The organism is Bradyrhizobium sp. USDA 4506 (assembly GCF_054058795.1).
The window spans coordinates 5,723,417-5,776,888 of record NZ_JBSSBM010000002.1 but is presented as its reverse complement, the minus strand read 5'-3'; the positions used below and the strand labels follow the sequence as shown (position 1 = coordinate 5,776,888).

56 protein-coding genes and 2 pseudogenes (2 of these 58 only partly in view) are annotated in these 53,472 nt (G+C 65.0%); 35 read left to right on the top strand and 23 right to left on the bottom strand.

The window, feature by feature from the left end; genetic code table 11:
* The 6 genes from ACVIHF_RS29485 to ACVIHF_RS29460 form a co-directional block, all read left to right on the top strand.
* Positions 1 to 119 carry the end of an alpha/beta fold hydrolase gene (locus ACVIHF_RS29485; protein WP_310882586.1) on the top strand. 1,000 nt of this gene lie to the left of the window's left edge, so only the last 119 of its 1,119 coding nucleotides appear in the window; the start codon falls outside the window, past its left edge; the stop codon is at positions 117 to 119.
* A 420-nt stretch (positions 120 to 539) separates the two neighbouring features.
* Positions 540 to 773, top strand: coding sequence for a hypothetical protein (locus tag ACVIHF_RS29480; RefSeq protein ID WP_456792958.1), 234 nt, complete (start codon positions 540 to 542; stop codon positions 771 to 773).
* Positions 774 to 887: 114 nt separating this feature from the next.
* Entirely contained in the window at positions 888 to 1,079 is a 192-nt protein-coding gene (locus tag ACVIHF_RS29475) for a hypothetical protein (RefSeq protein ID WP_172646835.1), read from the top strand.
* Positions 1,080 to 1,245: 166 nt separating this feature from the next.
* A complete protein-coding gene (locus ACVIHF_RS29470; RefSeq protein WP_456792957.1) occupies positions 1,246 to 2,259 on the top strand; it encodes an IS30 family transposase in 1,014 nt (337 codons plus the stop codon).
* A 205-nt stretch (positions 2,260 to 2,464) separates the two neighbouring features.
* Complete coding sequence (locus ACVIHF_RS29465; RefSeq protein WP_456792956.1) at positions 2,465 to 3,442, top strand: IS481 family transposase; 978 nt, start codon at positions 2,465 to 2,467, stop codon at positions 3,440 to 3,442.
* A gap of 86 nt (positions 3,443 to 3,528) precedes the next feature.
* Positions 3,529 to 4,029 (top strand): GNAT family N-acetyltransferase, encoded by a 501-nt coding sequence (locus ACVIHF_RS29460; RefSeq protein WP_456792955.1) that lies wholly within the window; start codon positions 3,529 to 3,531, stop codon positions 4,027 to 4,029.
* A gap of 27 nt (positions 4,030 to 4,056) precedes the next feature.
* Here ACVIHF_RS29460 and ACVIHF_RS29455 read toward each other — a convergent pair whose 3' ends face one another.
* The 9 genes from ACVIHF_RS29455 to ACVIHF_RS29415 all read right to left on the bottom strand — a co-directional run bounded on the left by ACVIHF_RS29455 (position 4,057) and on the right by ACVIHF_RS29415 (position 14,037).
* The gene (locus tag ACVIHF_RS29455) at positions 4,057 to 4,473 is read right to left on the bottom strand and encodes a pyridoxamine 5'-phosphate oxidase family protein (protein WP_456792954.1); all 417 of its coding nucleotides are present in this window, start codon (positions 4,471 to 4,473) and stop codon (positions 4,057 to 4,059) included.
* A gap of 3 nt (positions 4,474 to 4,476) precedes the next feature.
* Entirely contained in the window at positions 4,477 to 7,392 is a 2,916-nt protein-coding gene (uvrB, locus tag ACVIHF_RS29450; RefSeq protein ID WP_456792953.1) for an excinuclease ABC subunit UvrB, read from the bottom strand.
* A 112-nt stretch (positions 7,393 to 7,504) separates the two neighbouring features.
* Entirely contained in the window at positions 7,505 to 7,708 is a 204-nt protein-coding gene (locus tag ACVIHF_RS29445; protein WP_375166800.1) for a hypothetical protein, read from the bottom strand.
* Positions 7,705 to 7,941 (bottom strand): hypothetical protein, encoded by a 237-nt coding sequence (locus tag ACVIHF_RS29440; protein ID WP_310883492.1) that lies wholly within the window; start codon positions 7,939 to 7,941, stop codon positions 7,705 to 7,707. The genes ACVIHF_RS29445 and ACVIHF_RS29440 overlap by 4 nt, the downstream gene beginning before the upstream one ends.
* Before the next feature lie 193 nt (positions 7,942 to 8,134).
* Complete coding sequence (locus ACVIHF_RS29435) at positions 8,135 to 9,298, bottom strand: IS4 family transposase (protein WP_253605569.1); 1,164 nt, start codon at positions 9,296 to 9,298, stop codon at positions 8,135 to 8,137.
* Between the two features lie 79 nt (positions 9,299 to 9,377).
* Positions 9,378 to 10,340, bottom strand: a complete 963-nt coding sequence (locus ACVIHF_RS29430) for an IS481 family transposase (protein WP_456792952.1) — start codon at positions 10,338 to 10,340, stop codon at positions 9,378 to 9,380.
* Positions 10,341 to 10,713: 373 nt separating this feature from the next.
* A complete protein-coding gene (locus ACVIHF_RS29425) occupies positions 10,714 to 11,754 on the bottom strand; it encodes an acyltransferase family protein (RefSeq protein WP_176937003.1) in 1,041 nt (346 codons plus the stop codon).
* A 167-nt stretch (positions 11,755 to 11,921) separates the two neighbouring features.
* Positions 11,922 to 13,142, bottom strand: a complete 1,221-nt coding sequence (locus ACVIHF_RS29420) for an NAD(P)-binding domain-containing protein (protein ID WP_456792951.1) — start codon at positions 13,140 to 13,142, stop codon at positions 11,922 to 11,924.
* Complete coding sequence (locus tag ACVIHF_RS29415) at positions 13,135 to 14,037, bottom strand: LysR substrate-binding domain-containing protein (protein WP_092085114.1); 903 nt, start codon at positions 14,035 to 14,037, stop codon at positions 13,135 to 13,137. Before ACVIHF_RS29415 ends, ACVIHF_RS29420 begins: the two co-directional genes overlap by 8 nt.
* A gap of 285 nt (positions 14,038 to 14,322) precedes the next feature.
* Between ACVIHF_RS29415 and ACVIHF_RS29410 the strand changes: the two genes are divergently transcribed.
* Positions 14,323 to 14,556 carry a hypothetical protein gene (locus ACVIHF_RS29410; RefSeq protein ID WP_092085244.1) on the top strand — a complete coding sequence of 78 codons (234 nt, stop codon included), beginning with the start codon at positions 14,323 to 14,325 and terminating at the stop codon, positions 14,554 to 14,556.
* Between the two features lie 168 nt (positions 14,557 to 14,724).
* Here the strand turns inward: ACVIHF_RS29410 and ACVIHF_RS29405 are convergent, their stop codons facing one another.
* The 3 genes from ACVIHF_RS29405 to ACVIHF_RS29395 are packed head-to-tail and all read right to left on the bottom strand — an operon-like array spanning position 14,725 to position 16,721.
* Positions 14,725 to 15,381, bottom strand: coding sequence for an SCO family protein (locus tag ACVIHF_RS29405; protein WP_456792950.1), 657 nt, complete (start codon positions 15,379 to 15,381; stop codon positions 14,725 to 14,727).
* On the bottom strand, positions 15,378 to 16,493 hold the full coding sequence (locus tag ACVIHF_RS29400) for an MBL fold metallo-hydrolase (protein ID WP_456792949.1): 1,116 nt from the start codon (positions 16,491 to 16,493) through the stop codon (positions 15,378 to 15,380). The genes ACVIHF_RS29405 and ACVIHF_RS29400 overlap by 4 nt, the downstream gene beginning before the upstream one ends.
* A 48-nt stretch (positions 16,494 to 16,541) precedes the next feature.
* Complete coding sequence (locus tag ACVIHF_RS29395; RefSeq protein WP_456792948.1) at positions 16,542 to 16,721, bottom strand: hypothetical protein; 180 nt, start codon at positions 16,719 to 16,721, stop codon at positions 16,542 to 16,544.
* Between ACVIHF_RS29395 and ACVIHF_RS29390 the strand changes: the two genes are divergently transcribed.
* Complete coding sequence (locus ACVIHF_RS29390; RefSeq protein ID WP_253606867.1) at positions 16,720 to 17,427, top strand: glutathione binding-like protein; 708 nt, start codon at positions 16,720 to 16,722, stop codon at positions 17,425 to 17,427. The two genes, ACVIHF_RS29395 and ACVIHF_RS29390, sit on opposite strands and share 2 nt — an antisense overlap.
* A 118-nt stretch (positions 17,428 to 17,545) precedes the next feature.
* Here the strand turns inward: ACVIHF_RS29390 and ACVIHF_RS29385 are convergent, their stop codons facing one another.
* On the bottom strand, positions 17,546 to 18,337 hold the full coding sequence (locus tag ACVIHF_RS29385) for a crotonase/enoyl-CoA hydratase family protein (RefSeq protein ID WP_456792947.1): 792 nt from the start codon (positions 18,335 to 18,337) through the stop codon (positions 17,546 to 17,548).
* An 88-nt stretch (positions 18,338 to 18,425) separates the two neighbouring features.
* Between ACVIHF_RS29385 and ACVIHF_RS29380 the strand changes: the two genes are divergently transcribed.
* Both ACVIHF_RS29380 and ACVIHF_RS29375 read left to right on the top strand, forming a co-directional pair.
* Positions 18,426 to 19,022, top strand: a complete 597-nt coding sequence (locus ACVIHF_RS29380) for a TetR/AcrR family transcriptional regulator (RefSeq protein ID WP_456792946.1) — start codon at positions 18,426 to 18,428, stop codon at positions 19,020 to 19,022.
* Positions 19,023 to 19,039: 17 nt separating this feature from the next.
* The gene (locus ACVIHF_RS29375; RefSeq protein ID WP_456792945.1) at positions 19,040 to 19,456 is read left to right on the top strand and encodes a hypothetical protein; all 417 of its coding nucleotides are present in this window, start codon (positions 19,040 to 19,042) and stop codon (positions 19,454 to 19,456) included.
* Positions 19,457 to 19,526: 70 nt separating this feature from the next.
* Here the strand turns inward: ACVIHF_RS29375 and ACVIHF_RS29370 are convergent, their stop codons facing one another.
* Complete coding sequence (locus tag ACVIHF_RS29370) at positions 19,527 to 20,201, bottom strand: HAD family hydrolase (protein WP_456792944.1); 675 nt, start codon at positions 20,199 to 20,201, stop codon at positions 19,527 to 19,529.
* A 315-nt stretch (positions 20,202 to 20,516) separates the two neighbouring features.
* Here ACVIHF_RS29370 and ACVIHF_RS29365 point away from each other — a divergent pair, with 315 nt between their 5' ends.
* The 3 genes from ACVIHF_RS29365 (at position 20,517) to ACVIHF_RS29355 (ending at position 23,751) form a co-directional block, all read left to right on the top strand.
* Positions 20,517 to 22,100, top strand: a complete 1,584-nt coding sequence (locus ACVIHF_RS29365) for a DUF1800 domain-containing protein (protein WP_456792943.1) — start codon at positions 20,517 to 20,519, stop codon at positions 22,098 to 22,100.
* Positions 22,097 to 23,326: a DUF1501 domain-containing protein gene (locus tag ACVIHF_RS29360; protein WP_456792942.1), complete on the top strand. Its 1,230-nt coding sequence runs from the start codon at positions 22,097 to 22,099 to the stop codon at positions 23,324 to 23,326. Before ACVIHF_RS29365 ends, ACVIHF_RS29360 begins: the two co-directional genes overlap by 4 nt.
* A gap of 80 nt (positions 23,327 to 23,406) precedes the next feature.
* The gene (locus ACVIHF_RS29355; protein ID WP_253606874.1) at positions 23,407 to 23,751 is read left to right on the top strand and encodes an endonuclease domain-containing protein; all 345 of its coding nucleotides are present in this window, start codon (positions 23,407 to 23,409) and stop codon (positions 23,749 to 23,751) included.
* A gap of 67 nt (positions 23,752 to 23,818) precedes the next feature.
* On the opposite strand, the gene ACVIHF_RS29350 is transcribed toward ACVIHF_RS29355, so the two are convergent.
* The 3 genes from ACVIHF_RS29350 to ACVIHF_RS29340 form a co-directional block, all read right to left on the bottom strand.
* Positions 23,819 to 24,760 (bottom strand): aldo/keto reductase, encoded by a 942-nt coding sequence (locus ACVIHF_RS29350; protein WP_253638643.1) that lies wholly within the window; start codon positions 24,758 to 24,760, stop codon positions 23,819 to 23,821.
* Between the two features lie 270 nt (positions 24,761 to 25,030).
* On the bottom strand, positions 25,031 to 25,492 hold the full coding sequence (locus tag ACVIHF_RS29345) for a GNAT family N-acetyltransferase (protein ID WP_172649052.1): 462 nt from the start codon (positions 25,490 to 25,492) through the stop codon (positions 25,031 to 25,033).
* Positions 25,493 to 25,595: 103 nt separating this feature from the next.
* A complete protein-coding gene (locus ACVIHF_RS29340; protein WP_456792941.1) occupies positions 25,596 to 26,411 on the bottom strand; it encodes a PAS domain-containing protein in 816 nt (271 codons plus the stop codon).
* Between the two features lie 212 nt (positions 26,412 to 26,623).
* Between ACVIHF_RS29340 and ACVIHF_RS29335 the strand changes: the two are divergent.
* Both ACVIHF_RS29335 and ACVIHF_RS29330 read left to right on the top strand, forming a co-directional pair.
* Positions 26,624 to 26,978 (top strand): annotated as a pseudogene (locus tag ACVIHF_RS29335) (DMT family protein).
* Between the two features lie 163 nt (positions 26,979 to 27,141).
* The gene (locus ACVIHF_RS29330; RefSeq protein ID WP_456792940.1) at positions 27,142 to 28,107 is read left to right on the top strand and encodes an IS481 family transposase; all 966 of its coding nucleotides are present in this window, start codon (positions 27,142 to 27,144) and stop codon (positions 28,105 to 28,107) included.
* Between the two features lie 17 nt (positions 28,108 to 28,124).
* Here the strand turns inward: ACVIHF_RS29330 and ACVIHF_RS29325 are convergent, their stop codons facing one another.
* From ACVIHF_RS29325 to ACVIHF_RS29315, 3 genes are all read right to left on the bottom strand, one after another.
* Positions 28,125 to 28,280, bottom strand: coding sequence for a hypothetical protein (locus tag ACVIHF_RS29325; protein ID WP_456779067.1), 156 nt, complete (start codon positions 28,278 to 28,280; stop codon positions 28,125 to 28,127).
* A 61-nt stretch (positions 28,281 to 28,341) separates the two neighbouring features.
* Positions 28,342 to 28,518: a hypothetical protein gene (locus ACVIHF_RS29320; RefSeq protein ID WP_456792939.1), complete on the bottom strand. Its 177-nt coding sequence runs from the start codon at positions 28,516 to 28,518 to the stop codon at positions 28,342 to 28,344.
* Between the two features lie 180 nt (positions 28,519 to 28,698).
* Entirely contained in the window at positions 28,699 to 29,352 is a 654-nt protein-coding gene (locus tag ACVIHF_RS29315) for a glutathione S-transferase family protein (protein WP_057015955.1), read from the bottom strand.
* A 607-nt stretch (positions 29,353 to 29,959) separates the two neighbouring features.
* Here ACVIHF_RS29315 and ACVIHF_RS29310 point away from each other — a divergent pair.
* From ACVIHF_RS29310 to ACVIHF_RS29300, 3 genes are all read left to right on the top strand, one after another.
* Positions 29,960 to 31,162 (top strand): pyridoxal phosphate-dependent aminotransferase, encoded by a 1,203-nt coding sequence (locus ACVIHF_RS29310; protein WP_028340563.1) that lies wholly within the window; start codon positions 29,960 to 29,962, stop codon positions 31,160 to 31,162.
* Positions 31,163 to 31,405: 243 nt separating this feature from the next.
* Complete coding sequence (locus ACVIHF_RS29305; protein ID WP_028336065.1) at positions 31,406 to 31,930, top strand: DUF992 domain-containing protein; 525 nt, start codon at positions 31,406 to 31,408, stop codon at positions 31,928 to 31,930.
* Positions 31,931 to 32,251: 321 nt separating this feature from the next.
* Complete coding sequence (locus ACVIHF_RS29300; protein WP_316399019.1) at positions 32,252 to 32,734, top strand: DUF992 domain-containing protein; 483 nt, start codon at positions 32,252 to 32,254, stop codon at positions 32,732 to 32,734.
* On the opposite strand, the gene ACVIHF_RS29295 is transcribed toward ACVIHF_RS29300, so the two are convergent.
* On the bottom strand, positions 32,731 to 33,663 hold the full coding sequence (locus ACVIHF_RS29295) for an alpha/beta fold hydrolase (RefSeq protein WP_456792938.1): 933 nt from the start codon (positions 33,661 to 33,663) through the stop codon (positions 32,731 to 32,733). The two genes, ACVIHF_RS29300 and ACVIHF_RS29295, sit on opposite strands and share 4 nt — an antisense overlap.
* A gap of 124 nt (positions 33,664 to 33,787) precedes the next feature.
* Between ACVIHF_RS29295 and ACVIHF_RS29290 the strand changes: the two genes are divergently transcribed.
* The 6 genes and pseudogenes from ACVIHF_RS29290 to ACVIHF_RS29265 all read left to right on the top strand — a co-directional run bounded on the left by ACVIHF_RS29290 (position 33,788) and on the right by ACVIHF_RS29265 (position 40,197).
* Positions 33,788 to 34,702, top strand: a complete 915-nt coding sequence (locus ACVIHF_RS29290) for a LysR substrate-binding domain-containing protein (RefSeq protein WP_057015950.1) — start codon at positions 33,788 to 33,790, stop codon at positions 34,700 to 34,702.
* Positions 34,703 to 34,861: 159 nt separating this feature from the next.
* Positions 34,862 to 36,911, top strand: a pseudogene (locus ACVIHF_RS29285) (elongation factor G).
* Positions 36,912 to 37,116: 205 nt separating this feature from the next.
* Complete coding sequence (locus ACVIHF_RS29280; protein WP_456792937.1) at positions 37,117 to 37,758, top strand: YoaK family protein; 642 nt, start codon at positions 37,117 to 37,119, stop codon at positions 37,756 to 37,758.
* A 31-nt stretch (positions 37,759 to 37,789) separates the two neighbouring features.
* Complete coding sequence (locus ACVIHF_RS29275; protein ID WP_456792936.1) at positions 37,790 to 38,632, top strand: shikimate dehydrogenase; 843 nt, start codon at positions 37,790 to 37,792, stop codon at positions 38,630 to 38,632.
* 117 nt (positions 38,633 to 38,749) lie between these two features.
* Positions 38,750 to 39,328 carry a hypothetical protein gene (locus ACVIHF_RS29270; RefSeq protein ID WP_176937008.1) on the top strand — a complete coding sequence of 193 codons (579 nt, stop codon included), beginning with the start codon at positions 38,750 to 38,752 and terminating at the stop codon, positions 39,326 to 39,328.
* 260 nt (positions 39,329 to 39,588) lie between these two features.
* Positions 39,589 to 40,197 (top strand): single stranded DNA-binding domain-containing protein, encoded by a 609-nt coding sequence (locus ACVIHF_RS29265; protein WP_092085248.1) that lies wholly within the window; start codon positions 39,589 to 39,591, stop codon positions 40,195 to 40,197.
* A 262-nt stretch (positions 40,198 to 40,459) separates the two neighbouring features.
* Here the strand turns inward: ACVIHF_RS29265 and ACVIHF_RS29260 are convergent, their stop codons facing one another.
* Complete coding sequence (locus ACVIHF_RS29260; RefSeq protein WP_310883278.1) at positions 40,460 to 41,596, bottom strand: alpha-hydroxy acid oxidase; 1,137 nt, start codon at positions 41,594 to 41,596, stop codon at positions 40,460 to 40,462.
* 142 nt (positions 41,597 to 41,738) lie between these two features.
* Here ACVIHF_RS29260 and ACVIHF_RS29255 point away from each other — a divergent pair, with 142 nt between their 5' ends.
* The 11 genes from ACVIHF_RS29255 to ACVIHF_RS29205 all read left to right on the top strand — a co-directional run bounded on the left by ACVIHF_RS29255 (position 41,739) and on the right by ACVIHF_RS29205 (position 53,342).
* Entirely contained in the window at positions 41,739 to 41,918 is a 180-nt protein-coding gene (locus ACVIHF_RS29255; RefSeq protein WP_310883277.1) for a hypothetical protein, read from the top strand.
* A 215-nt stretch (positions 41,919 to 42,133) separates the two neighbouring features.
* Positions 42,134 to 43,480, top strand: a complete 1,347-nt coding sequence (glmM, locus tag ACVIHF_RS29250; RefSeq protein WP_016846677.1) for a phosphoglucosamine mutase — start codon at positions 42,134 to 42,136, stop codon at positions 43,478 to 43,480.
* A 312-nt stretch (positions 43,481 to 43,792) separates the two neighbouring features.
* The gene (locus tag ACVIHF_RS29245; RefSeq protein WP_456792935.1) at positions 43,793 to 45,043 is read left to right on the top strand and encodes an MFS transporter; all 1,251 of its coding nucleotides are present in this window, start codon (positions 43,793 to 43,795) and stop codon (positions 45,041 to 45,043) included.
* Between the two features lie 301 nt (positions 45,044 to 45,344).
* Positions 45,345 to 46,193: an outer membrane protein gene (locus ACVIHF_RS29240; protein WP_176937006.1), complete on the top strand. Its 849-nt coding sequence runs from the start codon at positions 45,345 to 45,347 to the stop codon at positions 46,191 to 46,193.
* Between the two features lie 201 nt (positions 46,194 to 46,394).
* Complete coding sequence (locus ACVIHF_RS29235; protein WP_456792934.1) at positions 46,395 to 47,279, top strand: outer membrane protein; 885 nt, start codon at positions 46,395 to 46,397, stop codon at positions 47,277 to 47,279.
* A gap of 82 nt (positions 47,280 to 47,361) precedes the next feature.
* Positions 47,362 to 47,952 carry a glutathione S-transferase family protein gene (locus ACVIHF_RS29230; RefSeq protein ID WP_076829905.1) on the top strand — a complete coding sequence of 197 codons (591 nt, stop codon included), beginning with the start codon at positions 47,362 to 47,364 and terminating at the stop codon, positions 47,950 to 47,952.
* An 18-nt stretch (positions 47,953 to 47,970) separates the two neighbouring features.
* Positions 47,971 to 48,441 (top strand): GNAT family N-acetyltransferase, encoded by a 471-nt coding sequence (locus ACVIHF_RS29225; RefSeq protein ID WP_456792933.1) that lies wholly within the window; start codon positions 47,971 to 47,973, stop codon positions 48,439 to 48,441.
* 168 nt (positions 48,442 to 48,609) lie between these two features.
* Entirely contained in the window at positions 48,610 to 48,822 is a 213-nt protein-coding gene (locus ACVIHF_RS29220; RefSeq protein WP_456792932.1) for a hypothetical protein, read from the top strand.
* Positions 48,823 to 48,900: 78 nt separating this feature from the next.
* Positions 48,901 to 50,073: a phosphoserine transaminase gene (locus ACVIHF_RS29215; RefSeq protein WP_456792931.1), complete on the top strand. Its 1,173-nt coding sequence runs from the start codon at positions 48,901 to 48,903 to the stop codon at positions 50,071 to 50,073.
* A gap of 231 nt (positions 50,074 to 50,304) precedes the next feature.
* On the top strand, positions 50,305 to 51,894 hold the full coding sequence (gene serA, locus ACVIHF_RS29210; protein WP_028333510.1) for a phosphoglycerate dehydrogenase: 1,590 nt from the start codon (positions 50,305 to 50,307) through the stop codon (positions 51,892 to 51,894).
* 275 nt (positions 51,895 to 52,169) lie between these two features.
* The gene (locus ACVIHF_RS29205; protein WP_092085168.1) at positions 52,170 to 53,342 is read left to right on the top strand and encodes a thiolase family protein; all 1,173 of its coding nucleotides are present in this window, start codon (positions 52,170 to 52,172) and stop codon (positions 53,340 to 53,342) included.
* Positions 53,343 to 53,415: 73 nt separating this feature from the next.
* Here the strand turns inward: ACVIHF_RS29205 and ACVIHF_RS29200 are convergent, their stop codons facing one another.
* A protein-coding gene (locus tag ACVIHF_RS29200; RefSeq protein WP_225161388.1) for a MarR family winged helix-turn-helix transcriptional regulator crosses the window boundary here: on the bottom strand, positions 53,416 to 53,472 show its 3' portion. It continues 402 nt past the right edge of the window; 57 of the gene's 459 nt are visible here — the last part of the coding sequence; its start codon lies beyond the right edge, outside the window; its stop codon occupies positions 53,416 to 53,418.

The following is a 53,472-nucleotide window of genomic DNA, read 5'->3' as shown; positions in this document are numbered from 1 at the left end:
GCACCGTGACCGGCCACGCTTCGGCCGGCGGCTTCTTCCCGGCGGATGTCGAGTTTCTCAACCGCGAAACCGGGGTGTTCCTCGACGGCGTGACCGACGGCGGCAAGAAACTGGAGTGATCGGCTGAACCGGCCGCGCCTCGCAGACGTGGAGGCATGCGGCGGGCAGCTGTCCGCGAGTTAATGAAACCTCCGCCCGCGCCCCCGGTTGGTTCGGCGTGGGCGACGCATCCGCGATCAGGAGTTCCGTATGAGAAACACCATGCCGCTTGCCGTCGCCGCCCTGGTTGTCTCCAAATAAATCATGCGAGCGCGCACCGCGCGACGGTGAGCCGGCGTCGACACCGGCCACGAGGCCTTGAGCTCCTCCGGGGCCGGCCGGTGAAATCGCGCCGGCTCGCTGTTGCGGTGCGTTCGACAACAGCAAATCCGACGGCGCCGCCTTGCCGACGGAGGGGGCGATGGTGAACCGCTTCATCTTCCCGGAACCGGCCGTGCCGCTTCGCCCTTGATGCGGCAGCATTGCATTGGAGCCGCATCATGAAATCGATTGTTCTCGCGTCCGTCATTGCCGTCGGTGCGCTCGCCTTGGCGTCGCCTGCCGACGCCAAGGGTTGCATCAAGGGCGCTATCGTCGGCGGCGTCGCCGGTCATTATGCCGGCCATCACGGCATGCTCGGCGCCGCCGCCGGGTGCCTCTACGGCCGCCATCACGCCAAACAGCAGCGCCAGCAGCAGCCGCAGTCACAGCCCGCGCAGCAGGAGAAGCTGTAGGGTCAGTTGTGAAGCCACGTTCCGGGAACGTGAAGCACGTTTCGGGAACGAAGTCTCGTTCCGGGAACGCCGTCCGCACCGGCCGCGTTGTCTCCATGCGTAACGGAGACGATGATGACGAAACCAAAGACAAAGACCATCCAGCCCGTTCCCGATGACAACAAGAGCCACAAGGGCCCCGGCAGCACCCCCAGCGTTCCCATCGACACCACCAAGGGCCATCGCGACGACGAGAAGCACAACATCCGCGAGCAGGCCGCGCACGGCAATCTGACCCAGAACACCAGCAACAAGCGATCGGGGTAGGGCGGCCACACTCTCGGTGTCGTCCTGGCGAAAGCCGGGACCCATGACCACCCAATTCAGTGATGAGCGGGATCGCGGCGCAATGTCGCGCAGCAATAGAGACTTGGGGTAATGGGTCCCCTGAGTTCACAAACGAAGTGCAACACTTCCTTGAGGAGGTGTTGCCATGGGGCGGACTTACAAGCAGCTCTCTCTGGACGACCGATGCGAGATTGCCTGCCTATCGGCCAATGGCAGCTCGGTCCGGCAAATCGCGGCAGCTCTGGATCGCTCGCCATCAACGGTCTCTCGGGAACTGAGGCGCAATCGGGGGAGCCAGGTCGGCTACACGCCGAGCTATGCCCAGCACCAGATGCGAGCGCGGCGCTGGACGGGCGGACGCCTCGAACGGGAGCCCGGCCTGCGCCGCGCGGTGTTGCAACGCCTTCGCCGCGGCTGGTCGCCCGAGCAGGTCGCTGGCCGGCTGGCCCGCGAGCACGGGCGCAAGGTGATCTCCCACGAGACCATCTACCGCTTCATCTATGGCCAACTCAGGCGCACCACGGACTTCAACTGGCGGCGCTATCTGCCGCGCGCCAAGAGCAAGCGCGGCTGCCGCGGCAAGCGGGGCGGCAGCCCCGCAAGCTTCATCGAAGGCCGTGTATCCTTGGCAAATCGGCCGCTCGAAGCGGCCGACCGCAGCGTGCCCGGACACTGGGAGGCCGACCTGATGATGTTCTCGAAATACGGTCAGGCCGTGCTGACCGTGCACGAGCGCACCTCGCGGCTGCTGCTCGGCATCCGCCTTGCCAGCAAGGTCGCGCGCGGTGTCGCCCGCCATCTCGTGGGCTTCTTCGCGCCCCTTCCACAAGAGCTGCGCCAGAGCGTTACCTTCGACAACGGCACCGAGTTCGCCGGTCACCTGGCGCTGCACCGCCTCTCGATCGCGACCTTCTTCTGCGATCCCCATGCCCCCTGGCAGAAGGGTGGCATCGAGAACGCCATCGGCAGGATGCGCCGCTTTATTCCCCGCAAGACGGATCTCGTCACCCTCTCGACCGCCAGATTCCGCCAGTTCATCGCCGCCTACAACAACACCCCGCGCAAATGCCTTGACTACCGCACGCCTGCCGAGTCCTTTGCTCAAGTGTTGCACTTCGAATGTGAATCCACCTCCTGGCTTTCGCCAGGACGACGATGAAAATCCGATTCACGGTCAAACAGCTTGTTCGGTGTCATCACCTTGCCTGCGGGTGATCCAGTATTCCAGAGACATCCGTGCGTGAGCCGAGAGGCCGCGGCTTCTTCCGGACGTCGTCCCTGCGAAAGTGTTTGGTCCCTGCTGATTGGTTTGATGGAATCGGTGTAGAACGAGGCGTGGCCTTTGTCAGGGAGCACCTCGGGTCATGGAACTGAGCCTGCACGCGAACGCCACGACGACGCCGAAGACGCGCGCCTATATCCAGCGCAGCAGGAAGTCGGTTGCCGAATTGGCGACGGAACTGGGGGTCAGCGAGACCACGATCTATCGTTGGCGCGACCGCACGACGGTCGAAGATCGCTCGCACCGGCCGAAGAACCTGGTGACCAGCCTGTCGGCTGTCGAAGAAAGGGCGGTTTGCGAGCTGCGGACGTCGCTGCAGTTGCCGCTGGATGACATCGTCGAGGTGATGCAGCGATGCATCAATGCCAAGCTGTCCCGCAGCGCCATTCACCGCTGCCTGCAGCGCAATGGCATCAGCCGGCTCGCCAAGCCTGACAAACCCAAGGTCGGCATCTTCGAGACCGCCAGCATCGGCTTCATCCATATCGACGTGAAGTATCTGCCGTCCCTGCAGCGCCGCACCAGCTATGCCTTCGTCGCCATCGACCGCGCCACCCGCTACGTCTTTGTCGAGATCCATTCCAGGCGGGACGGGGCCACCGCGACCGGCTTCCTCGAGCGCTTCCTGGCCGACTTCCCGCACCAGGTTCACACCATCCTGACCGACAATGGCGCGGAGTTCACCGACCGCTTCGCTGTCGACAAGAAGAACAAGCCGCCCGGGAAGCCTTCCGGCGACCACCCCTTTGATCGGCTCTGCAAGCAGCGCGGCATCCAGCATCGCCTGACCAAGCCTTACCACCCGCAGACCAACGGCCTCGTCGAACGCTTCAACCGGCGTATCGCCGAAGCCATTGGCCGCGAACAAAAGCGCGGCAGCGCCCGGCGGACCTTCATCGACCATGCCGATCGCGACGCCTTCATCGCCAAGTTCGTCCACGACTACAACCGGACTCGCCTCAAATGCCTCGGCTACCAGGCCCCGATCCAGGCCGTTGCTAAACTCACGGGACTGAACACTTTCGCAGGGACGACACCGAATATGTGGTTCGGCCGGTGAGTCATACCTCCGCATTCTCGCGACATGATCTGCCCGAGCTTTGCGCTTCCCTTGCGCGCCCTTCCCGATCGGCCTTATCTGCGAGCATGCAGATCAAGGACGAACGCCCCGAAGACGCCGCCGCGATCAGCCGCATCACGGCGGCAGCATTCGCAACAGCGCCGCACAGCAGCGGCACCGAAGCCCGCATCGTCGAGGCTCTGCGCCAGGCTGACGCGCTGACGATTTCTCTGGTCGCTGTATCCGACGACGGCAGCATCTTCGGCCACGTCGCGTTCTCGCCGGTCCGGATCGAAGGTGTAGTAGGACGTTGGTATGGGCTTGGCCCGGTCTCGGTCGCACCCGACCTGCAACGGCAGGGCACCGGCGGCGCGCTGATCCGCGCGGGACTTGCTCGCCTCGCGGCGATGAATGCCGACGGCTGCGTCCTGCTCGGCGATCCCGCCTATTATGGACGCTTCGGCTTCGTCAGCGATCCCGCGCTGACCTATGGCGGCGAGCCCAGCCCGTACTTTCAGCGGCTGGTGTTGAAGGGTCAGCCGCCGAAGGGGGATGTGAAGTACCATGCGGTTTTCGATGTGACGTGATCAGGTACCGCCTCAAGACGACGTGACTTACGGCAGCGTCATCTCCTCAATCCGCGCCGGCACCGCGCCAAAATCGCTGAACCGGGCCCAGTTCGGCCGTATCCGCACATAGCCGATGTTCGGCCATGTCTCGCGCTCCGGCCCGCCGGGCCACGCCGCGAAATACACCTGCTTGCAGGCGATGAGCTCCGCGCCGCTCGGGAAGTCTGCGACGCCCTCGACCTGCGCGGTCTGCTCGGCGTCCCAGCCGATCACCAGCGCCGCGCGCGGATCGGCGCGGAGGTTCTGGTATTTGCGCGAGGTGGTAAGCGTGTCGAAGATGATCTCAAGATTGTCGCTGACCGCGATCCCGACGACCGCCGCCTGGGGCGCGCCATTGTGAACCGTGCTGACCACCGCGAGCCGATGCATCCGCAGGAAGGCGAGCAGCTCGGCGCGCGTCATGATCTACCTTTTCTTCCGCTTGCCCGGCGCGCCGCCGCTCGACCGCGGCGACGGGCCGAACTCCGGCCCCGACTGCCGCGAGTCGGTCGGCTGGATGATGCGGCTCGTGGTGCCGAACGGCTTTGCGGGCAGCGCGCCGCTGGGGCGGAAGGGCAGCGATTCCGGGCCGTGCATCTCGTCGAGATCGGGCTTGTGGATGCGTGAGCCGGACTTGCCGCCGCGGCTCGCCTTGAGCGAGGTCTGCGCCGACTTGTTCTTCAATGCGCTGACCGGCAGGTTGGCGGCATCGCCGTATTTTCTTGTGCCGGCATAGGCGCCAGCCTGCTTCTGCACGTTGCGCTGCTTGGCGGTGGGATCGTCGACCACGGCCATCTCGGTGGCGCGCAGGCGCTTGACCTCGTCGCGCAGGCGGGCGGCTTCCTCGAAGTTCAGGTCGGCCGCGGCCTCGCGCATCCGTGTTTCGAGATCGCTCAGCACGGCCTCGAAATTATGCCCGATCGAGATCACGTCGTCGGACCAGGAATTCCCCTTGCCGCCGTCGCCGATCTCGACCAGCACGTGGTCGCGTTCGTAGACGGAGTTGAGGATGTCGCCGATCGACTTCTTCACGCTCTCCGGCGTGATGCCGTTGGCCTCGTTGTACTCGACCTGTTTCTCGCGGCGCCGCGTGGTCTCGGCCATCGCGCGCTCCATCGAGCCGGTCATGCTGTCGGCATAGAGGATCACCTTGCCGTCGACGTTGCGCGCGGCGCGGCCGATGGTCTGGATCAGCGAGGTCTCGCTGCGCAGAAAGCCTTCCTTGTCGGCATCGAGGATCGCGACCAGCGCGCATTCGGGAATGTCGAGGCCCTCGCGCAACAGGTTGATGCCGACCAGCGCGTCGAACGCACCAAGGCGAAGATCCCGGATGATCTCGATGCGCTCGATGGTGTCGATATCCGAGTGCATGTAGCGGACGCGGATGCCCTGCTCATGCAGATATTCGGTGAGGTCCTCCGCCATGCGCTTGGTGAGCACCGTGATCAGCGAGCGATAGCCGGCCGCCGCGGTGGCGCGCACCTCGCCGACGAGATCGTCGACCTGGGTGCGGGCAGGGCGGATGTCGACCGGCGGGTCGATGAGGCCGGTCGGACGGATCACCTGCTCGACGAACACGCCGCCGCTTTCGTTCAGCTCCCAGCCGCTCGGCGTCGCCGACACCGCCACCGTCTGCGGTCGCATCATGTCCCACTCCTCGAAGCGGAGCGGCCGGTTGTCCATGCAGGAGGGCAGGCGGAAGCCGTATTCGGCGAGCGTCGCCTTGCGGCGGAAGTCGCCGCGGAACATGGCGCCGATCTGCGGCACGGTGACGTGGCTCTCGTCGGCGAAGATCAGCGCGTTGTCCGGTACATATTCGAACAGCGTCGGCGGCGGTTCGCCGGGGCGGCGCCCGGTGAGATAGCGCGAATAGTTCTCGATGCCGGCGCAGCTCCCGGTCGCCTCCATCATCTCGAGATCGAAGGTGGTGCGCTGCTCGAGTCGCTGTGCCTCCAAGAGGCGGCCCTGGTCGTTGAGCTGGTCGAGGCGCTGCTTCAGCTCCGATTTGATCGACTTGATCGCCTGCACCAGCGTCGGGCGCGGCGTCACATAGTGCGAGTTGGCGTACATCTTGATGAATTCGAGCTCGTCCTGCTTGTGGCCGGTGAGCGGATCGAACTCCTCGATGGTTTCGATGGTGTCGCCGAACAGGTTCACCCGCCAGGCGCGGTCCTCATAGTGCGCCGGGAAGATGTCGATGACGTCGCCGCGGACGCGGAAGGTGCCGCGGGTGAACTCGGCCTGGGTGCGCTTGTATTGCAGCGCGACCAGGTCGGCGATCAATTGCCGCTGGTCGATGCGCTCGCCCTTCTTCAAGGCGAAGGTCATCGCGGTGTAGGTCTCGACCGAGCCGATACCGTAGATGCAGGACACCGAAGCGACGATGATGACGTCGTCGCGCTCGAGCAGCGCGCGCGTCGCCGAGTGACGCATGCGGTCGATCTGTTCGTTGATCGAGGAATCCTTCTCGATATAGGTGTCGGTGCGCGGGACGTAGGCTTCCGGCTGGTAGTAGTCGTAATAGCTGACGAAATACTCGACGGCGTTGTCGGGGAAGAAGTTCTTGAACTCGCCATAGAGCTGGGCGGCCAGCGTCTTGTTCGGCGCCAGGATCAGCGCCGGGCGCTGCGTCGCCTCGATCACCTTGGCCATGGTGTAGGTCTTGCCCGAGCCGGTGACGCCGAGCAGCACCTGGGTGCGGTCGTTGCGGTCGATGCCCTCGACCAGCTCGGCGATCGCGGTCGGCTGGTCGCCCTTCGGCTGATAGTCGGACTTGATCTCGAAGCGCACGCCGCCTTCGGATTTCTCCGGGCGCGGCGGGCGGTGCGGGGTCCAGACCCGCATCGAGCCGTCGTCCTTGCGGAATTCCGGGCGGCCGTCGCGGATCAGGTTCTCCAGCGCGTCGGCAGTCGCCTTGACGCCGAGCGCCTCCATCTTGCTGCGCGGCGGCCGTGCCAAGGCCTCCTCGTCATCCTCGGCGGTCGGCAGGCCGAGCTGCCGCGCCAGTTCCGGATCGAGGGTCGGGATGGTGGCCGAGGTGCCGTAATTGGCCTGCGGGGCCTCGCCGAGGCCCGAAGTATCGCGCCTTGCGACGTCCTCGCTGGTCTCGCGCGTCGACGCCCGCGCGCGATGCGCGGCGGCTTCGCCGCCGGCGCGGCGGTCCCAGGAATTGTCCGGCGGCGGCTGCAGGCCGGTGCCCGAACCCATGCCGGCATCGCCGCGGTTGATCGCGGGATTGAGCAATTCGGCAAGCGCGGGCCCGATCGGGAGGACCTCGGGCCGGTGAGCTTTGGATTTGGGGGTTTTGCCGGGCTTTTTCGGAGTGTTCGGTGTCTTCGCCATGTCCCGAATATGGGACGAGTCCGGCAGCGAGAAAAGGGCAAACGGCGGCCGGATCGCTGCGCGGGCGAGGCTGCTGACAGCAGGGTGTCAGCAGGCGGCGGCTTCGCGGACTTTACGCCCGCGGCAGGTCGACGATGTCGAGATGGATCCCGCCGCAGCCGTCGCAGCGCATGGTCCAGTATTCGGCGGCGCGGCCGGGGATCACGCGCAGCAGCGAGAGCGGGGCGGCGCATTCGGGGCAGCTGGTGCGGACCTGCGCCGGCCAGACCGGATCCGGCTCGCATTGCGGGACGGCAACCACGACGTTACCGGTCACGCCGACGCTTCGGCCGCCGGCATTGTCATGCCATAGCGTTGCGGGAACCGGTCGATAGCCCGCTTCGCGTCGGCGATCGCCGCATCCGGATCGGACCACGCAAAGCCGATGTCGAGCGTCGGAAACAGCATGCCATCGATGACGACCGGCCTTTGATCGACCCGTTGAATCCTGGCGTGCCATTGCCCCTTCCCCACTTCGAACGACTTGATCTCAAAACCGCTGTAAATCATGTGCGACCTCGAAATGCCCTTCTCATAGGAAGCACGAGCGCGCTGCGCTAAATGTGAAGCAGTTCACAACTCGCCGGGTTTATTTCCGCGCAGCAAAGGAACCCGGAGCCCTGAGCGCGTGGAGATGGTCGAATAGCGGCTGCGACGGCGGTGCGCTCCCTCTCCCGCGTGCGGCAGGGGTGTCCGGGGAAATTCAGGCATAGCGGAGCTCCATCTGGTCAGGTGAGATGGTTGATTTCCGACGGCTGGGGTTGATGGGCGGAGGTTTGTCGATGGCAGCGAGGGATCGACGCGTGAGCAGGAGCTGGCCGACGAGTTCGGCGAACCTGAGCGGGAGCATTTTGATGCAGTTGGTGTGAGCGGCGATGCGCAGCAGCAGGTAGGCAATCATCGCAGCGAGCACCTGAAGGCGGATCGCGTTGTCGTTGGCGCCGAGGAACTTGCGAATATCGAGATGCTGCTTGATCCAGCGGAACAGCAGCTCGATTTGCCATCGGCTCTTGTAGAGGGCGGCGATCTCGACGGCGCTACGGACAAGGTCGTTGGTCAGGAGTGTGATCTTGCCGCCTTTCTCGCGTCTGATCTTGATGCGGCGGAGCGGGATTGGAAGGCGCGAATCGCCCTTGCTGGTGAGCTTCACCTCGTCATCGGCAAGGATTTCGAAGCCATCCCCGTTACGCTTGCGGATGGCGCGATGCCTGAGCGAGCGAAGACGGATGCTCGTCTTCGCCCGGGTAACGAAGAAAGCCTTGCTATCATTGATCTTCTGCCACCAGTCGAAACGGCAATAGCCCTTGTCAAACACATAGGTGGTGGCGGGCTGGATTGGGGTCTGTCGGCCGATCTCGATGTCATTGACGTTCGCGGCCGTCATCTCGACGCAGGTCGGGACATCGCTCCTTGGGTCGTAGACGACATGCAGCTTCATGCCGCGGATGCGGCCGTTCCACGTCGCCCAACTGCAGACCTTGCCGAGCGGGATCGGACTGGCGTCGATCAGACGCACCATCTCCATGCCTTCACTCCGCAGCTGGCGACGCGCCATCGCCGACAGCGCCGCAAAGGTTTGCGCGAAAATGCCGATCGGACGGCGGGCATTGGCATCGGACAACGTCGAGCGCGACAGCTTGCCGGTTCCCAAGTGATAGTGATGCTGCGAATTGGCGTTGAAGCCAGTCACCACCCCGCGCAGACTGCTGTTGCCGCTAAGCTGGGCATAGATCAGCGCCACCAGATGATCCCAGCTCCTGAACGACTTGTCGTAGGCATCCCCGTCCAGACGATCCACAACCGTCTGAAACTGCCGTCGATTGATCGGTTCAAGCAGCCTTCCAAAAATGCTACCGCGATATCGCATGCTCGGCCCTCTGTGTCTCGACAACCAGAAAAGACCGATTTGCCTCGGTCCTGCCGAGCATGCACCGCGACACAGTGAATCATTCCCCGGACACCCCTGCGCTTGTGTTCAGTCCCGTGAGTTTAGCAACGGCCTGGATCGGGGCCTGGTAGCCGAGGCATTTGAGGCGAGTCCGGTTGTAGTCGTGGACGAACTTGGCGATGAAGGCGTCGCGATCGGCATGGTCGATGAAGGTCCGCCGGGCGCTGCCGCGCTTTTGTTCGCGGCCAATGGCTTCGGCGATACGCCGGTTGAAGCGTTCGACGAGGCCGTTGGTCTGCGGGTGGTAAGGCTTGGTCAGGCGATGCTGGATGCCGCGCTGCTTGCAGAGCCGATCAAAGGGGTGGTCGCCGGAAGGCTTCCCGGGCGGCTTGTTCTTCTTGTCGACAGCGAAGCGGTCGGTGAACTCCGCGCCATTGTCGGTCAGGATGGTGTGAACCTGGTGCGGGAAGTCGGCCAGGAAGCGCTCGAGGAAGCCGGTCGCGGTGGCCCCGTCCCGCCTGGAATGGATCTCGACAAAGACGTAGCGGGTGGCGCGGTCGATGGCGACGAAGGCATAGCTGGTGCGGCGCTGCAGGGACGGCAGATACTTCACGTCGATATGGATGAAGCCGATGCTGGCGGTCTCGAAGATGCCGACCTTGGGTTTGTCAGGCTTGGCGAGCCGGCTGATGCCATTGCGCTGCAGGCAGCGGTGAATGGCGCTGCGGGACAGCTTGGCATTGATGCATCGCTGCATCACCTCGACGATGTCATCCAGCGGCAACTGCAGCGACGTCCGCAGCTCGCAAACCGCCCTTTCTTCGACAGCCGACAGGCTGGTCACCAGGTTCTTCGGCCGGTGCGAGCGATCTTCGACCGTCGTGCGGTCGCGCCAACGATAGATCGTGGTCTCGCTGACCCCCAGTTCCGTCGCCAATTCGGCAACCGACTTCCTGCTGCGCTGGATATAGGCGCGCGTCTTCGGCGTCGTCGTGGCGTTCGCGTGCAGGCTCAGTTCCATGACCCGAGGTGCTCCCTGACAAAGGCCACGCCTCGTTCTACACCGATTCCATCAAACCAATCAGCAGGGACCAAACACGCTTGCGGGGGAGGGTTGGGGTGGGGGCTCTCTCCACGAGTCACAGTGTGGAGAGAGCCCCCACCCGTATCGCATCTTCGATACGATACGACCTCCCCCGCAAGCGGGAGAGGTGCAGCGACGTACAACGAGCACACCGCTCATCCGGCGAAGCATGAACCGAGCGGGACCAATCTGTTCGACGCCCAACAGGCGACTGCCATGTTGCGCCACATGATCGAGGGAATGCCGCCAGCCGGCAATCTTTAGCGTTTGTGCCTGCGGCGTCGCCATGCCCGGCGGCGCGGCCATCCTGCTAAGCCCGCGACGCTTCGGCGTTCGCGGGCTTTCTTGTGTCGCACCGACAGCAGGCCGGCCGCGCGACCGGCCGAACCCGCGCAAACCGGCGTTTCGCGTAGTCGATGAGCGGGGATTCGATCGCGCGCCAGCTGATCTCGGCAAGGACGCAGACGATCGGAAGCGCGATGAGACCCGACCATGCACCAAAATCGAGGGACAGGAAGATGTTCAGCACGATCAGGTGGAAGAGATAGAGCGCATAGCAGCGGCGCCCGGGCCAGATGAACGGCTTGAGCAACACCGTCTTCTGTACGTTGATCCCGGCCCACACGATGACGCCGCAGGCGAACGCCGATATCCCGAGGAAGGAGAACGGTCCAAACGCCGCCGCATAGGTCAGATCGCAAAGCATCGGCACGCAGGCGAGCGCTGTCCACACTAGAGGGGAGCGGCAGTAGCCGCGCACAAAGCACGCCAGCAGAACGCCGCCGAACAGCTCGTCGAGCCGGCAGGGCAGCAAGAACTCCCAGGAGAGGTCGGGCAGGTGCGCGTGGAACAGCCAGCGACAGACCGGGGCGATCAGCACGCCGCACCAGAGGACGCGGACCAGCCATTCCCGCGGCAGCGACCAGATCAGGAGCGGCAGGATCAGGTAAAACTGCTCCTCGATCGCGAGTGTCCAGCTGACGAATGTCGGCTCGGTCATGGGATAACCGAACTGCAACCACGGCACGGCCTGCAGGAAGAACAGGTAATAGCCCCAGTGATCGGGCGTCGCGATCAACAGCAGCAGCCAGTACAGCGGCAGGATCCGGAACGCGCGCCGGCCATAGAACGACGAGAAGTAACCGCGCTGTTCGCGGCTATCGAGCAGGATGCCGCCGATCAAAAAGCCGCTGACGACGAAGAACAGGTCGACGCCCAGCATGCCGTACTTGAATTCGAAGTAGTGGCGGGCAATGACCGCCGAGATCGCGAGGCCCCTTAGCGCATCGAGCGATTCGGAGCGTGGCCCGGCAGAATCCTCCTCCGGGCGCGGACCAGCAATTGGACCCATGCTCAACCTGATATCAATTTCAATATGCGGCCACCCGTTGAGGTGGTTTGCAACCCTTACAGTCGTCCGGTTTCGTTGACAACTGAAGCGAGCAACGACCTTTCGTCTAGGGTTACCGGCCGCGGCAGCCTCGGGCTGCTCGATATTGCCCGGTCTTCCGCCTCCCGCTAGCCGCGGCCGGCGATGTGGTCGGCGAGCACCGCGGCATCGTCGCCGACGCCTGACAGGAACGAGGATTTCATCTTCGACAGCCATTGCAGGCCGAGGAAATAGAGGCCCGGCACGTCGGAGACGCCGTGGCGATGTCGCGGCGCCCCGTCGGCATCCAGCACCGGTATGTCGATCCAGTTCAGATCGAGGCCGTAGCCGGTGGCCCAGATCACGCTCCTGATCCGCGCGGCGCGCAGGTCGATCGCATTGAGCGGCGCGGTGAGGCACGGCGGATCGGGCAGGCGGAGGCGCGCCAACGGATCTTCGGGATGATCGAGGCCGCGCGCCGCGACGAAGTCGTCGACGATCCCGAGGAACGTCGCGTAATAGGCGTCGCCATTGGCGATGTTGGCGGCGAGATCGGGCGCGATCTCGAGCACGCCGTCGCGCGCCGCCGTCACGCGGCCGAGCAGGGTCACGCCGCCGGCGGCGAAGCGGCGGAAATCGACGGTGTGGCCGCCATGGGCGCCGGAAATCACCGGCAGCAGCCGCGACGGGCCGCGCTGCTCGACCGGCGTCCGGTCGATGCCCATCTCGGCCAGCCACCAGATCAGGTCGCGGCCGCGATAGCGGCGCGGCAGGCGGTTGTGACGGCCGACCGAGAGGAAGACATCGCGGCCGGCGCGCATCAGCTCTTCGGCGATCTGCGCACCCGAGGCGCCGGCACCGACCACCAGCACCGCGCCGTCAGGCAATTGCGCGGGATTCCTGTAGCCGGCGGCATCGACCTGGAACAGGCCGGGGTGATCGCGCAGGAGGTCCGGCCGCAGCGGCCGTTGATAGGGGCCCGTGGCGATGACAACACTGCGGGCGACGATGCTGCCGCCGGCAAATTCGGCGAGGAAACCGCCGGCGTCGCGGCGCAGCTTCGTGACCGCGACGCCGGAGCGGATCGGCGGCGCGACGAACGCGGCGTAGTTCTCAATGAAGGCGATGATGGCAGCGGTGTCCGAGAAGCCGTCGGGATCGCTGTGCGGAAACGCGAAATCCGGTAGCCGCACCGACCAGTTCGGAAACTGGAACATGAGGCCGTCCCAGCGTTCGCTGCGCCAGCGCTCGGCGATGCGACCCCGCTCCAGCACCAGATGGGCGATGCCGCGCTGCTTCAGCCGATGGCTCATGGTGAGCCCGGCCTGGCCGCCGCCGATCACCAGCGTATCGACTGCGTCGTCAGGCACTGCGCGATCCCTTGCGGCGGGCGGCGGGCTCCGCCGCGGCGCGGATGATCCAGCGCCGGAACGCGGTGAAATCGCGCTGCTCGGCGTGGAAGCCGCGATAGACCAGATACCAGCGCATGCCCTTCGGCACGCTGAGCGCAAACGGCGCCACCAGCCGGCCGGCGGCGAGATCGTCGTCGATATAGGGCCGAATGCCCATCGCGATACCGAGCCCGTCGCTAGCTGCCTGCAGCGCCTGGCCGTAGAACTGGAATTCCGGCCCGCGCGCGGTCAGGCGCGGCACGCCCGCGGCCTTCAGCCAGGACGGCCAGTCGTCGGGCGAATGCGCGACGCGGATCAGGCTCGGGCCCTTGAGGTCGGCGGGGCGCTTCAGGGTGTTGGCGAGCCGCGCCGTGCACACCGGCATCAGATCGGCGGCAAACAGCGGCTCGGCGACGAGGCCCGGCCACTGGCCGTCGCCGAGCTGGATGCCGCAGCTCCAGTCGTCGGCGAACGGCACCGCCATGCCGCCGGTCGTGATCCGCACCTCGATGTCGGGCTCCGCTTTGCGGAACTCGGCAAGGTGCGGAATCATCCATTTCAGCGCAAAGGTCGGTCCGACGCCGACGGTCAGCACCCGCGCGCTCGCGGATGCCGTGACCTGCGCGGTGAGGCTCGCCAGCGCGTCGAAGATCGGCGTCAGCCCGCCCTGATAGGCGCGGCCCGCCGGAGTGGTGACGAGGCGGTTGGCCTTGCGCTCGAACAGCGCGACGCCGAGCCGCTCCTCGAGCAGATGCACCATCCGGCTGATCGCGGCGGCCGAGACATTGAGCTCGCTGCCCGCCGCCGCGAAGCTGCCGGTCCGCGCCGCGGCTTCGAACGCCTTGATGCCGTTGAGGAAGAGCAGCCGCCGCATGAACCCTCAGGAAAACTGATGCAAGGTCAAGATAACTCAGTTTGCCGGAAGAGGCCAAGCGGCGCAGAAATATGGTTGCTGTGATTTGGGCTAATGCGGCGCGGTTGACGTACCTCGCCTCGCTTGCGGGGAGAGGTCGGATCGCATCGCCAGATGCGATCCGGGTGAGGGGGAGTCTCCGCGAGTCCCACTGTAACCGCCCTCGTGGAGACTCCCCCTCATCCCGACCTTCTCCCCGCAGGCGGGGAGAAGGGGCGCACGATCACGACTTGCGGGAGATGTATGATGGCAGAGACGGCGGATAGCCTGGTGCTCGATCTCGTGGAATGGGTGGCGCGCGAGCCGCGGCCTTATGCCGAGGTGCTCGAGGTCTGGCGCACCTCATGCCCGCGGCTGACGATCTGGGAGGACGCCGTCGATCGCGGCTACGTCGCGCGCCGTCCCTCGGTCGAGGGCATACGAGTAATGGTGACGGAAAGCGGCGAGACATTCTTGCGCGCGCACGGGCGGATGCAGTGATGCGAAACCAGTCGATGCCTTCTTCACCTCTCCCGCTTGCGGGGGAGGTCGGATTGCATCGCAGATGCAATCCGGGTGGGGGCTCTCTCCACGATGTGACTCGTGGAGAGAACCCCCACCCCGACCCTCCCCCGCAAGCGGGAGAGGGAGGGCACTGCCGTTGCGGCACTAGCGTCCCGGTTCGGCGAGCCGTGGCCGGATGATCTCGACCATCCGGTCGGCCGACGTCCCCGGCGGAAAGAAGCCGAGATAATTGCCCTCGCGGTCCATCAAATAGATGTAGGCGGTGTGATCGACGGTGTAGTCGCCGGCATCCTTCAGCGGCACCCGCGCGAAGTAGACCTTGTAGGCATCAGCGAGCTTGCGGATCGCATCCAGCTTGCCGGTCAGCCCGATCAGGCGCGGGTGGAACATCGGCACGTAGTCTGCGAGGTGGGCCGCGGTGTCGCGCTCGGGATCGACCGTGATGAAGATCGGTTGCACCTGGTCGCCGTCGCGGCCGAGCCTGTCGAGCACAAGCCCGATCGCCTGCAGATCGGTCGGGCAGACGTCGGGACAGGTGGTGAAGCCGAAATAGATCAGCATCAGCTTGCCGCGAAACTCCTTGTCGGTGCGTTCATGGCCAGCCTGATCGGTCAGCGCGAACGGGCCGCCGACCGGCTCCCTGTTCCACATCAGGATGTCCATGATCTCGGCGGCCGAGCGCGCCGATTGCGGCGGCGCATCGCCCGCCAGCACCGGCGCCAGCGTCAGCCACAGGCCGGCGCCGGCGAATGCCAGGCCCGCGCCAGCGAATGCAATGACGCGCTGGATCGGCGCGATCATATGCCGAAGGAGAGGCGGCTGCCCGTCGTCGTGACCAGCACCTTGTCGCCCATCTGCGCGGTCGCCTCCTGCACGAAGTTGAGCCCGGAGCAATGCATCGGGATCAGCACGTCGGGGTCGAGCTTCTTGATCTCGGCGACGACCTCGGTGAGGTAGTCCTTCGGCGCCGGTCCGAGATGGAAGCCGCCGACGATGGCGTGCACCTTCTGGATGCCGGAGACCTCCTGTGCCTGCTTCACCGAATTGACGATGCCGACATGGCCGCAGGACGAGATCACGACGAGGCCGAAGTCCCGCACGTTGAAGCAGGTGGCGTGCTCATGGATGTGCTCGTCGGGCACGATCTTGCCGTCCATCTCGGCCGGCAGATAGTGACTGGCATTGCAGCCGAGCCCGTCCTTGATGCCGAACTCGACCCAGGTCTGCGGCAGCACACGCTCGATGCTGCGGCGGGTGATCTTGCCGGTGGTGAAGGCATGGCCCGCGATCACGGTCGGGGTCTCGCACAGCACCGTGGTGACGCGCTGCGCCGCGAGCTGGCGGCGGTCGAGCGTGCCGAAATCGTTGAACTGGCCCTTGGTCGGCGTTGCGCTGACGCGGTGGCAGAAATTGTCCTCGCCGCCGGCATAGAGCTTCACGTCGGCCGGCAGCTTGTCGCGGAATTTGTCGAGGAGGCCGTTGAGGCCGCCGAAATGGTCGTAATGCCCGTGGCTCACGATCAGGGCATCGAGCTTCGCCGGATCGACGCCGACCAGCGCCATGTTGTTGAGCAGCACTTCCGGCGTGTAGCCGTAGTCGAGCATCAGCGTGCGCTGCGCGCCCTTGGCCTCCGACTCCAGCCACAGCGACAGGCCCCATTCATTGTGCAGCGACTTCTGGTAGTCGGCGGAGCGCGGCGGCGGCGCGATGGTGACGCCGCCCGACTGCTTCGGCTTGAAGAACAAATCGAAGCTGGAATCGACCAGCACGCGGATCGAGAGCTTGTCGACGGTCGGCACCTCGATCGGTGCGGCGCTCGCGATCTCGACGCAGGAGAAGGCGCCCGCGGCTGCGGCGCCGGCGAGCGCCGCCGAACCTTTCAGGAAATCACGTCGTGCCAAATCCCGTGTCATCGCAATCCCCCGTGTTTTGAAAACTTTTCAATACCAAACACGTTGAGCCTAGGAGCAATCGGGACGCGGCTCAATCGGGCACTTGCGCTGCTTGCAGATCACATTCGCGCGCGGTGCAATGCGCGCGCCATTGACTTGGCTGCGGTTATGCGCCCAACTCCATGCATTCGCATCTTTCTCGCCGATGCGCGACATCGGCAGTCCCTGGCAATGCAGGATCACGCCCATGATCGATCTCCACTACTGGTCCACGCCGAACGGTCACAAGGTAACGATGTTCCTTGAGGAGACCGGATTGGAGTACAGGATTTTCCCGGTGAACATCGGCAAAGGCGATCAGTTCAAGCCGGAGTTTTTGCAGATCGCGCCGAACAACCGCATCCCCGCAATTCTCGATCACGCGCCGAAGGGCGGCGGCAAGCCGCTACAGCTGTTCGAGTCCGGCGCGATCCTGCTCTATCTCGCCGAGAAGACCGGACAATTCCTGCCGGCCGATATCCATGGCCGCTATGACGCGATCCAGTGGACGTTCTGGCAGATGGGCGGGCTCGGGCCGATGGCCGGGCAGAACCACCATTTCCGCAACTACGCCGTCGAGAAGCTGCCTTACGCGATCGACCGCTACGTCAACGAGACCAACCGGCTCTACGGCGTGCTCAACAAGCGGCTCGCCGACCGCGAATTCGTCGCCGGCGACTACTCGATCGCCGACATGGCGAGCTATCCGTGGGTCGTGCCCTACAAGAACCAGGGCCAGGAGATCGACGATTTCCCGCATCTGAAGCGCTGGTTGGAGACGATCGGCAAGCGCCCGGCGACCGTGCGCGCCTATGCCAAGGCGAAGGAGGTCAATCCGAATTTCGGCCAGCCCGCGATCCGCACCGAGGAAGAGCGCAAGTTGCTGTTCGGGCAGACCGCGGCGGTCGTGCGGTAGGGCGAACTCCTCCGTCATTGCGAGGAGCGAAGCGACGAAGCAATCCATCTTTCCGCGTATGCGGGTCGATGGATTGCTTCGCTTCGCTCGCAATGACGGATGTAGCACTCGCGGGTTTTCAAGCCCCGACATACCTCGCCGGCCGCCGTTCCTTCCACGCCGCGAGCCCCTCGGCGAGATCGCGGCCCGGCACCAGCGCGGCGAACTGCTCGCTCTCGACCAAAAGGCCCTCGGCAATCGGCATGTTGAGCCCGCGAGTCACCGCGGTGATGGTGCCGGCGACCGATCCGGGCGAATGCCTGGTGATCCGGCCGGCGAGTTCGCGCGCGGCGGTCAGCAGCTGATCGTGCGGCACGACCTGATTGACCAGCCCGATCTCGCGCGCATGCTCGGGCGGGAACGGATCGCCCGTCAGCAGCAATTCAAGTCCGCGCTTGCGTCCCGCCAGCCGCGGCAGTCGCTGCGTGCCGCCGAAGGTCGGCGGCATGCCGAGCTTGATCTCGGGCTTTGCAAATTGCGCGCGGTCGCTGGCGACAGCGAGATGCACCGCCTCGGTGATCTCGCAGCCGCCGCCGAAGGCGAGCCCGTTGACCGCGGCGATCACGGGCTTCTTGAATGCCTCGAGCCGCGCGGTCATGGCCTGGCCGCGGCGGACGAAGTCGCGCACCGCGACGGCGGCGCCCTGCTTGACGCTCTCGGAAAACTCCTTGATGTCGGCGCCGGCCGAGAAGGCGCGCTCGCCGGCGCCGGTCAGGATCACGGCGCGCACCTCAGCGTCGCCCTCGATGCGGTCGAGCGCGGCCATCAGCTGATCGATCAGCGCATAATTCAGCGCGTTGAGCTGCTCGGGACGGTTCAGGGTGATCAGGGCGATCCCGTCGCTGATCTCGAGCAGGATGGGGGCGGGCATGATGCAGTCTCCAGCATTTGTGTGTCCCGGCCGAATGTAGGGCCAGCCGCGATTTGTGTATATTCACTGGTTAGTATACATACGCGCCATGCCCAGACCCTCCGAGCCCACCCGCGAGCGCATCGTCCAGGCGGCGAGCGCGCTGTTCTACAATGAAGGCATTCGCCGCGTCAGCGTCGACGAGGTCGCGGCCAAGGCCGGCCTCACCAAGCGCACGCTGTACTACCACTTCAAGAGCAAGGACGATCTGGTCGCCGCCTATCTCGCCGCGCGCGACCAGCCCAATCTCGCGCTGTTCCGAAAGTGGTTCGCGGAGGCCGAGGGTGGCCTGCCGGTGAAGGTCGAGGCGATCTTCAAGAACCTCGCGCACTCGGCGCGGCATCCGAAGTGGAAGGGCTGCGGCTTCCTGCGTACCTCCGCCGAGCTCGCCAACATGCCCGGGCATCCCGCGATCAGGATCGGCGCCGCGCACAAGAAGAAGTTCGAGGACTGGCTGCGCGCGACCTTTGCGGAGCAGGGGATCGCCGATCCGCTCAAGCTGGCGCGGCAGATCCTCTTGCTGCTGGACGGATCATTCGCCGTGGTGCTGCTGCACCGCGACGCCAGCTATATGGAGACGGCCGGCGAGGCGGCACGCACGCTGATCGAGACGGCGCTGGGGAAGCCGGGACGCAGGCGGGGGTAGGGCGCGCTCCGAAAATAATGTATGTGGAAAGCGTCCATGGACCGCCCAACCATATCAAGGATCTGATGAGAGTCTTCCGGCACTATCATTGCGACCACGGACATCACTGGACGGTCCAACGGCAGCACACTGAAGACGAGCAGACTTCTGATCTGATTTGCCGAGAGGGGCATCCGGCGATCACTGCCCGAGTAGAGCTCCCCGTTGACGATGTGCAGATACCGATCAGCCCCGCAGCCAGGGTTGTTGATCAACTGAGGCAGCAGCGCACCCTTGACGGGCGATACTATCTGTCTCTGCTCGACAAGAATGGAAAGGAACTGTGCGCGTCCCAAGAACATTACGATTGGGATGCGGTCGCAAAACTCTCCGCCTTCTTCAAAGATAAGACGACCGAGCAGGCGCTGGCCTGGTGGGCAAAGCGCAATCTTTAGTGAGCAACCCTCTCCCCGTAAGAACAAGGGAGAGGGAGCACAGCGTTTCTTGACCTAAGCTCATCACGAGCTAAAGCGCGCCGCGCTCCTGCAGCAGCGCCAGCACGGCATTGAGATCCGGCAGCACGGCCGCGCATTTCGCGCGGGTCTCGTCGGTCGGCGGCGCCATGTCCGGCACCATCAGCGTGATCGCGCCGGCGGCGTGGGCGGCGGCGACACCGTGGTTGGAGTCTTCCACCGCGATGCAGGACGCCGGCCTCACGCCGAGCCGCGCGGCGGCCTTGAGATAGAGCTCGGGATCCGGCTTGCCCTGCGCGACATCGTCAAGCGTCAGCAGCGTGTCGAAGCGCGCGCGGATGCCGGCGAGGGTGAGGTTGCGTTCGGCCGAGCGGCGCGATGACGAGGTGACGATCGCCATCGGGCGCTCCGCAAGCGCGAGCGCATCGAGCAGAGCGAGCGTGCCTAATTTGAGCGGCAGGCCCGACCGCATCATCCGATCGCGATGTTCGAGAAACGCTTGGTTGACGTCCGCGAGCGGAAACGCCGCGCCGTAATGGTCGCGCAGCATCGCCTCGCAGACCGGGCCGGGAAGCCCGACCATGGAGTGGCACAGCGCGACGACGTCGTCGGTGTAGCCGCACACGTTCAGCGCCGCGACCAGGCTGTCGAAGTAAACCTTCTCGGTGTCGAGCAGCGTGCCGTCCATGTCGAGCAGGACGGCGCCGACGGTCCAGCGTGCGTTCACGTGGCGCTCACCGCTGCTTGCTGTTCCGCGAGCTTCCGCAAGCATGCGGGGCACAGGCAGTCGCCGCTATCGGTCGGCATCGGCAGGCGAAAACTCTCATCGCAGCACCAGCATGCTCCGGTGAGCGAGCAGGAAAATTCGCTGCCGCATGCCGTGCAGGCAAGCTGGCGCGGAGATGCTGGTTTGGAACGATCGTTTGACGAGAGGTCCATTCTAACCGCGATTTAATGCGCGAATTAATCTCGGGTTCATCCCGGACCGCGCTATGATGCCAGGCAACTGATATAGCCGGGATAGGCCGTTAAGGGAATTCTGATGGCCCGTGATTCGCAAGCCGCGCTGGTTGCCCTCAACCGGTTTGGATTCGGTGCCCGCGGCGGGGCGTCCGGCGACTTCATCAACGCCGCCTCCGATCCGCGCGGTTTCGTGCTGGCGGAACTGGCGCGTCCGAACGGCGCGCTGCTCGAAGTGCCGGGCCTGCTCTCGACGCCGGAGCTCGGCAAGCAGGTGTTCGACTATCAGTTCGAGATCCAGCAGGCGCGCAATGCCGCGAAGGTCGCGCAGCAAGGCGCGAGCGAGACACCGCCGCAAGGGTCCGACGCAAAGCCGGCGCAGCGGCGCAATCTGTCGCTGTCCACGGCCGCCAAGGAGATCGCCGGCAAGGATCCGGCGATGCAGGCGCAGGCGGTCGACAACGCCAATGCGGCGATGATGCCGTCGGCGACGATGCAGCCTCCGACGATGCAGGCGGCGGCCAATCCGCCCAAGCCGCCGGCGGAGCCGCCCAACATCATCCAGAAGACGTTCCGCGCCGAGGCGCTGGCGCGCCTGCAGCGCGGCGTGATCGCCGATTGCGGCTTCGTCGAGCGGCTCGTGGTGTTCTGGTCCAACCACTTCTGCATCTCCGCCAACAAGGGCGCGCTGGCGCGGATGTGGGCCGGCTCGTTCGAGCGCGAGGCGATCCGTCCGCATGTGCTCGGCCGTTTCCCGGACATGCTGAAGGCCGTCGAGCAGCATCCGGCGATGCTGTTCTTTCTCGACAATCAGCAATCGCTCGGCCCGGAGTCACGCACCGGCATCAACCGCAATCGCGGCCTGAACGAGAATCTCGCGCGCGAGATCATGGAGCTGCATACGCTCGGCGTCGGCGGCGGCTACACCCAGGACGACGTGACGGCGCTGGCGCGCGTCATCACCGGCTGGACCTTTGCCGGCCGCCGTGGCCGGCTCGGCACCCCCGGCAGCTTCGTGTTCAATGCCAATGCGCACCAGCCCGGACCGCAGCGGGTGCTCGGCAAGACCTACGCGCAGGCCGGCGTCGCGCAGGGCGAGGCGGTGCTGTCGGACATCGCGCGGCATCCCTCGACCGCAAAATTCATTGCGACCAAACTCGCGCGCCACTTCGTCGCCGACGATCCGCCGCCGGCGCTGGTGGCGAGGTTGCAGGATATGTTCACGAAAACGGACGGCGATCTCCGGGCGCTGGCCACCGCGCTCGTTCAGTCCAGCGAGGCCTGGCAGGCGCCACTGACAAAGATGCGTTCGCCTTACGAGTTCCTGGTCGCTTCCGGCCGCCTGCTGGCGCGCAATCCCGAGGATCCGGGCCGCTATCTCAACGGCCTCAACGTACTCGGCCAGCCCTTGTGGTCGCCGGCCGGGCCGAACGGTTTTCCGGACACCGCCGCGGCCTGGGCGGCACCTGAAGGCGTCAAGCTCAGGCTCGACATCTCGGCGCAAGTCGCCTCCCAGCTCGCCGACCGGTTCGACCCGCGCGACCTGCTCGAGCTCATTGCCGCCGATGCCGCCTCGCTCGAGACGCGGCGCACCATCGAGCGCGCGGAATCGCGGCAGCAGGCGCTGGCGCTGCTGTTGATGTCGCCCGAGTTCCAGAGGAGATGACGATGGAATGCTCCGAGAGCCTGATGCTGCAGGCGACGTCGCGGCGCGCGCTGCTGCTCGGCGGCGCCTCCTTTGCGGCCTGGGCTTACTTGCCGAAATTCGCGCGCGCCGCCGATGGCCGCGATCCGCGCTTCGTCACCATCATCCTGCGCGGTGCACTCGACGGCCTCGCCACCGTCGCACCGGTCGGCGATCCTGATTATGCCGGCCTGCACGGCGCGATCGCGCTGCGCCCCGATGGCCCGAACGCGGCGGTGATGCTGGATCAGTTCTTCGGCCTGCATCCGGCGATGCCGGAATTTTCGCGGATGTATCGCGCCAAGCAGGCCGCGGTGGTTCATGCGGTGGCGACCTCGTATCGCGATCGCTCGCATTTCGATGGCCAGGATGTGCTGGAGAGCGGCTTCCCCGGTCCGGGCCGCGTGCAGTCCGGCTGGCTCAACCGCGCGCTCGAAGCCTTGCCGAAAGGCGAGCGGGTGACGAGCGCGCTCGCGGTCGGCCCGACCACGCCGCTGGTGCTGCGCGGCGCGGCGCCAACCGTGGGGTGGGCCCCGACCGCGCTGCCGCAAGCCGCCGACGACACCGCGATGCGCCTGCTCGATCTCTATCAGCACCGCGATCCGGCGCTGGCGAGCGCGCTGACGCAAGGTTTGCAGCTCGAGAAGCAGGCGCAGGGCGACGAGATGAAGCCGAAGCCCGGAGCGGGCGGTGTGGCGGCGATGCGCCTTGTGGCGCGCGGCACCGCGAAATTGATGGCGACCGATGACGGCCCGCGGATCGGCGCGCTCGCCTTCGACGGCTGGGACACCCACGCCAATGAAGGCGGGCCGGTCGGCCGGCTCGCGCAGCTGCTCGGCGGCCTCGACGGCGCGCTGGCGGAATTCCAGAGCGGCCTCGGCGCGCGCTGGCGCGACACCGTGATCGTGGTCGCGACCGAGTTCGGTCGCACCGCGCGGATCAACGGCACCGAGGGCACCGACCACGGCACCGGTACCATCGCGCTGCTCGCCGGCGGCGCGGTGAATGGCGGCCGCATGATCACCGACTGGCCCGGCCTCAAGCCCGCCAATCTCTACCAGGCCCGCGACCTCGCCCCGACCACCGACCTGCGCGCTGTGATCAAGGGCGTGCTGCACGACCAGTTCGGCCTCGGCGAGCGCGTGCTGGCCGATGCCGTGTTTCCGGACAGCGCCCCGGTAAAGCCGATGAAGGGGCTGGTGGCTTGACTTCCTCAACCTCTCCCCGCTCTTTGCGGGGAGAGGTCGGAAGCGACGCATCGCGTTGCTTCCGGGTGAGGGGCAGGGCAATGCGTGGCCGCAAGGAAACACCTATCCGACTCGCGAGAGGGCTGCGCGCCAATCAAACGGACGCGGAGACCGTGCTTTGGAATCGCATCCGCAATCGCCAGATTGATGGCCATAAGTTCGCACGGCAGGTGCCGGTCGGGAGTTACATTTGCGACTTCGTCTGCCGCGAGCGACGGCTCGTGATCGAAGTGGATGGCGGTCAGCACGCGGACTCAGCTGCAGACGTGGTCCGGGACCGGTATCTCACCGGGGAGGGCTATCGCGTGCTTCGCTTCTGGAACAACGATGTGCTCGGCAACGTCGAGGGTGTGTTGATTACAATTCAGACTGAGTTGCGCGGATAGATGCCCCTCACCCCAACCCTCTCCCCGTGAAGGACGGGGAGAGGGAGCGGAGAGAGTGCCGTTCGCTTCACGCCTTCGTTATCCCATCGATCTCCGCCATCTCCTCCGCGGAGAGCTTCCAGCTGATCGCCTTGACGTTCTGCTCGATCTGCTCGGGACGCGTCGCCCCGGCGATGACGCTTGCGACTTGCGGGCGGGCGGCGAGCCAGGAGAAGGCGAGCTCGAGCATGGCGTGGCCGCGCTCCCTGGCAAACGCCTGCAGCTTCTCGACGATGTCCTCGTTGCGCGGCGTGACGTAGCGATCCTTCAGGGCCGGCGCCTTGGCGAAGCGGGTATCGGCGGGTGCAGCGGCGCCGCGCTGGTACTTGCCGGTCAAGAGGCCGCTGGCGAGCGGGAAGAACGGCAGCAGGCCGAGATTGTATTGCTGCGTCGCCGGCAGCAGGTCCTTCTCGATGTCGCGCACCAGGAGGCTGTATTCGTCCTGGCAGGACACGAAGCGGTTCACGTTCATCTGGCGCGCGACGTACTCGGCTTCGGCGATCCGCCAAGCCGGGAAGTTGGAGTTGCCGATGTAGCGCACCTTGCCCTGGCGGACGAGATCGTCGAGCGCGCGCAGCGTCTCGTCGATCGGGGTGAGCGGATCGTAGTCGTGCTGCTGGTAGAGATCGATATAGTCGGTCTTCAGGCGAGTGAGGCTCGCTTCGACTGCGGACATGATGTAGCGCCGCGAGGCGCCCTGCTTGGTGCCGTCGGTCGCCATCGGCTTGGAGAATTTGGTGGCGAGCACGATGTCCTTGCGGCGGTCGCCCAGCACGGTGCCGAGCACGGTCTCCGAGCCGCCCATGCCGGCATAGATGTCGGCGGTGTCGAACAGCGTGATGCCGAGATCGATCGCCTTGTGGATCACCTTGCGCGAGGTCTCGAGGTCGGTGCGCTGGCCGAAATTGTTGCAGCCGAGGCCGACCGCGGACACGCGCAGCCCGGAGCCGCCGAGATTACGAATTTCCATGAGACAATCCTGTGGGATAGGCGAGGGTGCCGCGTATTGTGACAAGCACACTAGGGCCCGGCAAGGTGCCGTCCTACCGCCGATCACGCATGACGATGTCGCAAAATGAGATGCCGCAAAAAAAGCGGTCCCGGTCAGACGCGGCGACTGACGGGGACCGCTTGGCGAAGATCTGAGACGGGGGGCCTGATCTGCGCGAGCGGAAGCCTAGCCGGGCTTTGTAACGTGCCGGTGACACCTCTGTTCAATCCACAGGCCGCGAAGATCCGCTCAGACAATCTTGCGATAGATGACGAAGCCCGGCTTGTCTGCGACCTTGTCATAAAGCTGCATCGCGGTGTGGTTGGTCTCATGCGTCTGCCAGTAGACGCGTGGCGATCCCGCGAGCCTGGCCTGCGCGTAAACCCCGTTGATCAACGCGCGGCCAACGCCCTTGCCGCGTGCGGCTTCGCTGGTGAACAGATCCTGCAAATAGCAGGTTGGCGCGATCGCCGTGGTCGAGCGGTGAAACAGATAATGCGTCAGCCCGAGCAATCTGCCGCCGGCGTCGGCGACCAGCGCGTGCACCGGCTCATAGGCATCGAAGAAACGCTCCCACGTCATCGCGGTGATCTCGGGCGCGAGCGCGGTCGGCCCGGATCGCTCATAGAAGGCATTGTAGCCGTCCCACAGAGGAAGCCACTGGGCGTAGTCGTCGCGGGTGACGAAGCGGATGGTGACGTCGTCGGCCATGGAGGATTCCTGAATGATCCTGCGTTGCGGGCGATGTCTCCGCACCGCTCGCAAGGTTCTACCGTCGCTATCTCGCAGGATCAATTGCGGACGAGGTCGCGCCTCACTCGGCGGCGCGCAGCAGCCGCGCCAGACGGCGCTCGCGCCCGGCGCGCTGGGCCCGATATTCATCGGCCTTCGCGGGATCGTCGGTGTGCCGCACGAGGTCGGTGACCGGCGTGTAGCTCAGCATGCGGCCGCCGTCCGGCAGTGCGGTGCAGCTGAAGCGCAGCACCTGGCCGTCGGCGAGGTTGAGATTGATCGGCGTGGAGTCGCCGGCGCGCATCATCGCGATGCGCTCGGCGATGAACGCGCTCAGCTCGTCTTCCGGCAGTTCATAGGCGCCGGTGTCGCGGCCGTGATACATCAGCGCGACGAAGGGCGGCTTGCTCTCGGCCTGCGCATCCGACAGCGCGAAATAGTCGCGGAAGGCGCGGTTGATGAATTCGGCGCGGGTGTCGGCGTCGAGCAGCACGATGCCGATGTCGACCTGGTCGAACGCGGCTGCGAGCCGCTCCGCGGTGGCGTGATGCTGCTGGTCCGCGGCAAAGGCGTCGATCCATTTCTGCCGTAGCATTCCGGTGATCACGGCGGTGCCGGCCGCGGTCGCCGCCAGCATCAGCATCCGCGCGACGTCGGCGGTGTCGTAACCGGGCAGCGCGCGATGATTGAGGAAGAACAGCGCCGAGGCGGCCACCGCGATCGCGGCGGAGATCAGCCCGGAGGTGATGCCGCTGATCGAGCTCGCAAGCGCCACGATGCAGACGAACAGCGGCGCGGGATTGGGGACGGCGACAACGAGGCGATCGAGCAGGAAGGCGGCGGATGCCGTGATCGCCGTCAGGGCCGGACCTGAAATTGCACGCCAGTCGAACCGCATGCGCGTTCTCGCTATCTATCAAACGAACGATAAAGCCGCAGTTTGACGACAGGGCCGCAACCGCGCCGGCATTTCCGTCCCGACCGTTAAGCGGGCGTTGCGGGGGCCGAACCAGCTTTCGCTGCTTTCAAATCAAATGATATGCAGATCGGCACGGAACCCGGTTCCGTGCCTGCGGGTTACCGCGTGCTTTGCTTGCAAGAGGACATTCGATGCCCGCCATTTCGCCGTCGCTGCTGCCGATCCTGATGCTGTTCGCCTCGAACGTCTTCATGACCTTCGCCTGGGTACGGCCATCTCAAGTTCAAGGATCACTCGCTCCCCATCGTCATCATGGTGAGCTGGGGCATCGCCTTCTTCGAGTACTGGCTGGCAGTGCCGGCCAATCGCTGGGGCAGCGCGGTCTACTCGGCGGCGCAGCTCAAGACCATGCAGGAGGTGATCACGCTGGTCGTGTTCGCCGCCTTCTCGGTGTTGTACCTGAAGGAGCCGCTGGGCTGGAATCACGCGCTCGGATTTGCCTTCATCGCCGCCGGCGCGTTTCTGATCTTCCACAAATGGGGCTAGAGCATCTTCGGTTCTGATTGAATCAGAACCGAAGCTCTAGATGCTTGTTTTGACGCGTTTTCTTCACGCGAACCGGTTTCCACTTCGCTCGAAAACGCTCTAGGTGTCTGGTCCCGGAGTGTGGGGGAATCAGCCAAACTGGTCCTTCATTCCGGGAGGACCTATGGGCCAGATACTCCATGGCAGCGCCACGACCACGCACGCGATCCGAGCGGCAATACAGCGATCGAAGGCTCCGCTCAAAGAGCTAGCCGCCCAGCACGGGCTCAACCAAAAGACGGTCGCCAAGTGGCGTAAGCGCACCTTTGTCCACGATGCGCCGATGGGGCCAAAGACCGTGCGCTCGACCGTGCTTTCTGCCGAGGAAGAGGCGATGGTCGTCGCCTTCCGCAAGCACACGCTCCTGCCTTTGGATGACTGTCTCTATGCGCTGCAGGCGACGATCCCGCATCTCACGCGCTCGTCCTTGCACCGCTGCCTGCAACGTCACGGGATCAGCCGCTTACCCGAGATCGCCGGCGACAAGCCCGCCAGGCAACCCTTCAAGCGCTACGCCATTGGCTACTTCCACATCGATATCGCTGAGGTCCGCACCGAGGAAGGCAAACTCTATCTCTTCGTGGCGGTGGACCGGACCGCCAAATACGCCTTCGCCCGGCTGGTGAAGAAGGCCACGGGTGCAGCAGCCAGGGCCTTCCTCGAAGAACTGGTGGCGGCCGTCCCTTTCCGGATCCACACTGTACTGACCGACAACGGTATCCAGTTCGCCGACCTGCCTAAGAATCGTGATGGCGCCACTGCAAGCTGGCGCGGCCATCCCTTCGACCGGGCCTGCCTGGGACACAGCATCGAGCATCGCCTGACCAAGCCCAATCATCCTTGGACTAACGGTCAGGTCGAGAGAATGAACCGCACGCTCAAGGAGGCAACCGTCCGGCGATACCACTACGAGACCCACGAGCAATTGGAAGATCACCTCGCTGCCTTCCTTGATGCTTACAACTTCGCCAGACGCCTTAAGACCCTGCGTGGTCTCACGCCCTATGAAGCTATCTGCAAAGCATGGGCCGACGAACCAAACCGCTTCAGGATCGATCCCATCCACTTGACCTCGGGACTGAACACCTAATGCGCTCTGCGCCTGAGCTAGCGGTGCGGGGCCGGCTTGGCGGTCGGCGTCGTGACATGCGCGGGGCGTGCGCGGTCTTCGCCTTGCGTGCCGGTCACGATCAGGAGCGATGCCGCCAGCAGGATCGCCGCCGACAGCGTCACGGTCACCAGTCCGACGGGGGTCTTCATCATGTCGCGCCGCTGTCTCTCCCGCGCCTTGCCGCGGATCAGGTGCCAACCGGAAATTGCTTGATTACGCCGGGATCGCCGTTGCCATGGTGATGTTGCTCGACAGCACCGTCACGGCGACGACCAAGCACAACGTCAGCGCGCCGAGCGCGAGCGACGCGGCGATCGCGTTCGTCAGCCCGGATGATGCCACCGGGGCAGGGCGGCCATCGAAGCCTGCCGTGCCGGACCACCGCTTCATGGTCTAAATCCCTCAGGCCGCGAGCGAATCACTCGCGACATCCGCGCGAATCTGCCGGTTGTCACCGGCAACATTGCGGCGGCGGCGCCGTCCAAAAATGGCTAAAATACGGCGGTGGCGCGAGTTTTGCCCGTTATTTGGGCAGTTTCCCCGTTATTCCCTGGATTCACACCCGGCCGTTCAGACGCCGGCCGCGAGGCGAGGCTCAGGCTCGGCCTCGGTACCAGGCTGCCAGTCCATCGAGACAAACCCGGGGGTCTGCTCGACCCGCTTGAGCCAGGCGCGGATCGACGGAAAGGTCGCCAGGTCGAAGTCGCAGCGGTCGGCGACGTGGGTGTAGCCGTAGAGGGCGATGTCGGCGACGGTGAGCTGTCCGGCGGCGAAATAGGCGTGCTCCTTGAGGTGATTTTCCATCACCTGCAGCGCCGCATAGCCGCGCTCCATCCAGTCCTCCAGCGCGTGCGTCTGCAGGTCGCGTCCGCCCTTGACCAGCGACAGCCAGAAATAGGCGGCGCCGATGTTCGGCTCCAGCGCGTGCTGCTCGAAGAACATCCACTGCAGCGCCTCGGCGCGCTCGATCCGCGACTCCGGCGCCAGCGGCGTGCCGATCGCGACGTACCAGAGGATGGCATTGGACTCGGCGAGATGGCGGCCCTCGGCGACCTCGAGCAGCGGCACCTGGCCGCTCGGATTCTTGGCCAGGAATTCCGGGGTGCGGCTCTCGCCGCGCAGGATGTCGATCTCGATCGCCTCGTACGGCGTGTTCAGCACGGCAAGCGCCAGCCGGACCTTGTAGCTGTTGCCGGAGCGCTGCATCGAATAGAGCTTGTACATTGCGTCGTGGTTCACTCGGTCAGGGAGACGGTACGCTTAAAAATTGCGCGGCCTGTCACACCGCAACGCCGCTAAACAATGATGCTGACGGGGGTGCGTCGCAAGCCCTGCAGTGTGGAAAAAGTCGAAACGTCTACTGCACTGCACACGTGCAGAACGATTCCATCCACACGGCAGAACAACTCGGATCACGCCTGCGCGACGCTCTGCACGGTGCCGGTCGATCGCCAAGGTCGCGACCATGGCCGGCGCGCTGAAATTCACAAACCTTAACGCGCCATCCTTGGCGGCACGACGCGCCGGTCTGCGTTGACGACCCGCCGTTAGCGCTGTCAGGCAGGTTGCCGCGCGGCATTGTCCTCGGAGCAATCCGCGCTGGCGCATGCCGCCGAAGGGCCCTCCGGCAAGACCGGAGCGGGCTTGCCGGATATGAGTCATCCGGCGCCGGAACTTGCGGAAAATTGCGCGCGCCGCGAGCCATGCGCGAAAGTTTTCGTGCTTTACCGCCAAGCTTCTTGCGGTGCAGCGGCGACAGGCCTAGGGTGCCGCGATCCCATTCAAATCAAGTCGTGGCCCTACGGCTCACGGCGTTTGCCAGGAGATAATAATGGCCTTCCTGTCCGCTGCGCTCGACCGTGTGAAGCCGTCCGCGACGATCGCGGTCACGGACAAAGCACGCGCGCTGAAAGCCGCGGGCCGCAACGTCATCGGCCTCGGCGCCGGCGAGCCTGACTTCGATACGCCCGCCAACATCAAGCTCGCAGCGATCCACGCGATCGAGGCCGGCAAGACCAAGTACACCGATGTCGGCGGCATTCCGGAGCTCAAGGAAGCCATCATCAACAAGTTCGCGCGCGAGAACGGCCTGACCTACAAGCCGAACCAGGTCATCGTCGGCACCGGCGGCAAGCAGGTGCTCTACAACGCGCTGATGGCGACCATCAATCCGGGCGATGAGGTGATCATCCCGGCGCCGTACTGGGTCAGCTATCCCGAGATGGTGGCGCTCGCCGGCGGCGAGTCGGTGCCGGTGGTGTGCCCGGCCTCGACCGGCTTCAAGCTGCGTCCGGAAGATCTCGAGAAGGCGATCACGCCGAAGACCAAGTGGGTGATCCTGTGCTCGCCGTCGAACCCGACCGGCTCGGCCTACACGAAGAGCGAGCTCAAGGCGATCACCGACGTGCTGGTCAAGCATCCGCATGTCTGGGTGATGACCGACGACATGTACGAGCACCTCGTCTATGACGACTTCGTCTTCACCACGGCGGCGCAGGTCGAGCCGAGCCTGTACGATCGCACGCTGACCGTGAACGGCGTGTCGAAGGCCTACTGCATGACCGGCTGGCGCATCGGCTATGCCGGCGGCCCGGCGCAGCTGATCAAGGCGATGGCGACGATCCAGTCGCAGTCGACCTCGAACCCGTCGTCGATCGCGCAATGGGCGTCGGTCGAGGCGCTCAACGGTCCGCAGGACTTCATCGCCGCGAACAACAAGGTGTTCAAGGAGCGTCGCGACCTCGTGGTGTCGATGCTCAACCAGGCGAGCGGCATCGAGTGCCCGCGGCCGGAAGGCGCGTTCTACGTCTATCCGTCCTGCGCCGGCACGATCGGCAAGAAGGCGCCGTCGGGCAAGCTGATCGACAACGACGAGGCGTTCGTTACCGAATTGCTCGAGAGCGAAGGCGTCGCCGTGGTGCAGGGATCGGCATTCGGGCTCGGACCCGCGTTCCGCATCTCCTACGCCACCAAGACTTCCGATCTCGAGGATGCCTGCAAGCGTATCCAGCGCTTCTGCGGTAATCTGCGGTAGGTCGATCCGAAATCAAGAAACGCTCCCGCACCTGGTGCGGGAGCGTTTTTGTTTGTGCGCTGAAATCGCGCCGGTAAATTCGACGAGTCAAATCACATCCTGCTCACCTCACGCGCGTGTGTGCGAACATCGATGCCACACGCGGGAAGTTTTTACGGCGTCTTTGCGCGCTGCCTTGTTTTGGACACGAGCCTTCCTTCCTGTCCGCCGCGCAAATTCAGTTCACCTTGCGGAGACAGTTCAATGCGACTTTCGACCCTCACCCTTGCAGCGCTTGCGTTGCTGGCGCCGTTCGCCACCGCCAACGCGGCGCCTCAGGTTCAAGCCGGGGTCCTGCAATGCCAGGGCGGCGAGAATGTCGGCTTCGTTGTCGGCTCTGTCGCGCGCCTCGAATGCGTGTTTCAGAGCGGCGGCCGTCGGCCCGAGCCCTATGTTGCGACCGTGAAGCGGATCGGCGTCGACCTTGGCGTCACCGCGACGACCCAGCTCGCCTGGGCCGTGAGCGCGCCGACCACCCAGCTCCCGCGCGGTGCGCTGGCCGGCAGCTACGGCGGCGTCGGCGTCAACGCCTCGGTCGGCCTCGGCGCCGGCGGTAACTTCCTGTTCGGCGGCCCGAACAATGCCTATGCGCTGCAGCCGGTCAGCGTGCAGGGCCAGACCGGCCTCAACGTTGCGGCCGGCATCGCCGGGATCGATCTCGAGCCGGTCGCCTACGGCGGTCCGCGCCGTCATCATCGTCACCACCGTCATCATCATCACCACCACTAGATTTTGTTTTGACGCGTTTTCTTCACGCGAACCGGTATCCACTTCGCTCGAAAACGCTCTAGGCTGGTCGGTGTTCGATCAAAGAGGCCCGCGAAAGCGGGCCTCTTTTTTGTTGTCTGTTGTTTGCTGTCCGTTGCTCGATCAATCGGCGGACCCCGAGGAACATAGCAGCGCCGCAACATCTCCTGACAATCGGTGGCCGGGCACCACAAATTCTGGCTGGACGTTCGATGTTGTGGCATAGGATGCGAACGGCGCCGCAGACACGGCGCCGTTCGGTTCTCTGCTCGCGTCATGCCTCTCAGCCGGAGACTCCCCAACATGCGTCGCTTCACTTTCCTCGCCGGTGCTGCCATTGCCACGCTGACCGCAATCGTGAGCGCCAGCGCCCAACAGCCGATCCAGCGCGTGCAGGTCGGCGTCCTTGAATGCCGCGGCGGCGCGAGCGTCGGCTTCATCGTCGGTTCCGTGACCCATCTCGGTTGCGTGCTGCGCGCCAATGGTCTGCCTGAGGATCGCTACATCGCGACCATCCAGAAGGTCGGCATCGATCTCGGCATCACCCAGGAATCGGCGCTGGCCTGGGGCGTCTATGCGCCGGTGGAGCGGCTCGGGCCGGGTGCGCTCTCCGGCAACTATGCCGGCGCGCAGGGCAGCGCGACGCTCGGTGTCGGCGTCGGCGGCAACGTGCTGGTCGGCGGCTCCGACAACACGATCGCCCTGCAGCCGCTCAGCGTGCAGGGCCAGGTCGGCATCAACATCGCCGCCGGCCTCGAGAGCCTGGAGCTGCGTCCGGGCCGCTAACGCGCGCCCGTGCGGTTGATCAGCTTGCCGAAGAAGCCGCTTGCTTCTTCGGCAAGGATCCCGGGCGCCTCGGCGTGAACATAGTGCCCGGTCTCGACGAACCTGATCGAAGGTTCGCTCCAATAGTCTCCCAACCTGTCCGACCATTCGGGCGCGATCAACGGATCGCGGCGGCCCCAGAGAAAGCGCGACGGCACGTCGATGCGCGGCTGCGCCGGCAGCTTGCCTTCCAGCCAGAGCCGGCGATTGGGCGCGGACGAGAGATACCAGTCGAAGCCGCCCTGGATGTTGCCCGGCTTCATGAAGTTGTCGACATAGGCTTCCAGCAGGTCGCCGAACACCGCGGGATCGTCGCCCGACCAGTGGTCGAGGAAATGCCGGAAGTAGAGCCGGCATGACTCGCGCGAGCTTCCGACCAATTGCGCGGCCCATGGCAGCTGCTGGAAGTATTGATACCAGACCTCGATCAGGTGGCCGGGCTGGCCGTAGCGATGGCCGAGGCCCGGATAGGGCGTGCAGAGATAGAGCGTGCCGATCAGCCGCTGCGGATGTCGATGCGACATCGCCTGCATGACGTAGGCGCCGAGATCGCCGCCGATGACGCCGAAGCGCTGATAGTCGAGCGCGTCCATGACGGCAAACATATCCAGCGCGTGGCGCTCCGCGGTGGCGGACGCATCGGGCCCCGTTGTCGGCTTGCCGGTGTCGCCGCAGCCGCGCAAGTCGGGCGCGATCAGTTCAAAACTGTCGCCGAGGCGCAGCATCAGCGGGCGCCACACCAGCCAGAACTCCGGCCAGCCGTGAAGCAGGAGCAGCGGCGGCCCTTTGCCGAAGCGCGCGACATTGACGCGCAAATCGCCGATATCGATCTTCTGTTGCGTAATGCCTGCCGCGGCTGCTTCTGCGAAGGCTTTTTCCAGCGCCGTCATGGGGACTCCCTTTGCTTTGTCGCAGGCTGTCCGCGTTCGCGCGTCCGGTCCAATACTCGTTCGATACGGTTGCAGAGCTATTGCGTATGACTGACGGCACCCGCCGCCGTGCTATACCGACGGCATGGAATTGCGACATCTCAGATATTTCGTGGCGCTCGGCGAGGAATTGAACTTCACCCGCGCGGCCGAGCGGCTGCACATCGCGCAACCGCCGCTGAGCCAGCAGATCCGTCAGCTCGAGGACGAACTCGGCGTGACGTTGCTGCAGCGGAATAGCCGTCCTGTCAGGCTCACCGAGGCGGGCGAGCTGCTGCTTGCGCGCGCCCGCTCCCTGCTCGCAAATTTCGAGGCCGCGGTTGCGGACACGCGGCGCGTCGGGCGCGGCCAGGCCGGCAAGCTCGCGATCGGATTCGTCGGCTCCGCGATGTTCGCCGGTCTGCCCGATATCATAGGCAGCTATCGCGACGCCTGTCCCGACGTCGAGCTCGTGCTTGACGAGATGCTGGCGGCCGAGATTGCCGAAGCGCTGCGGCGACGCCGGATCGATGTCGGCTTCGCACGCCCGGCGCTATTGCCGGAGGCGGGTCTTGCCCAGCGCCTGATCCTGGAGGAGCCCTATGTCGCGGCGTTGCCGCGCGCGCATCCGCTTGCCGAGAGGGACGACATTGCGCTTGCCGAATTGTCCGATGATGCCTTCGTGCTCTATCCGGCGCGGCCGGAGCCATCGGTCACCGGCCTGATCGTCGCCGCGTGCCAAGCCGCCGGATTCACGCCGCGACTCGCGCAGGAGGTGCTGCATCTGCAAACCGCGATTGGCCTGATCGCCGCCGGCGTCGGTGTATCGCTCGTCCCGGAGGCCGCGGCACGCGCGCAGACCGGTCGCGGCGTGGCGTATGTCCGCTTGGCCGCGCCGGCGGTGACGGCGCCGCTCACGATTGCGTGGCGTGAAGAAGATGTCTCGCCCGCCGTGCAGCGTCTGCTCGACCTTGCGACACGCTGGCGCGAGATTTCTCCGGGACTTGCGCGAAGGAACTGACGCAGCGGATGCAATTGTCCGGACGATGGCTCGGAATTGCAAACCTCCGCGACGCCGCACCGCAGCGACGTTTTCCCGCTTGCCAAATGTCAAACGCAGGCAGAGCATAAACGGTCGCCGACCCAATCATGGGCCGAGCTCCAAAACGAGGAGGCGGCAATGGGACAAGACGTCAGAAGTCCCCGAGGTCCACGGTGCATCGCATTGGTGGGCCCTTTCCAAAGCGGTAAAACCACACTTCTGGAAGCGATCCTGGCGCGCACTGGCGCCATTAAAACTGCCGGCAGCGTCGATGCCGGAACCTCCGTCGGCGATGCCAGCCCCGAGGCGCGTCAGCACAAGATGGGCGTAGGCCTGACCGCCGCCACCACCACCTTTATGGGGGACAGCTACACCTTTATCGATTGTCCCGGCTCGATCGAATTCGCGCACGATATGCGTGCAGCGTTGCCGGCAGTCGATGCCGCGGTCGTGGTCTGCGAAGCCGACGAGAAAAAGCTGCCGCAGCTGCAGATCATCCTGCGCGAGCTCGAGGAGCTCGGAATTCCCCGTTTCCTGTTCCTGAACAAGATCGACCGCGCCAACAAGCGCGTCCGCGAGACGCTTGCGACGCTGCAGCCGGCCTCGCGCGTGCCGCTGGTGCTGCGCCAGATCCCGATCTGGAACGGTGATCTGATCGAAGGCTTTGTCGATCTCGCGCTGGAGCGCGCCTTCGTCTATCGCGAGCACAAGCCGTCGGAGGTGATGGCGCTCGAGGGCGGCAATCTCGATCGCGAGAAGGAAGCCCGCTTCTCGATGCTGGAGAAGCTTGCCGACCATGACGACGCGCTGATGGAGCAGTTGCTGGAGGATATCCAGCCGCCGCGCGATGCCGTGTTCGACGATCTCGCCCGCGAACTGCGCGATGGGCAGATCTGTCCGGTGCTGCTCGGCGCTGCGAGCCGCGAGAACGGCGTGCTGCGCCTGATGAAGGCGCTGCGCCATGAGGCGCCCGGCGTTGCCGAGACCGCCGATCGGCTCGGCATCAAGGATCAGAAGGATGCGCTGGCCTACGTGTTCAAGACCGTGCACTTGCAGCACGGCGGCAAGCTGTCGCTGGCGCGCGTGCTTGCGGGCCGGCTCGACGACGGCGCGACGCTGCAATCCTCAAGCGGCGAGAGCGGACGCGTCTCAGGCATCCTCGCGGTCTCGGGCGGGCATGACAGCAAGCGGCCGCAGGCCGAGGCCGGCGACACCGTCGCGCTCGGCAAGCTCGATGCGATCAAGACCGGCGATACGGTCTCGAGCGGCAAGACGGCGCCGGCCTCGCTGGTCAAGGTCGAGCCGGCCGCGGCCGTGCTGTCGATCTCGATTGCCGCGACCGACCGCAAGGACGATGTCAAGCTCGGCCAGGCGCTGCTGCGGCTGAACGAGGAAGATCCCTCGCTGACGATGATCCAGAACCCGCGCACCCACGACACCGTGCTGTGGGGGCAGGGCGAGATGCATCTGCGCGTGGCGCAGGAGCGGCTGAAGGACCGCTACGGCGTCAACGTCAAATCGCATCCGCCGGCGATCGGCTATCAGGAGACCATCCGCAAGCCGATCACGCAGCGCGGCCGGCACAAGAAGCAGTCCGGCGGTCATGGCCAGTTCGGCGACGTCGTGCTCGACATCAAACCGAAGCCGCGCGGGTCAGGCTTTGAATTCCACGAGAAAGTGGTCGGCGGCGCGGTGCCGCGCAACTATATCGGCGCGGTGGAAGAGGGCGTCGTCGACGCGCTGGCGCGGGGCCCACTCGGCTTCCCCGTGATCGACGTCGACGTCACGCTGACCGACGGCTCCTATCACAGCGTCGATTCCTCCGACCTCGCGTTCCGCACCGCGGCGCGGATCGGGGTCAGCGAAGGGTTGCCGCAGTGCCAGCCCGTGCTGCTGGAGCCGATCCATATGGTCGAGATCGTCTGTCCGACCGACGCCACCGCCAAGATCAACGCGATCCTGTCGGCGCGCCGCGGGCCAGATCCTCGGCTTCGACACCCGCGACGGCTGGATCGGCTGGGATTGCGTCCGCGCCACGATGCCGGAATCGGAGATCGGCGACTTGATTGTCGAACTGCGCTCCGCCACCGCCGGCGCCGGCACCTTCACCCGCCAGTTCGACCGCATGGCCGAAGTGACGGGCCGCGCCGCCGACCAGATCATCGCCGCGCATCGCGACGCGGCCTGATGGCACTCCGTCATTCCGGGGCGATGCGTTAGCATCGAACCCGGAATCTCGAGATTCCCCGGTGCGCAATTGCGCACCTTCGGTCTGGTCCTTCGGACCATCCCGGAATGACGGACGACGCTGCTTTGCTTCGCTCCCTTCCTTCCCAAGCCGACTGCTTTCATGAACATTGTCGTTCTGAACACCGGGAGCGAATCCCACCGTCATGCTTGAATCCCGCCGTAACCTGGCGCTGGCCTGCGCGCTCAGCGCGCTGGCCGGCTATGTCGACGGCATCGGCTATCTGCATCTCGGCGGGCTGTTCGTCTCCTTCATGAGCGGCAACTCGACGCGGCTCGGCGTGACGCTGGCCGAGGGGCATTGGCAGCACGCGCTGGAAGCACTGGTGCTGATCGTGCTGTTCGTCGCGGGGGCTGCGGCCGGCAGCCTGATCGTGCTGAGCCCGCTGGCGCATCGCCAGCCCCTGATCCTGCTCGTCGAGGCATTGCTGCTCGCGGCAGCGGCATTGGCCTATGCCTATGGCCTGCCGAATGCCGCGATCGCCGCCATCGTGCTGGCGATGGGGCTCGAGAATGCCGTATTCCAGCTGGCAGGCGGGGCCGGGCTCGGCCTGACCTATGTCACCGGCGCGCTGGTCAAGGCCGGCCAGCTGATCGCCGCCACGCTGACCGGCGGTGCCGGCTGGGCCTGGCTGCCCAACATCCTGCTGTGGGCGGCGCTGGTTGCGGGCGCGCTCGCCGGCGCATTTGCCTACGGCTGGATCAATCTCACCGCGATCTGGTTTGCCGCAGGCGCCGCCTTCGCCCTCAGCGCGCTGGTTGCCGCAACCGCGAAGCAGACGGATTGACAGCGCGCCTGCCTTGGCCGATGTCACCATCATGACGTCCTCAAGCAAAACCCGCGCCGCGTGCCTGATCGGCTGGCCCGCCGCGCATTCCCGCTCGCCGTTGATCCATCATTACTGGCTGCGCACGCTCGGCATCGAGGGCGGCTATGTGATCGAGGCGGTGCCGCCGGAGGATTTCAAGGATTTCCTGTTTCGCCTGTCGCTGCGCGGCTTCGTCGGCGCCAACGTCACCATTCCGCACAAGGAGCGCGCGCTGGCGCTGTCGGCACCGGATGAGCGCGCCCGTGCCGTCGGCGCCGCCAACACGCTGTGGTTCGCCGATGGCGAGCTGCGCTCGACCAACACCGATGTCGAAGGCTTCATCAACAATCTCGACGCCTGCGCGCCCGGCTGGGACAAGACGGAGGACGCGCTGGTGCTCGGCGCCGGCGGCGCGGCCCGTGCGGTGGTGTTCGGCCTGATCGAGCGCGGCATCGCGCGCGTGCATCTGGTCAACCGCAGCATCGATCGCGCCCGCGCGCTGGCCGGGCAATTCGGCGCGCGGGTTCATCCCGCGACCTGGGACAAGGTTGATGGGCTGCTGCCGCGCGCCGGCCTGCTGGTGAATACCACCTCGCTCGGCATGCATGGTCAGCCCGCGCTCGAGGTCGATGTCGGCCTGCTGCCGCAGGGCGCGGTTGTCTCCGACCTCGTCTATGTGCCGCTGGTGACGCCGCTGCTTGCGGCGGCAGAGGCGCGTGGTCTGAAGACCGCCGATGGACTCGGCATGCTGCTGCACCAGGCGGTGCGCGGTTTCGAATTGTGGTTCGGGCGGCGTCCGCAGGTCACGCCGGAACTGCGTGCGCTTGTTGAAGCCGATCTCACAAAGACTTGAGGCCTGGAATAGCATCTCCGGAACGGGGTCTGGTGTTAGTCCCCCCGCGTTCCCTCCCGGAGATCAGTCATGCCTGCCAGCCGCTCTCATCTCATTCGGCCGTTCATCGCGCTTGCGATGGTGACGGTGTCCACGCTCTACGCGCTCGCGCAGCAGCCGCCGACGCCGACCCGGGTGCGGGGAACCGTCGAGAGCGTCGACGGCGACACGCTCGCGGTGAAGTCGCGCAGCGGCGAGGACGTCAAGCTGCACATGGCAGGCAACATGGTGGTGCTCGGTCTCACCAAGGTCGCGCTGTCCGACATCAAGGTCGGTTCCTTCATCGGCACGACCACCGTGCCCGGCCCCGACGGCACGCCGAAGGCGGTCGAGGTGCATGTCTTCCCGGAGAACATGCGCGGCACCGGCGAAGGCTCGCGGCCCTACGATCTGAAGCCGAACAGCAGCATGACCAATGCGACCGTCGCGCAATCCGTCGTGAGCAATGACGGCCACACATTGCTGGTCAAATACAAGGACGGCGAGAAAAAGGTGGAGGTCGCACCCGATACGCCGGTCGTGACCTATGTTCCCGGCGACAAGGCGGACCTGAAGGCCGGCGCCAAGGTCATCGCTTTCATGAAGAAACTGCCGGACGGCTCGCTTGAGACCGATCGCGTCAGCGTCGGCCGCGACGGGCTTACGCCGCCGATGTGACGCGCAGCGTGTAGCCCGGATGGAGCGGAGCGAAATCCGGGAATCTTCCCAGGAAGGCGGTCCCCGGATTGCACTCCGCTCCATCCGGGCTACGGCACAACATGCAAACGCATCACCTGTCCGTTATCGCAGTAACGGCCCCCTCATCCGGTCCGTAGTTGTTGAACGGTCACCTTTCCCGCGAACGGGAGGTAGCCGCACGGAATACCTTCAACTCCCCGGTGTTCCCTGATTCGCCAGCCAAACCCATGAGGGACACCATGCCGAAATCGACGCTGTTCGCCGCATTGCTTCTTGTTGCCTTTGCTTCGGCTGCATCCGCGCAGCAGCCGCCGGCGGTGCGCATCCGCGGCACCATCGAGGCCGTCGACGGCGCCATGCTGTCGATCAAGTCGCGCGACGGCGCCGACATGAAGGTGCGGACCACCGACAACGTCGCGGTGTTCGGCGTCGCCAAGACCGATCTGTCGGAGATCAAGCCCGGTTCCTACATCGGCGTCACCGCGATGCCCGAACCCGACGGAACGCAGAAGGCGATCGCGGTTCACATCTTCCCGGAGAACCAGCGCGGCGCCGCCGAGGGCTTCCGCCCGTGGGACCTGCGCGCCAACTCGACCATGACCAACGCCACCGTCGCCGAGACCGTGAAGGGCACCGACGGCCAGAACATCACGGTGAAGTACAAGGACGGCGAGAAGAAAGTCGTGGTGCCGCCGGACACCCCGGTCGTCACCTTCGTCGCCGGCGACAAGTCGGAGCTGAAGCCGGGCGCCAAGATCATCATCTTCGGTGCGCTGAAGAAGGACGACGGCACGCTGGAAGCCAACCGCGTCAATGTCGGCCGCGACGGGATTGCGCCGCCGATGTGATGCTGAACAGGCTCCGCTGTCGTCCCTGCGAAAGCAGGGACCCATAACCACCGGGTTGAGTTGTTGAAGCGCGCTGTCGCTCGCAGCGCTGCGAAACGACGGCCATCGGTGGTTATGGGTCCCGGGTCGCGCTTCGCTTGCCCGGGACGACGAAGATTGCGTGGCCCGGATGGAGCGCAGCGCAATCCGGGGCAACTCTATCCACGAAGAAAGACCCGGATTACGCTTCGCTTCATCCGGGCTACGATAATAGCGCCGGCGGCTACACCGCCAGCACGTGATCGTCGATCTCGGCGATGGTGTTGACGCCGCACAGTCCCATCGTGGTGGTGAGCTCCTTGCCCAGGATTTCGATCGCCTTGGCGACGCCGGCCTGGCCGCCGGCGCCGAGGCCATAGGCATAGGCGCGGCCGATCATGCAGGACTTCGCGCCGAGCGCCAGCGCCCGCATCACGTCCATGCCGGTGCGGATGCCGCCGTCGAACATGATCTCGAGCTTCGAGCCGACCTCATCGACGATCTCCGGCAGCACCTCGATCGAGGACGGCGCGCCGTCGAGCTGGCGGCCGCCATGGTTGGAGACCACGATCGCCTGCGCGCCGGTCTTGGCGGCAAGCTCGGCGTCCTCGACGTCGAGAATCCCTTTGAGGATCAGCTTGCCCGGCCAGATGCTGCGGATCCAGTCGATGTCCTTCCAGTTCAGCGAGGTGTCGAACTGCGAGGCGGTCCATTCCGACAGTTTCGTCAGATCCTCGGTGCCTTTGACGTGGCCGGCAATGTTGCCGAAGGTACGGCGCTTGCCTTGCAGCACGCCTGACACCCAGGCGGGCTTGGTCGCGAAGTCGATCAGCTTCGACAGTGACCATTCCGGCGGCACCGTCATGCCGTTCTTGATGTCCTGGTGGCGCTGGCCGATCACCTGCAGGTCGACGGTCAACACCAGCGCCGAGCATTTCGCCGCGATCGCGCGCTCGATCAGCGACTTGATGAAGCCGCGGTCCTTCATGACGTAGAGCTGGAACCAGAACGGCTTGTCGACGGCGGCGGCGATGTCCTCGATCGAGCAGATCGACATCGTGCTCTGGGTGAAGGGAATGCCGGCCGCCTGCGCGGCGCGGCAGGCATAGATCTCGCCGTCGCCATGCTGCATGCCGAGCAGGCCGACCGGCGCCAGGATCAGCGGCATCGCGGCCGGCTCGCCGAGGATCGTGGTCGCCAGGGTGCGCTTGGACACATCGACCAGGATGCGCTGGCGGAACTTGATCTGCTGCAGATCTTCCGAATTCGCGCGCAGCGTGTCCTCGGTGTAGGAGCCGCGGTCCGCATAATCGAAAAACGCCTTCGGCACCCGGCGCTTGTGCAGCTGGCGCAGATCTTCGATGCAGGTAATGTGCTTCATGGACGGTCCCGGCCCTTCTTCTGTGTCGCAAGTTCGATATCGCGAGCCTTGTTTTAGGCAGCAAGTCTTGCGGGTGTTCGATCTTGCCGTCATCTAGCATGGATGGGAGGCCTGCCAAATCGAAGACGGATGGGAGAGCGCGATGACCCAATCAGGCTCCAAACCGAAAGCAAAAGCAGACGAGAACACCGAGAAGCGCCGGCTCGACGAGGCCCTGGAGGAGGGGCTGGAGGAGACGTTTCCCGGTTCCGACCCCGTCAATGTCACCCAGCCGGCCCCTACCAAGGGTGACCAGCACGTCAAGCGCACCGGCAAAGGGTAGGGACGACGTTCGTTCCCCAGGTTGCCGAAAGAGTAATAATGTTATATCTTTCAGTGCCTTAATGTAGAGGCACGGGGTTTAGCCCCGGTAATGATTCATCATATTTTTTGAAGTCCTTTTAGCGCCTGGCAGTCTATAAGGCCGATGCACGCTAGACTGGTAGGCGTTCAGGACTCTCTCGCCGGGTGGTTCGAGAGGTCCGTGTTGGGGGTTACATGAGCCGCAAATATTTCGGGACCGATGGAATTCGGGGCCGCGCCAATGGACTGATCACGCCGGAGCTCGCGCTCAAGGTAGGGCAGGCCGCGGGATTGGTGTTTCAGCGTGGCGACCATCGCCATCGCGTCGTGATCGGCAAGGACACGCGGCTGTCCGGCTACATGATCGAATACGCCATGGTCGCGGGCTTCACCTCGGTCGGTATGGACGTGCTGCTGGTCGGCCCGATGCCGACCCCGGCGATCGCGATGCTCACCAAGTCGATGCGCGCCGATCTCGGCGTCATGATCTCGGCGTCGCATAATCTGTTCGAAGACAACGGCATCAAGCTGTTCGGCCCGCAGGGCTTCAAGCTGTCGGACGATGTCGAGAAGCAGATCGAGCAGCTGCTCGACGAATCGCTCGACCGCCGCCTGGCGCAGAGCGCGAGCCTCGGCCGCGCCCGCCGCATCGACGGCGTCCATGACCGCTACATCGAATTCGCCAAGCGCACGCTGCCGCGCGATCTCTCGCTCGACGGCCTGCGCGTCGTGGTCGATTGCGCCAACGGCGCCGCCTACAAGGTGGTGCCGGAAGCGCTGTGGGAGCTCGGCGCCGACGTGGTGCCGATCGGGGTCGAACCCGACGGCTTCAACATCAACAAGGAATGCGGCTCCACCTCGCCGGAAGCGCTGTCGCGGAAGGTGCGCGAGATGCGCGCCGACATCGGCATTGCGCTCGACGGCGATGCCGATCGCGTCATCCTGGTCGACGAGCGCGGCCACATCGTCGACGGTGACCAGCTGCTCGCGGTGATCGCGCAGAGCTGGAAGGAAGAAGGGCGCCTCGCCAAGCCCGGCATCGTCACGACCGTGATGTCCAATCTCGGGCTGGAGCGCTTCCTGCAGGGGCTCGGGCTGCAGATGGTCCGCACGCCGGTCGGCGACCGCTATGTGCTCGAGCAGATGCTGAGCGGCGGCTACAATCTCGGCGGCGAGCCGTCGGGCCATATCATCATGTCGGACTATTCGACGACCGGCGACGGTTTCGTCGCGGCACTGCAGGTGCTGGCCGTGGTGCAGAAGCTGCGCCGCCCGGTGTCGGAGATCTGCCGGCGTTTCGACCCGTTGCCGCAAATCCTGAAGAACGTGCGCTATCGCAGCGGCAAGCCGCTCGACGACGCCGAGGTCAAGTCCGCGATCACCGACGGCGAGAAGCGCCTCAACGGCCATGGCCGTCTGTTGATCCGCCCCTCCGGCACCGAGCCGGTGATCCGCGTCATGGGCGAGGGCGACGATCGTATCCTGGTGGAAGAGGTCGTCGACAACATCGTCAGCGCACTCGGCCACGCCGCTGCGGCATAAGCTCCGTCCGGCCTCGTCAGCTCGTGATCCGTCATCCTGAGGAGCGCGCCCTTGCGCGCGTCTCGAAGGATGCACGGCCCATTGTCGCAATTTGGCGAGCGCCGGGCCGTCGACCCTTCGAGACGCGCGGAGCCTGTCATCGGGCCGCGCTTTGCGCGGACCCGTTGGCGCTCCTCAGGGTGACGGGGATAGAGTTTGGCCGCCGGCTGGCCACACCGCGCATCGCTGCCATCGGCTAACGCAACTGGTTTGCCTCACCTCCGCGTCGTACGACACGGAGGTATTTTTGCGAATCTGTCCGGGAATGCTGCATTGAACAAACCCGTCGTGAGCAAACAGGCGCTGGGCGAGCCGGTGCCGGTGCCGGAGCTGACGGCCGCGAAGGTCGCCGCCGCTGCGGGACCGGCCTATGTCGTGCTTGCGGGCATCAGCTTCTCGCACTTCCTCAACGACACGATGCAGTCGCTGATCGCTTCGGTCTATCCGATCCTGAAGGACAATTACGCGCTCGACTTCGCGCAGATCGGCATGATCACGCTGGCGTTCCAGTTCACGGCGTCGCTGCTGCAGCCGCTGGTCGGACATTTCACCGACAAGAAGGCGCAGCCGTTCTCGCTTGCGATCGGCATGGGCTTCACCTTCTTCGGGCTGCTGCTGCTCAGCATTGCGCACACCTATGCTGTCATCCTGATCGCGGCTTCGCTGGTCGGCCTCGGCTCCGCAGTGTTCCACCCGGAATCGTCGCGCATCGCGCGGCTGGCGTCAGGCGGACGTTACGGCTTCGCGCAATCGGTGTTCCAGCTCGGCGGCAGTTTCGGCACCTCGATGGGACCGGTGCTCGCAGCACTGATCGTGGTGCCGTTCGGCCAGCCCTCGATCGCCTGGTTCTCCTCGATCGCGTTCCTTGCCATCGTGATCCTCTGGCGCATCGGCGTCTGGTACAAGCCGCAGATATCGGGCAAGAAGACGGCCGCCATCGCGCGGCATCCCGACCATCCGGATCAGCGGCGCGTGAAGATCGCGCTCATCGTGCTGGTCGCGCTGCTGTTCTCCAAGCAGCTCTATGTCTCGAGCCTGTCGAGCTATTACATCTTCTATCTGATCGACCGGTTCGGCGTCTCGACGCAGGCGGCGCAGCTCTATCTGTTCGTCTTCCTTGCCGCCAATGCCGCGGGCGCATTCATCGGCGGTCCGCTCGGCGACCGCTTCGGCCGCAAATACGTGATCTGGTTCTCGATCCTCGGCGCGCTGCCGTTCACGCTGGCGCTGCCCTATGCCGGCCTGTTCGCCAGCGCCGTGCTGACGGTGGTGATCGGTTTGATCATCTCGTCGGCGACGTCGGCGATCATCGTGTTCGCGCAGGAATTGATGCCGCATCGCTTCGGCATGATCTCTGGCGTGTTCTTCGGCGTCGCCTTCGGGATCGGCGGTCTCGGCGCCGCCGTGCTCGGCAAGCTCGCCGACCACACCTCGATCGCCTTCGTCTATCAGCTGTGCGCCTTCCTGCCGGCGATCGGCCTGCTCGCGGTGTTCCTGCCGAGGATGCCGCAGGCCGTGCGCTGAACGCTCGGCCGCGGACGCGACGCCCGCGTTAAGCATTCGCTAACACACCCGGCTCGCGTGCCTTGCGAACGGCGCGGATGCGTCAACGCTTCATTAGCACTTGTGGCGGGATCGCGATGTTTCGTCGCCAACCTGCGTCATTTATGGACCCATAAGCGACAGCCGCAGAGAAAGGTGAGAGAAAATCAACCTTAAAAATTAGGGTTAAGTGCCGCTTAAACATTTCCTGCCATCGTCCGGGCCGTGAGTTTCAGACGTGGGGCTTTCGTGTCGCCTCACTTGGCCCAAAAGGACGAAGCCAATGCGTAGCGTAAAGACCCTGATTGCCGCCGGTGCGGCATCTCTGTTGTCCTCGGCGGCGTTCGCCGCCGACATGCCCATCATGCCGCCGCCTCCGATGGCGTATGCTCCTCCGCCGGTCCAGGATTTCGGCGGCTGGTATCTGCGCGGCGACATCGGCATGACCAACACCCAGGCCAAGCTGCACGTCAACGCCTACGACACACTGCCGGCCGGCACCGCCTTCAACCAGTATGGCCACGGCTTCGACGGCGGCGTGCTCTACGGCATCGGCGTCGGCTATCAGTTCAACAGCTGGTTCCGCGCCGACATCACCGGTGAGTATCGCTCGAAGGTGAGCTTCAATGGCACCGATTTCTTCACGTTCCCCGGGCCCAGCCCGCTGAGCGACGCCTATCATGGCGGCATCCAGAGCTGGGTTGGCCTCGTCAACGTCTACGCTGATCTCGGCACCTGGGGCTGTTTGACCCCGTTCATCGGTGCCGGTGTCGGTGCCGCGACGATCAAGACCTCGGCCTTCTCCGACGTCGCGACGTTCCCGAGCGGGTCGGGCCTCACCAGCTCCTTCATCGCCGATGGCGCCACCAAGACCAACTTCGCCTGGGCGCTGCATGCCGGTGTCGCCTACAAGGTCACCAACAACTTCACGGTTGAACTGGCCTATCGCTACCTCGACATGGGCACTGCCGCCCACGGCCAAGGTCACTTCTTCGACGGCACGCCGGCCGGTCCCTCGAGCTTCCAGTACCGCGACATCACCTCGCAGGACGTGAAGCTCGGCGTGCGCTTCAACTTGCCGTGCTGCGACGTGCCGCCGCCGCCTCCGCCGCCGCTGATCCGCAAGGGTTAATTTCGGGCCTTCACGGTTAACGATTGCAACGGCGCGGGACCATCCCGCGCCGTTTTTCTTTGCCGCGTCATGTCGCGAACTTGCCGCGTCATGTCGCGCACTTCTGCACCTTGCGTGCTCGAAAACGGGCGGCGACAACGATTGGTTAAGGTTAACAGGCGATGATCAACGCGAAATCGGTGCGGTGGATGGAGCGTTGCAATGCGTAGGTTGGTGCTGGCGGCGATGACGATTGGAACGGTGACCGGCGCGCAGGCTGCCGACCTGCCGGACTTTCCGATCCTGCGCGGCTCCTATGTCGATGCACCGAGCAGGAGCGGGAACTGGGAAGGATGGTACGTCGGCGGCCAGATCGGCTATTCCTCCGGCGACATCGATTTCAGCCACGCGCCAAGCGCGATGACCTCCTTCATGCTGCGCGAGAGCGTTCTGGCCGACCCGGTTTCGGGTTGGGCCCTGCTGCCGAAGAACCATGCGCAGAGCAACGGGTTCGGCGCGTTCGTCGGCCGCAACTGGCAATGGGACGACGTCGTGCTCGGCGTCGAGGCCAACTACAATTACCTGAACGGCCTCGAAAGTTCGGCGGGCGACTCGATGACGCGGCAGATCGTGAATCCCAAGGGCGAGACTCCTCCGAGCGGGCACACCTACACCTACAACACCACGTTGTCGGGGAGCGCCGCCTTGCAGGTCAAGGATGTCACGACCTTCCGCGGACGCGCCGGATGGGCGGCAGGCAACTTCCTGCCTTACATGTTCGGCGGTGTTGCGGTGGGACGCATGTCCGTGTCGCGTTCGGCGACGGTGTCGTTTGACAAGTACGATGCCTGGGCCGAGACCCAGACGGTCGGCAACAACACCGTTACAATTCAGCATAACGACTACCTGGGCTCAGGGAGCGCCGCCCAGACGGAGCAGCGGGTGAACAACTATGCGGTCGGCTGGACCGCGGGCCTCGGGCTTGAATATTGCGTGGTCGGCGGGTTGTTTCTCCGCGGCGAGTGGGAATATGTGCGCTTCGCGGCGGTCAAGAATATCGCCGTCGACATGAACAGCTTCCGGGTCGGCGCCGGCTACAAGTTCTGATCGCCGCTGCCGTAGCCGGCGACGGTTGACAGACCGGGGAGCGACTGCTGCTCTGTCGCCACACGGTGCGGAGCGCGATCACATGAAAATCTACGGCGACGCCAATTCAGGCAACTGCCTGAAGGTGAAATGGGTGTGCGACAGGCTGGCGCTGCCGTACACATGGGTCGAGATCGACACCATGAAGGGCGGCAGCCGGACCGCGGAATTCCTCAAGCGAAACGGCTGGGGCCAGGTGCCGACGATGGAGCTGGATGACGGCCGCACGCTGGCACAATCCAACGCCATCATCCGCTATCTCGCGCGCGGCAGCGACCTGATCCCGAGCGATCCCTATCGCGCGGCGCAGATGGATGCCTGGATGTTCTGGGAGCAGAACAGCCACGAGCCTTATGTGGCCGTCTGCCGCTTTCAGGCCGTGTATCTCGGCAAGGCCATCTCGGAGATCGATCCGAACCTCGTCAAGCGCGGCTATGTCGCGCTCGATCATCTGGAGCGGCATCTTGCGGGGACGCAATTTTTGGTCGGAGACGCGTTCTCGCTCGCCGACGTCTCGCTGCTCGCCTATACCCGTGTCGCGGAGGATGGCGGCCTCGAACTCGCGCGCTATCCCGTGATCCGTCGCTGGATCGCCGATGCCGAGCGCGTGCTCGCGCTGCCGCCGGTCCGCTGACCTCAGGTGAATGCCGCCATGACTGAAGCTTCATCCATCACGATCCGCCGCGCTCGCCGCGAAGACGTCGCCGCCATCGTCGGCATGCTTGCGGACGATCCGCTCGGCAGTGCGCGCGAGCGGATCGAGGATCCGCTGCCGCAAAGCTATTACGAGGCCTTCGCGCGGGTCGAGCGCGATCCCAATTTGCAGCTCGTCGTCGCCGTCGACGGGGACGGCGTCGTCGTCGGCTGTCTGCAACTCGCGGTTCTGCCGGGCATCAGCTCGCAGGGCGGCTCGCGCGGCCTGCTCGAGGACGTTCGCGTCGCAAGGCATTGCCGCAGCCGCGGCATCGGCGAGAAGCTCGTGCAGTGGGCGGTCACGGAAGCGCGCGCGCGAGGCTGCATGCTCGTCGAGCTGCTGACGCATCAGACGCGGGTCGATGCGCAGCGCTTCTATGAAAGGCTCGGGTTCGCGCGCAGCCATGTCGGGATGACGATTCGCTTTTGAAACGCGTGCAAGAAGTTGTGCCATCTACCGGGCAATACCTGCAGCAGCGGATAGTCTGCGATCCGGTTAACAGCCAATAAACTAAGCCGGTCTCCGTGATTTTACGGGTCGGAACGAGTCCGGTATGTCGGACGTCTCCCACGGGGCGGCGGGCAACTGGGGATTGGAATGTCGGATTATTCGATCGTGCGGGTCGGCAACGAATACATTGTGCAGGCCGGCGAGAAGCGCATTCTGAAAGTATCGAGCCGGCGCAGGGCGGTTAAGATCATGACTCTGGCGGCAGATTTGCTCGATCAGGAGACGATCCAGCAGGTCGAGAACGCCCCATCAATCAGCCGTGATGCCCGGATTGTTCCAGACGAGTCCGAACTTTCTTGACGTTTGGGTACCTTTCCACTATCCCCGACCGCGGGAAACCTCTCCCCACCGAGAGGCAGCTATCTGGAAGGGTAGATTATGACTGCAGCGAAGCCCGCTTCGCGGCCTGAAGTGCCGCATTTTTCCTCCGGCCCCTGTGCCAAGCGCCCCGGCTGGAACCCCAACAATCTCAAGGACGCCGCCCTCGGCCGCTCGCATCGTGCGAAAGTCGGCAAGGCCAAGCTCAAGCTCGCGATCGAACTGACGCGCGAGGTGCTTGAGGTGCCCGCCGATTACAAGATCGGCATCGTGCCGGCGTCGGACACCGGCGCGGTCGAGATGGCGCTATGGTCGCTGCTCGGCGCGCGGCCCGTCACCACGCTCGCCTGGGAATCCTTCGGCGAGGGCTGGGTCAGCGATATCGTCAAGGAATTGAAGCTGAAGGACGTCACCAAGCTCAATGCGGCTTATGGTGAAATCCCCGATCTCTCCAAGGTCGATCCGAAGTCGGATATCGTCTTCACCTGGAACGGCACCACCTCGGGTGTGCGCGTGCCGAACGCTGACTGGATCAGCGCGGATCGCGAAGGCCTGACGATTTGCGACGCGACCTCGGCCGCCTTCGCGCAGCCGCTCGATTTCGCCAAGCTCGATGTCGTCACCTTCTCCTGGCAGAAGGCGCTCGGCGGTGAAGCCGCGCACGGGATGCTGATCCTGTCGCCGCGCGCGGTGGAACGGCTCGAGACCTACAAGCCGGCCTGGCCGCTGCCGAAGATCTTCCGCCTCACCAAGGGCGGCAAGCTCAACCAGGGCATCTTTGAAGGCGAGACCATCAACACGCCGTCGATGCTCTGCGTCGAGGACTATCTCGATGCGTTGAACTGGGCGAAGTCGATCGGCGGCCTGAAGGCGCTGATCGCCCGCGCCGATGCCAACACCAAGGCGCTCGCCGACTGGAAGGCGAAGACGCCGTGGATCGACTTCCTGGCCAAGGATCCCGCGATCCGCTCCAACACCTCGGTGTGCCTCAAGTTCACCGATCCCGCGATCACCTCGCTTCCATCAGACGCACAGGCCGACTTCTGCAAGAAGCTGGTCGCGCTGGTGGAGAAGGAGAACGCCGGCTTCGACTTCGCGTATTACCGCGATGCGCCGGCGGGTCTGCGGATCTGGTGCGGCGCCACCGTCGAAGCCAAGGATGTCGAGCTGCTGACGCAGTGGATCGACTGGGCGTTTGCCGAGACCAAGGCAGCGTTGCTCAAGGCGGCATAAGCTTTCTCTTGTCACCTCTTCCCGTTCTTACGGGGAGAGGTCGGATCGCTCGGCAGCGCAATTGCGCGCCTGAGCGATCCGGGTGAGGGGCCCTTTCGGCTTGTTCCTCGCTCGTGGCTGCCCTCACACCCAACCCTCTCCCCGCAAGAGCGGGGAGAGGGAGAAGTGATCAGAGACTTCACCAGATCGGTCCAGGAGACCCGCCCGCGGCAGGGCAAAGGAACAATCGAGATGACAAAACCCAAAGTTCTGATTTCCGACGCGCTGTCTCCCGCCGCCGTCCAGATCTTCAAGGATCGCGGCGTCGAGGTCGACTTCCAGCCCAACCTCGGCAAGGACAAGGAAAAGCTCGCCGAGATCATCGGCAATTACGACGGTCTCGCGATCCGCTCGGCCACCAAGGCGACCGCCAAGCTCATCGAGAAGGCGACCAGGCTCAAGGTGATCGGCCGCGCCGGCATCGGCGTCGACAATGTCGAGATCCCGGCCGCGACCGCCAAGGGCATCATCGTGATGAATACGCCGTTCGGCAATTCGATCACGACCGCCGAGCACGCGATCACGCTGATGCTGGCGCTGGCGCGCGAGATTCCGCAGGCCGACGCCTCGACCCAGGCCGGCAAGTGGGAGAAGAACCGCTTCATGGGCGTCGAGATCACCGCCAAGACGCTCGGCGTGATCGGCTGCGGCAATATCGGCACGATCGTCGCCGACCGCGCGCTCGGCCTGCGCATGAAGGTGATCGCGTTCGATCCGTTCCTGTCGCCGGAGCGCGCCAAGGACATCGGCGTCGAGAAGGTCGAGCTCGACGATCTCTTGAAGCGCGCCGATTTCATCACGCTGCACACGCCGCTGACCGAGAAGACCCGCAACGTGATCGATGCGGCCGCGATCGCCAAGATGAAGAAGGGCGTGCGCATCATCAACTGCGCGCGCGGCGGCCTGGTCGACGAGCAGGCGCTGGTCGACGCGCTGAATTCCAAGCATGTCGCGGGCGCGGCCTTCGACGTGTTCGTCGAGGAGCCGGCGACCTCGAACGTGCTGTTTGGCCATCCCAACGTGATCTGCACCCCGCATCTCGGCGCCTCCACCACCGAGGCGCAGGAAAACGTCGCGTTGCAGGTCGCCGAGCAGATGTCGGACTATTTGTTGTCGGGCGCGATCTCCAACGCGGTCAACTTCCCCTCGATCACGGCGGAAGAGGCGCCGAAGCTGAAGCCGTTCATCGAGCTCGCCGAGAAGCTCGGCTCGTTCGCCGGCCAGCTCACCGAGAGCGGCATCCTCAAGACAGAGATCACCTATGAGGGCCACGTCGCCGAAATGAAGATCAAGGCGATCACCTCGGCGGTGCTGTCGGGCCTGTTGCGCCCGATGCTGGGCGAGGTCAACGTGGTCTCGGCGCCGGTCGTCGCCAAGGAGCGCGGCATGGTGGTGGACGAGGTCGTCCGCGCCGCGCAGAGCGACTATGAAAGCCTGATCACGGTCACCGTCACCACCGAGCGTCAGGAGCGTTCGGTGTCCGGCACCGTCTACGCTGACGGCAAGCCGCGTCTCGTCGACATCAAGGGCATCCGCGTCGACGCCGAGTTCGGCAAGTCGATGATCTACGTGACCAACGAGGACAAGCCGGGCTTCATCGGCGCGTTCGCGAGCCTCTTGGGTGATGCGAAAATCAATATCGCGACCTTCCATCTCGGACGCGTCAAGCAGGGCGGCGACGCCATTGCGCTGGTCGAGGTCGACGGCGCGGTGCCGGCGGAGCTGCTCGCCAAGGTACAGACGCTGCCGCAGGTGAAGCAGGCCAAGGCATTGACGTTCTGAGGCACTGACGTTCTGAGCCGCCGACGTTTCAAGGCGCCGATGTTTTAAACGTTGTTTGAGCGGTTCTCGTCGTCCGGGACGCGCCCGGACGTGACGAACAAAGATACCGCTCAAGCATATCCAAATTCCGATCTGCGGAACATGACGCCGTCTCCGGTCCCGGAGGCGGCGTTTGTCGTTCCGGGACGTCCGGTATTGCTGTTGCGCCTGCCGAAAAATGTGTACGAACGGGTCACGACGCGCCACAATGACCGTCATCTCAGAGGGAGAAAACAATGCGTGAAGCCGTAATCGTTTCCTACGCGCGCACCGGCCTGGCGAAGTCCGGCCGTGGCGGATTCAACATCACCCCGCCGATGTCGCTCGCCGCGCACGCCATCAAGCACGCGGTCGACCGCGCCGGCGTCGACAAGGAATATGTCGAGGATTGCTATCTCGGCAATTGCGCGCATGGCGCGCCGAACATCGGCCGCCAGGCGGCGCTGCTCGCCGGCCTGCCGAAGTCGACCGCGGGCGTCTCGGTGAACCGCTTCTGCTCGTCGGGCCTGCAGACCATCGCGATGGCCGCCAACTCGATCCGTTCCGACGGCTCCGATTGCATCGTCGCCGGCGGCGTCGAGAGCATCTCGATTCCCGGCGGCGGCTCGCCGAAGGAATCGATCGATCCGGACCTGCTCAAGACCGCGCCCGACATCTTCATGGCGATGATCGATACCGCCGACATCGTGGCCGAGCGCTACAAGCTCAGCCGCGAATACCAGGACGAGTATTCGCTGGAGTCGCAGCGCCGCATGGCCGCCGCGCAGCAGGCCAACAAGTTCAAGGACGAAATCGTCCCGATGAAGACCAAGATGAAGGTGGTCGACAAGGCGACCAAGGCCGAGTCGATCGTCGACTACGTGGTCGATCGCGACGAGTGCAACCGCCCCGAGACTACGCTGGAGGGCCTCGCCAAGCTCGAGCCGGTCAAGGGCCCGGGCAAGTTCATCACCGCCGGCAATGCCAGCCAGCTCTCCGACGGCGCCGCCGCCGTGGTGCTGATGGAGGCCAAGGACGCCGAGAAGCGCGGCCTCAATCCGCTCGGCCGCTTCGTCGCCTGGGCCTCGGCCGGCTGCGAGCCCGACGAGATGGGCATCGGTCCGGTGTTTGCGGTGCCGAAGCTGCTCAAGCGCCACGGCCTGAAGGTCGACGACATCGATCTCTGGGAGCTCAACGAGGCGTTCGCCAGCCAGTGCCTCTATTCGCGCGACCAGCTCGGCATCGATCCCGAGAAGTACAACGTCAATGGCGGTTCGATCGCGATCGGCCATCCCTTCGGCATGACCGGCGCCCGGCTCACCGGCCACCTGCTGCAGGAAGGCCGTCGCCGCAAGGCCAAGTGGGGCGTCGTGACCATGTGCATCGGCGGCGGCCAGGGCGGCGCCGGCCTGTTCGAGATCTACAGCTAAGCGCGATCGACCCTGATCGTGTGCGAACGAGCGGCCCGGCGGCAACGCCGGGCCGCTTTTCATTTGGAGCCGGCTAGCTCGCCGGTGAGGTAAGCGCGCGCTCGTCGAACTCGAGCGAGGCAATCAGTTC

What these genes read in the sequence shown, in the direction of transcription:
- ACVIHF_RS29480 (WP_456792958.1), top strand. Translation starts at nt 540, where the DNA reads ATGAAATCGATTGTTCTCGCGTCCGTCATTGCCGTCGGTGCGCTCGCC.
- ACVIHF_RS29475 (WP_172646835.1), top strand. Translation starts at nt 888, where the DNA reads ATGACGAAACCAAAGACAAAGACCATCCAGCCCGTTCCCGATGACAAC.
- ACVIHF_RS29470 (WP_456792957.1), top strand. Translation starts at nt 1,246, where the DNA reads ATGGGGCGGACTTACAAGCAGCTCTCTCTGGACGACCGATGCGAGATT.
- ACVIHF_RS29465 (WP_456792956.1), top strand. Translation starts at nt 2,465, where the DNA reads ATGGAACTGAGCCTGCACGCGAACGCCACGACGACGCCGAAGACGCGC.
- ACVIHF_RS29460 (WP_456792955.1), top strand. Translation starts at nt 3,529, where the DNA reads ATGCAGATCAAGGACGAACGCCCCGAAGACGCCGCCGCGATCAGCCGC.
- ACVIHF_RS29455 (WP_456792954.1), bottom strand. Translation starts at nt 4,473, where the DNA reads ATGACGCGCGCCGAGCTGCTCGCCTTCCTGCGGATGCATCGGCTCGCG.
- uvrB (WP_456792953.1), bottom strand. Translation starts at nt 7,392, where the DNA reads ATGGCGAAGACACCGAACACTCCGAAAAAGCCCGGCAAAACCCCCAAA.
- ACVIHF_RS29440 (WP_310883492.1), bottom strand. Translation starts at nt 7,941, where the DNA reads ATGATTTACAGCGGTTTTGAGATCAAGTCGTTCGAAGTGGGGAAGGGG.
- ACVIHF_RS29435 (WP_253605569.1), bottom strand. Translation starts at nt 9,298, where the DNA reads ATGCGATATCGCGGTAGCATTTTTGGAAGGCTGCTTGAACCGATCAAT.
- ACVIHF_RS29430 (WP_456792952.1), bottom strand. Translation starts at nt 10,340, where the DNA reads ATGGAACTGAGCCTGCACGCGAACGCCACGACGACGCCGAAGACGCGC.
- ACVIHF_RS29425 (WP_176937003.1), bottom strand. Translation starts at nt 11,754, where the DNA reads ATGGGTCCAATTGCTGGTCCGCGCCCGGAGGAGGATTCTGCCGGGCCA.
- ACVIHF_RS29415 (WP_092085114.1), bottom strand. Translation starts at nt 14,037, where the DNA reads ATGCGGCGGCTGCTCTTCCTCAACGGCATCAAGGCGTTCGAAGCCGCG.
- ACVIHF_RS29410 (WP_092085244.1), top strand. Translation starts at nt 14,323, where the DNA reads ATGGCAGAGACGGCGGATAGCCTGGTGCTCGATCTCGTGGAATGGGTG.
- ACVIHF_RS29405 (WP_456792950.1), bottom strand. Translation starts at nt 15,381, where the DNA reads ATGATCGCGCCGATCCAGCGCGTCATTGCATTCGCTGGCGCGGGCCTG.
- ACVIHF_RS29400 (WP_456792949.1), bottom strand. Translation starts at nt 16,493, where the DNA reads ATGACACGGGATTTGGCACGACGTGATTTCCTGAAAGGTTCGGCGGCG.
- ACVIHF_RS29390 (WP_253606867.1), top strand. Translation starts at nt 16,720, where the DNA reads ATGATCGATCTCCACTACTGGTCCACGCCGAACGGTCACAAGGTAACG.
- ACVIHF_RS29395 (WP_456792948.1), bottom strand. Translation starts at nt 16,721, where the DNA reads ATGGGCGTGATCCTGCATTGCCAGGGACTGCCGATGTCGCGCATCGGC.
- ACVIHF_RS29385 (WP_456792947.1), bottom strand. Translation starts at nt 18,337, where the DNA reads ATGCCCGCCCCCATCCTGCTCGAGATCAGCGACGGGATCGCCCTGATC.
- ACVIHF_RS29380 (WP_456792946.1), top strand. Translation starts at nt 18,426, where the DNA reads ATGCCCAGACCCTCCGAGCCCACCCGCGAGCGCATCGTCCAGGCGGCG.
- ACVIHF_RS29375 (WP_456792945.1), top strand. Translation starts at nt 19,040, where the DNA reads ATGTATGTGGAAAGCGTCCATGGACCGCCCAACCATATCAAGGATCTG.
- ACVIHF_RS29365 (WP_456792943.1), top strand. Translation starts at nt 20,517, where the DNA reads ATGGCCCGTGATTCGCAAGCCGCGCTGGTTGCCCTCAACCGGTTTGGA.
- ACVIHF_RS29360 (WP_456792942.1), top strand. Translation starts at nt 22,097, where the DNA reads ATGACGATGGAATGCTCCGAGAGCCTGATGCTGCAGGCGACGTCGCGG.
- ACVIHF_RS29355 (WP_253606874.1), top strand. Translation starts at nt 23,407, where the DNA reads ATGCGTGGCCGCAAGGAAACACCTATCCGACTCGCGAGAGGGCTGCGC.
- ACVIHF_RS29350 (WP_253638643.1), bottom strand. Translation starts at nt 24,760, where the DNA reads ATGGAAATTCGTAATCTCGGCGGCTCCGGGCTGCGCGTGTCCGCGGTC.
- ACVIHF_RS29345 (WP_172649052.1), bottom strand. Translation starts at nt 25,492, where the DNA reads ATGGCCGACGACGTCACCATCCGCTTCGTCACCCGCGACGACTACGCC.
- ACVIHF_RS29340 (WP_456792941.1), bottom strand. Translation starts at nt 26,411, where the DNA reads ATGCGGTTCGACTGGCGTGCAATTTCAGGTCCGGCCCTGACGGCGATC.
- ACVIHF_RS29330 (WP_456792940.1), top strand. Translation starts at nt 27,142, where the DNA reads ATGGGCCAGATACTCCATGGCAGCGCCACGACCACGCACGCGATCCGA.
- ACVIHF_RS29325 (WP_456779067.1), bottom strand. Translation starts at nt 28,280, where the DNA reads ATGATGAAGACCCCCGTCGGACTGGTGACCGTGACGCTGTCGGCGGCG.
- ACVIHF_RS29320 (WP_456792939.1), bottom strand. Translation starts at nt 28,518, where the DNA reads ATGAAGCGGTGGTCCGGCACGGCAGGCTTCGATGGCCGCCCTGCCCCG.
- ACVIHF_RS29315 (WP_057015955.1), bottom strand. Translation starts at nt 29,352, where the DNA reads ATGTACAAGCTCTATTCGATGCAGCGCTCCGGCAACAGCTACAAGGTC.
- ACVIHF_RS29310 (WP_028340563.1), top strand. Translation starts at nt 29,960, where the DNA reads ATGGCCTTCCTGTCCGCTGCGCTCGACCGTGTGAAGCCGTCCGCGACG.
- ACVIHF_RS29305 (WP_028336065.1), top strand. Translation starts at nt 31,406, where the DNA reads ATGCGACTTTCGACCCTCACCCTTGCAGCGCTTGCGTTGCTGGCGCCG.
- ACVIHF_RS29300 (WP_316399019.1), top strand. Translation starts at nt 32,252, where the DNA reads ATGCGTCGCTTCACTTTCCTCGCCGGTGCTGCCATTGCCACGCTGACC.
- ACVIHF_RS29295 (WP_456792938.1), bottom strand. Translation starts at nt 33,663, where the DNA reads ATGACGGCGCTGGAAAAAGCCTTCGCAGAAGCAGCCGCGGCAGGCATT.
- ACVIHF_RS29290 (WP_057015950.1), top strand. Translation starts at nt 33,788, where the DNA reads ATGGAATTGCGACATCTCAGATATTTCGTGGCGCTCGGCGAGGAATTG.
- ACVIHF_RS29280 (WP_456792937.1), top strand. Translation starts at nt 37,117, where the DNA reads ATGCTTGAATCCCGCCGTAACCTGGCGCTGGCCTGCGCGCTCAGCGCG.
- ACVIHF_RS29275 (WP_456792936.1), top strand. Translation starts at nt 37,790, where the DNA reads ATGACGTCCTCAAGCAAAACCCGCGCCGCGTGCCTGATCGGCTGGCCC.
- ACVIHF_RS29270 (WP_176937008.1), top strand. Translation starts at nt 38,750, where the DNA reads ATGGTGACGGTGTCCACGCTCTACGCGCTCGCGCAGCAGCCGCCGACG.
- ACVIHF_RS29265 (WP_092085248.1), top strand. Translation starts at nt 39,589, where the DNA reads ATGCCGAAATCGACGCTGTTCGCCGCATTGCTTCTTGTTGCCTTTGCT.
- ACVIHF_RS29260 (WP_310883278.1), bottom strand. Translation starts at nt 41,596, where the DNA reads ATGAAGCACATTACCTGCATCGAAGATCTGCGCCAGCTGCACAAGCGC.
- ACVIHF_RS29255 (WP_310883277.1), top strand. Translation starts at nt 41,739, where the DNA reads ATGACCCAATCAGGCTCCAAACCGAAAGCAAAAGCAGACGAGAACACC.
- glmM (WP_016846677.1), top strand. Translation starts at nt 42,134, where the DNA reads ATGAGCCGCAAATATTTCGGGACCGATGGAATTCGGGGCCGCGCCAAT.
- ACVIHF_RS29240 (WP_176937006.1), top strand. Translation starts at nt 45,345, where the DNA reads ATGCGTAGCGTAAAGACCCTGATTGCCGCCGGTGCGGCATCTCTGTTG.
- ACVIHF_RS29235 (WP_456792934.1), top strand. Translation starts at nt 46,395, where the DNA reads ATGCGTAGGTTGGTGCTGGCGGCGATGACGATTGGAACGGTGACCGGC.
- ACVIHF_RS29230 (WP_076829905.1), top strand. Translation starts at nt 47,362, where the DNA reads ATGAAAATCTACGGCGACGCCAATTCAGGCAACTGCCTGAAGGTGAAA.
- ACVIHF_RS29225 (WP_456792933.1), top strand. Translation starts at nt 47,971, where the DNA reads ATGACTGAAGCTTCATCCATCACGATCCGCCGCGCTCGCCGCGAAGAC.
- ACVIHF_RS29220 (WP_456792932.1), top strand. Translation starts at nt 48,610, where the DNA reads ATGTCGGATTATTCGATCGTGCGGGTCGGCAACGAATACATTGTGCAG.
- ACVIHF_RS29215 (WP_456792931.1), top strand. Translation starts at nt 48,901, where the DNA reads ATGACTGCAGCGAAGCCCGCTTCGCGGCCTGAAGTGCCGCATTTTTCC.
- serA (WP_028333510.1), top strand. Translation starts at nt 50,305, where the DNA reads ATGACAAAACCCAAAGTTCTGATTTCCGACGCGCTGTCTCCCGCCGCC.
- ACVIHF_RS29205 (WP_092085168.1), top strand. Translation starts at nt 52,170, where the DNA reads ATGCGTGAAGCCGTAATCGTTTCCTACGCGCGCACCGGCCTGGCGAAG.